At 37.9% G+C, this 57,671-nt stretch carries 54 protein-coding genes and 1 pseudogene (1 of these 55 running past the window's edge); 21 read left to right on the top strand and 34 right to left on the bottom strand.

The window, feature by feature from the left end:
- Nucleotides 1–1,463 precede the first annotated feature (1,463 nt).
- Nucleotides 1,464–1,905: pseudogene (locus AN964_RS25310) on the bottom strand (class I SAM-dependent methyltransferase); the annotation flags it as partial.
- 107 nt (nucleotides 1,906–2,012) lie between these two features.
- On the opposite strand from AN964_RS25310, the gene AN964_RS03275 reads away from it, so the two are divergent.
- Nucleotides 2,013–2,282 carry an excalibur calcium-binding domain-containing protein gene (locus AN964_RS03275; protein WP_055738345.1) on the top strand — a complete coding sequence of 90 codons (270 nt, stop codon included), beginning with the start codon at nucleotides 2,013–2,015 and terminating at the stop codon, nucleotides 2,280–2,282.
- Nucleotides 2,283–2,881: 599 nt separating this feature from the next.
- Here AN964_RS03275 and ltrA read toward each other — a convergent pair.
- The gene (gene ltrA, locus AN964_RS03270; RefSeq protein WP_055737770.1) at nucleotides 2,882–4,141 is read right to left on the bottom strand and encodes a group II intron reverse transcriptase/maturase; all 1,260 of its coding nucleotides are present in this window, start codon (nucleotides 4,139–4,141) and stop codon (nucleotides 2,882–2,884) included.
- A 662-nt stretch (nucleotides 4,142–4,803) separates the two neighbouring features.
- Nucleotides 4,804–5,442 carry an NAD(P)-dependent oxidoreductase gene (locus tag AN964_RS03265; RefSeq protein WP_055738344.1) on the bottom strand — a complete coding sequence of 213 codons (639 nt, stop codon included), beginning with the start codon at nucleotides 5,440–5,442 and terminating at the stop codon, nucleotides 4,804–4,806.
- Nucleotides 5,443–5,598: 156 nt separating this feature from the next.
- Here AN964_RS03265 and AN964_RS03260 point away from each other — a divergent pair, with 156 nt between their 5' ends.
- Nucleotides 5,599–6,036 carry an Rrf2 family transcriptional regulator gene (locus tag AN964_RS03260; protein WP_055738343.1) on the top strand — a complete coding sequence of 146 codons (438 nt, stop codon included), beginning with the start codon at nucleotides 5,599–5,601 and terminating at the stop codon, nucleotides 6,034–6,036.
- Nucleotides 6,037–6,071: 35 nt separating this feature from the next.
- On the opposite strand, the gene AN964_RS03255 is transcribed toward AN964_RS03260, so the two are convergent.
- Nucleotides 6,072–6,563: a GNAT family N-acetyltransferase gene (locus tag AN964_RS03255; protein WP_235950632.1), complete on the bottom strand. Its 492-nt coding sequence runs from the start codon at nucleotides 6,561–6,563 to the stop codon at nucleotides 6,072–6,074.
- A 134-nt stretch (nucleotides 6,564–6,697) separates the two neighbouring features.
- Here AN964_RS03255 and AN964_RS03250 point away from each other — a divergent pair, with 134 nt between their 5' ends.
- Entirely contained in the window at nucleotides 6,698–7,654 is a 957-nt protein-coding gene (locus AN964_RS03250) for a DMT family transporter (RefSeq protein WP_055738341.1), read from the top strand.
- A gap of 78 nt (nucleotides 7,655–7,732) precedes the next feature.
- Here AN964_RS03250 and AN964_RS03245 read toward each other — a convergent pair whose 3' ends face one another.
- The 9 genes from AN964_RS03245 to AN964_RS03205 all read right to left on the bottom strand — a co-directional run bounded on the left by AN964_RS03245 (nucleotide 7,733) and on the right by AN964_RS03205 (nucleotide 16,083).
- Entirely contained in the window at nucleotides 7,733–8,908 is a 1,176-nt protein-coding gene (locus AN964_RS03245; RefSeq protein WP_055738340.1) for an MFS transporter, read from the bottom strand.
- Between the two features lie 258 nt (nucleotides 8,909–9,166).
- Nucleotides 9,167–10,045, bottom strand: coding sequence for a phosphotransferase (locus AN964_RS03240; RefSeq protein WP_055741117.1), 879 nt, complete (start codon nucleotides 10,043–10,045; stop codon nucleotides 9,167–9,169).
- Between the two features lie 35 nt (nucleotides 10,046–10,080).
- Nucleotides 10,081–10,566, bottom strand: a complete 486-nt coding sequence (locus AN964_RS03235; RefSeq protein ID WP_055738339.1) for a hypothetical protein — start codon at nucleotides 10,564–10,566, stop codon at nucleotides 10,081–10,083.
- A gap of 86 nt (nucleotides 10,567–10,652) precedes the next feature.
- Nucleotides 10,653–12,119, bottom strand: a complete 1,467-nt coding sequence (nagE, locus tag AN964_RS03230) for an N-acetylglucosamine-specific PTS transporter subunit IIBC (protein WP_055738338.1) — start codon at nucleotides 12,117–12,119, stop codon at nucleotides 10,653–10,655.
- A 384-nt stretch (nucleotides 12,120–12,503) separates the two neighbouring features.
- On the bottom strand, nucleotides 12,504–13,331 hold the full coding sequence (locus AN964_RS03225; protein WP_055738337.1) for a PRD domain-containing protein: 828 nt from the start codon (nucleotides 13,329–13,331) through the stop codon (nucleotides 12,504–12,506).
- A gap of 39 nt (nucleotides 13,332–13,370) precedes the next feature.
- On the bottom strand, nucleotides 13,371–13,859 hold the full coding sequence (locus tag AN964_RS03220) for a PTS sugar transporter subunit IIA (RefSeq protein WP_055738336.1): 489 nt from the start codon (nucleotides 13,857–13,859) through the stop codon (nucleotides 13,371–13,373).
- Nucleotides 13,860–14,072: 213 nt separating this feature from the next.
- On the bottom strand, nucleotides 14,073–14,594 hold the full coding sequence (locus AN964_RS03215) for a P-loop nucleotide/nucleoside kinase family protein (protein WP_055738335.1): 522 nt from the start codon (nucleotides 14,592–14,594) through the stop codon (nucleotides 14,073–14,075).
- Nucleotides 14,595–14,613: 19 nt separating this feature from the next.
- A complete protein-coding gene (locus AN964_RS03210; protein ID WP_055738334.1) occupies nucleotides 14,614–15,531 on the bottom strand; it encodes an aminoglycoside phosphotransferase family protein in 918 nt (305 codons plus the stop codon).
- 12 nt (nucleotides 15,532–15,543) lie between these two features.
- The gene (locus AN964_RS03205) at nucleotides 15,544–16,083 is read right to left on the bottom strand and encodes a GNAT family N-acetyltransferase (RefSeq protein WP_055738333.1); all 540 of its coding nucleotides are present in this window, start codon (nucleotides 16,081–16,083) and stop codon (nucleotides 15,544–15,546) included.
- Between the two features lie 547 nt (nucleotides 16,084–16,630).
- Here AN964_RS03205 and AN964_RS03200 point away from each other — a divergent pair.
- Nucleotides 16,631–17,071 (top strand): hypothetical protein, encoded by a 441-nt coding sequence (locus AN964_RS03200; RefSeq protein ID WP_055738332.1) that lies wholly within the window; start codon nucleotides 16,631–16,633, stop codon nucleotides 17,069–17,071.
- Between the two features lie 97 nt (nucleotides 17,072–17,168).
- Here the strand turns inward: AN964_RS03200 and AN964_RS03195 are convergent, their stop codons facing one another.
- A complete protein-coding gene (locus tag AN964_RS03195) occupies nucleotides 17,169–17,774 on the bottom strand; it encodes a TetR/AcrR family transcriptional regulator (RefSeq protein WP_055738331.1) in 606 nt (201 codons plus the stop codon).
- Nucleotides 17,775–17,952: 178 nt separating this feature from the next.
- Here AN964_RS03195 and AN964_RS03190 point away from each other — a divergent pair, with 178 nt between their 5' ends.
- Together AN964_RS03190 and AN964_RS03185 are read left to right on the top strand one after the other, a co-directional pair.
- A complete protein-coding gene (locus AN964_RS03190; protein ID WP_055738330.1) occupies nucleotides 17,953–18,714 on the top strand; it encodes an SDR family oxidoreductase in 762 nt (253 codons plus the stop codon).
- Nucleotides 18,715–18,855: 141 nt separating this feature from the next.
- Complete coding sequence (locus tag AN964_RS03185) at nucleotides 18,856–19,092, top strand: hypothetical protein (protein WP_055738329.1); 237 nt, start codon at nucleotides 18,856–18,858, stop codon at nucleotides 19,090–19,092.
- A 63-nt stretch (nucleotides 19,093–19,155) separates the two neighbouring features.
- Here the strand turns inward: AN964_RS03185 and AN964_RS03180 are convergent, their stop codons facing one another.
- Together AN964_RS03180 and AN964_RS03175 are read right to left on the bottom strand one after the other, a co-directional pair.
- Nucleotides 19,156–22,215 (bottom strand): efflux RND transporter permease subunit, encoded by a 3,060-nt coding sequence (locus tag AN964_RS03180; RefSeq protein ID WP_055738328.1) that lies wholly within the window; start codon nucleotides 22,213–22,215, stop codon nucleotides 19,156–19,158.
- A gap of 57 nt (nucleotides 22,216–22,272) precedes the next feature.
- Nucleotides 22,273–24,633 (bottom strand): bifunctional YncE family protein/alkaline phosphatase family protein, encoded by a 2,361-nt coding sequence (locus tag AN964_RS03175; RefSeq protein ID WP_055738327.1) that lies wholly within the window; start codon nucleotides 24,631–24,633, stop codon nucleotides 22,273–22,275.
- A 383-nt stretch (nucleotides 24,634–25,016) separates the two neighbouring features.
- Here AN964_RS03175 and AN964_RS03170 point away from each other — a divergent pair, with 383 nt between their 5' ends.
- Both AN964_RS03170 and AN964_RS03165 read left to right on the top strand, forming a co-directional pair.
- Complete coding sequence (locus tag AN964_RS03170) at nucleotides 25,017–25,214, top strand: DUF3951 domain-containing protein (protein WP_055738326.1); 198 nt, start codon at nucleotides 25,017–25,019, stop codon at nucleotides 25,212–25,214.
- Between the two features lie 47 nt (nucleotides 25,215–25,261).
- Entirely contained in the window at nucleotides 25,262–25,699 is a 438-nt protein-coding gene (locus AN964_RS03165) for an SRPBCC family protein (protein ID WP_055738325.1), read from the top strand.
- A 785-nt stretch (nucleotides 25,700–26,484) separates the two neighbouring features.
- Here the strand turns inward: AN964_RS03165 and AN964_RS03160 are convergent.
- The 8 genes from AN964_RS03160 to AN964_RS03125 form a co-directional block, all read right to left on the bottom strand.
- A complete protein-coding gene (locus tag AN964_RS03160) occupies nucleotides 26,485–26,940 on the bottom strand; it encodes a GNAT family N-acetyltransferase (protein WP_083489203.1) in 456 nt (151 codons plus the stop codon).
- Between the two features lie 18 nt (nucleotides 26,941–26,958).
- Entirely contained in the window at nucleotides 26,959–27,387 is a 429-nt protein-coding gene (locus tag AN964_RS03155; RefSeq protein WP_055738324.1) for a VOC family protein, read from the bottom strand.
- 273 nt (nucleotides 27,388–27,660) lie between these two features.
- Nucleotides 27,661–28,560, bottom strand: a complete 900-nt coding sequence (locus AN964_RS03150) for an alpha/beta fold hydrolase (RefSeq protein WP_055738323.1) — start codon at nucleotides 28,558–28,560, stop codon at nucleotides 27,661–27,663.
- Nucleotides 28,561–28,581: 21 nt separating this feature from the next.
- Nucleotides 28,582–29,025 (bottom strand): NUDIX hydrolase, encoded by a 444-nt coding sequence (locus AN964_RS03145; RefSeq protein WP_055738322.1) that lies wholly within the window; start codon nucleotides 29,023–29,025, stop codon nucleotides 28,582–28,584.
- 33 nt (nucleotides 29,026–29,058) lie between these two features.
- Nucleotides 29,059–29,754, bottom strand: coding sequence for a Type 1 glutamine amidotransferase-like domain-containing protein (locus tag AN964_RS03140; RefSeq protein WP_055738321.1), 696 nt, complete (start codon nucleotides 29,752–29,754; stop codon nucleotides 29,059–29,061).
- Nucleotides 29,751–30,419 (bottom strand): HAD-IA family hydrolase, encoded by a 669-nt coding sequence (locus AN964_RS03135; protein ID WP_055738320.1) that lies wholly within the window; start codon nucleotides 30,417–30,419, stop codon nucleotides 29,751–29,753. Before AN964_RS03135 ends, AN964_RS03140 begins: the two co-directional genes overlap by 4 nt.
- Nucleotides 30,420–30,433: 14 nt before the next feature.
- Nucleotides 30,434–31,006, bottom strand: coding sequence for a nucleotidyltransferase family protein (locus tag AN964_RS03130; protein WP_055738319.1), 573 nt, complete (start codon nucleotides 31,004–31,006; stop codon nucleotides 30,434–30,436).
- A gap of 70 nt (nucleotides 31,007–31,076) precedes the next feature.
- Entirely contained in the window at nucleotides 31,077–31,796 is a 720-nt protein-coding gene (locus AN964_RS03125; protein WP_321198670.1) for a class I SAM-dependent methyltransferase, read from the bottom strand.
- A 299-nt stretch (nucleotides 31,797–32,095) separates the two neighbouring features.
- On the opposite strand from AN964_RS03125, the gene AN964_RS03120 reads away from it, so the two are divergent.
- The 3 genes from AN964_RS03120 to AN964_RS03110 all read left to right on the top strand — a co-directional run bounded on the left by AN964_RS03120 (nucleotide 32,096) and on the right by AN964_RS03110 (nucleotide 34,411).
- Nucleotides 32,096–32,725, top strand: a complete 630-nt coding sequence (locus tag AN964_RS03120) for a class I SAM-dependent methyltransferase (protein WP_055738317.1) — start codon at nucleotides 32,096–32,098, stop codon at nucleotides 32,723–32,725.
- A gap of 131 nt (nucleotides 32,726–32,856) precedes the next feature.
- Nucleotides 32,857–33,690, top strand: a complete 834-nt coding sequence (locus AN964_RS03115; protein ID WP_055738316.1) for a UDP-3-O-acyl-N-acetylglucosamine deacetylase — start codon at nucleotides 32,857–32,859, stop codon at nucleotides 33,688–33,690.
- A 37-nt stretch (nucleotides 33,691–33,727) separates the two neighbouring features.
- On the top strand, nucleotides 33,728–34,411 hold the full coding sequence (locus AN964_RS03110) for a WbqC family protein (RefSeq protein WP_055738315.1): 684 nt from the start codon (nucleotides 33,728–33,730) through the stop codon (nucleotides 34,409–34,411).
- Nucleotides 34,412–34,546: 135 nt separating this feature from the next.
- Here the strand turns inward: AN964_RS03110 and AN964_RS03105 are convergent, their stop codons facing one another.
- Nucleotides 34,547–35,020: a GNAT family N-acetyltransferase gene (locus AN964_RS03105; protein ID WP_055738314.1), complete on the bottom strand. Its 474-nt coding sequence runs from the start codon at nucleotides 35,018–35,020 to the stop codon at nucleotides 34,547–34,549.
- Between the two features lie 209 nt (nucleotides 35,021–35,229).
- Between AN964_RS03105 and AN964_RS03100 the strand changes: the two genes are divergently transcribed.
- The 5 genes from AN964_RS03100 (at nucleotide 35,230) to AN964_RS03080 (ending at nucleotide 40,695) form a co-directional block, all read left to right on the top strand.
- A complete protein-coding gene (locus tag AN964_RS03100; RefSeq protein WP_055738313.1) occupies nucleotides 35,230–35,703 on the top strand; it encodes a MarR family transcriptional regulator in 474 nt (157 codons plus the stop codon).
- A 225-nt stretch (nucleotides 35,704–35,928) separates the two neighbouring features.
- The gene (locus AN964_RS03095) at nucleotides 35,929–37,437 is read left to right on the top strand and encodes an MDR family MFS transporter (protein ID WP_126649305.1); all 1,509 of its coding nucleotides are present in this window, start codon (nucleotides 35,929–35,931) and stop codon (nucleotides 37,435–37,437) included.
- Between the two features lie 193 nt (nucleotides 37,438–37,630).
- Complete coding sequence (locus AN964_RS03090; protein WP_083489199.1) at nucleotides 37,631–38,104, top strand: 8-oxo-dGTP diphosphatase; 474 nt, start codon at nucleotides 37,631–37,633, stop codon at nucleotides 38,102–38,104.
- A 223-nt stretch (nucleotides 38,105–38,327) separates the two neighbouring features.
- Complete coding sequence (gene pdxR / locus AN964_RS03085) at nucleotides 38,328–39,779, top strand: MocR-like pyridoxine biosynthesis transcription factor PdxR (protein ID WP_055738311.1); 1,452 nt, start codon at nucleotides 38,328–38,330, stop codon at nucleotides 39,777–39,779.
- 1 nt (nucleotide 39,780) lies between these two features.
- Nucleotides 39,781–40,695: a D-alanine--D-alanine ligase gene (locus AN964_RS03080; RefSeq protein ID WP_055738310.1), complete on the top strand. Its 915-nt coding sequence runs from the start codon at nucleotides 39,781–39,783 to the stop codon at nucleotides 40,693–40,695.
- An 823-nt stretch (nucleotides 40,696–41,518) separates the two neighbouring features.
- Here AN964_RS03080 and AN964_RS03075 read toward each other — a convergent pair.
- The 3 genes from AN964_RS03075 to AN964_RS03065 form a co-directional block, all read right to left on the bottom strand.
- Entirely contained in the window at nucleotides 41,519–42,274 is a 756-nt protein-coding gene (locus AN964_RS03075) for a DUF2161 domain-containing phosphodiesterase (RefSeq protein WP_055738309.1), read from the bottom strand.
- 654 nt (nucleotides 42,275–42,928) lie between these two features.
- A complete protein-coding gene (gene abc-f / locus AN964_RS03070) occupies nucleotides 42,929–44,737 on the bottom strand; it encodes a ribosomal protection-like ABC-F family protein (RefSeq protein ID WP_055738308.1) in 1,809 nt (602 codons plus the stop codon).
- 297 nt (nucleotides 44,738–45,034) lie between these two features.
- Nucleotides 45,035–45,955 carry a LysR family transcriptional regulator gene (locus tag AN964_RS03065; protein WP_055738307.1) on the bottom strand — a complete coding sequence of 307 codons (921 nt, stop codon included), beginning with the start codon at nucleotides 45,953–45,955 and terminating at the stop codon, nucleotides 45,035–45,037.
- Nucleotides 45,956–46,073: 118 nt separating this feature from the next.
- On the opposite strand from AN964_RS03065, the gene AN964_RS03060 reads away from it, so the two are divergent.
- Nucleotides 46,074–46,391: a thioredoxin family protein gene (locus tag AN964_RS03060; RefSeq protein ID WP_235950634.1), complete on the top strand. Its 318-nt coding sequence runs from the start codon at nucleotides 46,074–46,076 to the stop codon at nucleotides 46,389–46,391.
- A gap of 253 nt (nucleotides 46,392–46,644) precedes the next feature.
- On the opposite strand, the gene AN964_RS03055 is transcribed toward AN964_RS03060, so the two are convergent.
- Nucleotides 46,645–48,021, bottom strand: coding sequence for an FAD-binding oxidoreductase (locus AN964_RS03055; RefSeq protein ID WP_055738306.1), 1,377 nt, complete (start codon nucleotides 48,019–48,021; stop codon nucleotides 46,645–46,647).
- Between the two features lie 186 nt (nucleotides 48,022–48,207).
- Between AN964_RS03055 and AN964_RS03050 the strand changes: the two genes are divergently transcribed.
- The 3 genes from AN964_RS03050 (at nucleotide 48,208) to AN964_RS03040 (ending at nucleotide 50,525) form a co-directional block, all read left to right on the top strand.
- Nucleotides 48,208–48,690, top strand: coding sequence for a DinB family protein (locus AN964_RS03050; protein ID WP_055741113.1), 483 nt, complete (start codon nucleotides 48,208–48,210; stop codon nucleotides 48,688–48,690).
- Nucleotides 48,691–48,720: 30 nt separating this feature from the next.
- Entirely contained in the window at nucleotides 48,721–49,860 is a 1,140-nt protein-coding gene (locus tag AN964_RS03045; RefSeq protein WP_235950636.1) for a winged helix DNA-binding domain-containing protein, read from the top strand.
- Between the two features lie 221 nt (nucleotides 49,861–50,081).
- Nucleotides 50,082–50,525, top strand: coding sequence for a GNAT family N-acetyltransferase (locus AN964_RS03040; protein WP_055738305.1), 444 nt, complete (start codon nucleotides 50,082–50,084; stop codon nucleotides 50,523–50,525).
- Between the two features lie 260 nt (nucleotides 50,526–50,785).
- Here AN964_RS03040 and AN964_RS03035 read toward each other — a convergent pair whose 3' ends face one another.
- Both AN964_RS03035 and AN964_RS03030 read right to left on the bottom strand, forming a co-directional pair.
- The gene (locus AN964_RS03035) at nucleotides 50,786–51,769 is read right to left on the bottom strand and encodes an alpha/beta fold hydrolase (protein WP_055738304.1); all 984 of its coding nucleotides are present in this window, start codon (nucleotides 51,767–51,769) and stop codon (nucleotides 50,786–50,788) included.
- A 638-nt stretch (nucleotides 51,770–52,407) separates the two neighbouring features.
- On the bottom strand, nucleotides 52,408–53,331 hold the full coding sequence (locus AN964_RS03030; protein WP_055738303.1) for a GNAT family N-acetyltransferase: 924 nt from the start codon (nucleotides 53,329–53,331) through the stop codon (nucleotides 52,408–52,410).
- 144 nt (nucleotides 53,332–53,475) lie between these two features.
- Between AN964_RS03030 and AN964_RS03025 the strand changes: the two genes are divergently transcribed.
- Nucleotides 53,476–55,278, top strand: coding sequence for a S9 family peptidase (locus AN964_RS03025; protein ID WP_055738302.1), 1,803 nt, complete (start codon nucleotides 53,476–53,478; stop codon nucleotides 55,276–55,278).
- Nucleotides 55,279–55,313: 35 nt separating this feature from the next.
- Here the strand turns inward: AN964_RS03025 and AN964_RS03020 are convergent, their stop codons facing one another.
- The 3 genes from AN964_RS03020 to AN964_RS03010 all read right to left on the bottom strand — a co-directional run.
- On the bottom strand, nucleotides 55,314–55,703 hold the full coding sequence (locus tag AN964_RS03020) for a glyoxalase superfamily protein (protein WP_055738301.1): 390 nt from the start codon (nucleotides 55,701–55,703) through the stop codon (nucleotides 55,314–55,316).
- A 92-nt stretch (nucleotides 55,704–55,795) separates the two neighbouring features.
- The gene (locus AN964_RS03015; protein WP_055738300.1) at nucleotides 55,796–56,482 is read right to left on the bottom strand and encodes a phosphatase PAP2 family protein; all 687 of its coding nucleotides are present in this window, start codon (nucleotides 56,480–56,482) and stop codon (nucleotides 55,796–55,798) included.
- 745 nt (nucleotides 56,483–57,227) lie between these two features.
- Nucleotides 57,228–57,671: the 3' portion of a lipid II flippase Amj family protein gene (locus AN964_RS03010; RefSeq protein ID WP_055738299.1), read on the bottom strand. The gene runs 372 nt beyond the window's last position; only the last 444 of its 816 coding nucleotides appear in the window; its start codon lies off the right edge, out of view; it ends in the stop codon at nucleotides 57,228–57,230.

Genomic DNA, 57,671 nt, shown 5'->3' with positions numbered 1-57,671 from the left:
TTAGTTTTTTCGGCTTTAGAAGCTGAGGTTTGTGGGATAAGATTATCTTTAAATAGTAGTACACTAACCAGTAATATCGGAATAAATACGAGTATAGTAACTATTAATTTTTTTTTTTCATCTAACCACCTCCGTAATGTATTGTTTTAAATAAAAAACCTTCTACATTTTCTTTCCCCCTATAAAACTGCCGTTATCTTTACACAATACTCCTTTCCCTTATATTTCCTTTCATAGAATTATTATTCTATTAGTGTAAATAAATGTCCTTTTAAGAACATTGTCTATTTTTGTCTATAATTGAAATTATATATATATAAGTTAATAAAACATCGCTGTAATAGTTACGGTCTATTTAACTGTAACAAAAACGACCGTTTATGGTACTAATAAATATTCTAAAAAAAATAACATATTTCTTTTTATTTTAGAACCAAAACTCATTCCCAAAATCAAAGTAAAATTTGATTCGCATCAATTACCTATAAATTCTCTAAGACCATTAAATAAATATTAGACATAACACATAAAGCCAAATGCCTTAACGTACATGTATTTGGCTATTTCTATGTAGATTTTGCTTAGCGTACAAAATTTCCGATTATCTAACGTGCTATTCATAGTATACAAAGTAAAGAAAACGGTCCTAAATGTTACATTGTAGACAATATCTTAACTCTGTAAACAACGTATTCAGCGTAGAAATGTCTTTACAATGAGAAGGCATCAGATAACCTTGTTAGGTAAACCGATCATTTTTCAAGTGTCGGGCAAAAAGGATAGAATCAGATGACTCGAAGCTCATTGTCAAGACGAATACGTTGTTTACATTACAACAATGAATAAACCATTGATAGACAAAGGTTTACTATTTACGAGTTAAGATAACCGTATTTTGTTGGTGGGACCCCTATTATCAAAGGTTGTTCTATAGAGGATATTGCGGAGATATTTAGTTAGTCTGGAGGTAATGTCAAATCGGTGCTTTTCAGAGTAATTCCTTTTGAAGATACAATAGATAATATTAAGTTGTGGATAAGTTTATTGAAAGAGACTGAATTTCCCTAGAGTGGGGAAATTGGACCCTTTTGATATCGCATTTTCCTTAGCGTATGTTTTTTGCTGGTAGGACCCCTACATACTCATTCAGCATTTCAGCTAAACTTCCCGTTAGCGCACATACAATTTTTAACGGCCTATACCTAATTCACCATATATTACCTAAACGTAGTTATTAAACTTCGAGATTTGGTGGCTTTGAACCGGGTGCATGAGTCCACTAACCCTAACCATTTAATATGTTTGAAAAATTAATGTACAAAAATATTCGTTAACATCTGTTATTTATGTACAGTTAAACAATTATGTACAGACAATAAATAAGTTAAAAACGTATGTTATATAAGCATATGGATATTTTTTTTAATAATGTACATGAACATTTGTGGAGATACCTTTAATTCATGGAAAATTCCATTTTCATCGAAGAACTCAAGTAAATTCACTTTAAATCCCGCACTCACAAAAAGTTCCGTTAATGTTTGATAATGATAGACCATTTTATGGCTTGCAGCCGGGTGATTTTTTTGGCCAGGACCGCCAACCTTTACAATAGCTTGGTAGGCCTCATCTGAAAAAAAAACCATCCGGAACCGCACAACGTATATAGCCGTTCGGTTTTAAATACCGATAACAAATTCGGACTGCTTCCTGTCCTTCCTGGTAGGAAAGATGTTCCCAAACATGTTCTGCCAAAATCGCGTGGATAGTTCCCTCTTTAAAACGTTTTTCCCATGTACGTTCGTCCAGGAGGTTAAGTTCATTTTCCTGTGTATGTATCCAGCCTGGGTTATTGTTAAATTCCCCTGCACCTACTACCACTTTTATCTCATCCAACGCCAATATCCCCACCTCACTAAAAATAATTTCTATTTTTCTATAAAATATCCTTTTTTATATTGAAAACTGCTCCAAAATCGAGTTATGATTTGAGTAAAAAAGAGGGATACTTCATGAAAAAACTTCTTGCCATTTTCCTTTCTATTGGGCTCATTCTTTCCTTTTCTGTTATAGAATCAAAGGAAGCATCTGCAAAAACCACCGTCAAAAAATATGCAAATTGTAAGGCATTGAATAAAGATTACAAAGGCGGAGTTGCCCGTTCCGCTTCCGTGAAAAACAAGGGTGGAAAAACGCGCTATAAGCCATTTGTATCAAAGGCACTTTATGATGCTAATGCCAATAAGGATCGAGATCATGATTTTATTGCATGTGAACGATAAAGAACAAATGTGCAAGATCGGCCGATAGTTACTTGCTCTAAAAACTGTAAAAAAAGACCTTTCCAACGAAAGTAAGTAGTTCCGATTACAAAGAACAAATAACATAAGATTTCGTAGCATTGAATAACCATGTAATTAGCACACAAAAGCTTGGGATTTTTCCCAAGCTTTTGTCTTTAATATGTAAGGAAGTTCATTAGACGCTAAAGGGAGTTTGATAAATAAGCGGAGAAATTTCTCTTAATGACGAAATAACACAGAAAATCCCTTAAATAAACGGAAGAATTCCGACTATTATTTCAAAAAACGTAAAAATGAGTAATTTTGCTTTGCTTAATCGGAGAACCTCCGCTTATATCCCCCGAACCGATCTCTATTCCGCTGTATAACCGGAAAATATCCGCTTATTTTGATTATCTTTGGTTGCTCAAAAAGGACAATTAACATGTTGACAACAACAAATGTCAAAATATTTTTTAGACTGCGTTTTTCCTTGCTACATAATCGTTGATATATAGGAGGAAATCGAGTAGGAGGAGGTGACTAACCCCCGACCTCTCACACCACCGTACGTACGGTTCCGTATACGGCGGTTCCATTTATGTCTGACGTAGTTGAGAATATCTCACATAAAGACTCTTCAGCCCTCGCATCTCCCAATAGGAGTTTGTGAGGGTTTTCTGTAGGATTGGGCTTCTGGCTATTCTCCAATATTTCTTTCTAGAGTTTCCCCATTCGTATGCCTTCTCTTTTGGAATCCCTAATCCAATGAGTTTTCTTACTTTGGTTTTTGGTTTCTTCCATTCTTTCCATTGGCACATTCTGAGACGCCTTCTAATCCATTCGTCTAATTCTTTGAAAATAGTGGGTGTATCTGCTAATGCATAATATCCGCACCAGCCAATCAAATATTGATTCAGCTTCTCTATTCTATAATCCATTGGAATTGGTTTTGACCTTGAAGTTAATTCTCGTATCCGTTTCTTGACACGTTGAATACTTTGGTTTGACATCCGCACCTTCGGTTTCTTATGAAATGTGAAGCTAAAACCTAAAAACTTTCTTTTCCAAGGTCTGTCTACAGCTGACTTTTCTCGATTCACCTTTAGTTTTAGAGTAAATTCAATGAAAGTAGTAATCGAGTCCATTACTCGCTCTCCGGCTCTTCTCGATTTTACGTAGATATTACAATCATCTGCGTATCGGACAAACTTGTGCCCTCTCTTTTCTAACTCTTTGTCTAGTTCATCTAGAACGATATTGGAGAGTAAAGGACTTAATGGTCCACCTTGGGGCGTACCCTCCTCGGATTTCGTTATGACTCCATTAATCATAATGCCAGACTGTAGATACTTCCGAATTAGTGATAGGAGCGTTCTGTCTTGAATCCTTTTGGATAGAGTCCGCATTAATCTATCATGATTGACTTTATCAAAGAATTTCTCCAAGTCCATGTCGACTACCCATCGGTATCCCTCTTCGATATATTTCTTCGCTTGTCTAACACCGTCATGACCTCGTTTGTTTGGTCGAAAACCATAGCTCTGTGTTGAAAAAGTCGGGTCGAAGATAGGGGTTAAAATCTGAGTAATCGCCTGTTGGATGAAACGGTCTGTCACGGTTGGGATACCTAATAACCTTACTCCACCGTTCGGTTTTGGGATTTCAACCCGACGGACAGGAGAAGGTTGATAAGTACCCTCCATTAAGGATGTTTTAAGTGTATCCCACGTTTCGAGAATATGTCTTCGTAGGTCTTTTACGGACATATTGTCTACTCCATGACTTCCTTTGTTCTTTTCTACTCGCTTTAATGCCAGTAAAAGATTTTCCCGTGACAGCATTCGTTCCATTAACATTGAGATTTATCCTTTCTACGTGAACAATACATTCTCATTAAGTGGGTTCTTTACTAAGCCCTCCCGAAGTCCCCCATGGAATTCACCATTTCTTCCTTTCAGGTAGGTTCCGTAAGAATTTTCTGCTTTCATACATAAAGAACCGTTTGCCGAGTGTTTGTTCTCCTAAAATGGTTCAGTCCTTCCTTGATTCTCTCGAGCAAACCAAGTACTACGACTTCTTCTGACTTCTGATTGTTCAGCTATCCATTACTAGATAGGTTACCAAGTGTACTTGGCGTATCAACCAGACCTCCCCGGGTAAGAGTGCAATCTTTCCTTCCATCTATCTGCTTCATTTACTTTGTATCACCTTCGGCAGAAAGGACTTTGTTTTGTATTGCAAACTCATCCAATGATACCTAGCCTTGTATGAAGTTCGTGTTCCTCAGACCGGAAGTTTGCCGCTCGCTTCCTTCAGATTCCGCGTCACCACGGACACCCTTGCGTTAAGCTAACTGCTACTTCTGCCTTCACAGTTCGGGACTTTCACCCTAGAGACTACACCCATGCCGGGCGCACAATAAGAGACCAAATCATATGCGATTTGGTCTGCTAATTAGCATACTATTTGGTATGTTTCTCCACCGAAACGAAACCACTCTACAACGAAAGGTCTTTTTTTATTCTGCTTCTCCAACAACCGTAAATCTCTCATTCACATGAGCAGGACTTTCAATCTCATCTACCATTGCGATTGCATAATCTGGATAACTAATATAGCTTTCTCCTTTAGAATTAACTAAGAGCTGATCTTTTCCTTTTTGATATGAACCTGTTCGTTTTCCTTGAGGGTCAAAGAAAGCAGATGGGCTAATATAAGTCCAGTTGATACCACTTGATTGTAGGTCTTCAAGGTTTTTAGCCATGTTAGAGGCAGTTGGGAAATAAGCTGCCGGAAAATCAGGTGTTTCTAATACGCGTACGGTTTTGCTTTCATCCGTAAACAAGCTTCCTGCCCCACCAACTACGAGCAGTCTCGTTTGCGGAAGATTTTTCAATGCATCAATTAACACTTTTCCCGCTTCAATATGTTTTTCTTCTTGTCCAGGTGCTGCATTAAATGCATTTACTACTACGTCGAATTCTTTTAGATCTTCGGATTTTAAATCAAAAATATCCTTTTCTAAAACTTTAATGTCTTGATTTTGAATTTTTGCTGCATTTCGAACAATTGCAGTAACCTCATGTCCTCTTTCCACAGCTTCTTTTAAAATAAGGCTTCCTGCTTTACCAGTTGCACCGATAATTCCAATTTTCATTATGAACACTCCTTTTAAGTTGTAACTAAAATGATTACATGTAATAATATAAGTTACAGGTTAAGCTTTGTCAATCCATTTTTGATTGTTGTAACTAATTTTGTTACATTTGATATGGTATAATAACAAATAATCGATATAAACGAAGGTGAAATCATGTCTATAAGCAGCCGTTTTGCTGTCGGAATTCATATATTATCGCTACTGGAAATAAACAAGAACACGGTAAATTCCTCAGAATTTATCGCTAGTAGTGTAAACACGAATCCAGTTGTTATTCGTAAAATTATGGGAATGTTAAAAAACGCAGGACTCGTCAAGGTTCGACCCGGAGTGGCAGGGGCAGAGCTTGCAAAGAAACTTTCAGAGATCACTTTATTGGATGTCTATAGAGCGGTAGATGTCGTACCTGAGAAGGAATTATTCGGCATGCATGAACATCCGAACCCAGATTGTTTAGTCGGCAGAAACATTCAAAGTGCCATTGTCCCGATTTTTACTACCGCGCAATCCGCTTTGGAAAAAGCACTAGTGAATATTACGATAGAGGATGTAGTGAAGGATATTTTAGAAAAAGAAAATGCAAAGCAATAAAGACATTCCTTCTGCAGAATGTCTTTATTGCTTCACTATAATTCTTTTTTCATCACCCATGACCCGCCATCATCTGCACCAATTTTGATAAATCCATTCATTTCATACATGTTTAACGCTGGTACATTCTGAGGATTAACGCTGAGGGAAAGTGCTTTATATCCACTCGACTTTGCAAGCTGGAACATTTCCCTCATCAATTTTTTACCTATGCCCTTTCCCCGTGCTTCAGGTATCAGAGCAATCCCTAACTCAGGCGTCTCCTCATCAATAAACCCATAACCGCCGTCCTCCTTACTAAAAAGACGAATCCAAATTGCTCCAAGTGGTTGATTGCTTTCGTTCACGGAAATTAGAGCACGGTCGGTATCACGCCCCCAATCTTTAAGATATTTTTCAATTGCAGGTTCCTTTAATATATCTCTACTTAGGGCTGGCTTCCCTTCTTCTACATACATGGATTCATATAACATGTCCCATAGAAAATCCATGTCTTGTTTTTCAAAATTTCTAATATACTTTTCCATTTCACCCATCCTTTCCATAATAATTAGAGCTTCCATATTTCATTGTGAAATTCCTCTTTTTATGGCATGTTTCTATTCTATATGCAATAATTTGATTATTATGAAATTAGTCCAATATGTAGGGGGAATGAAACATGCATCCTAAATTGCCGCTGTTCCTAGTTGGGGCGGGTGCTTTTTTATGGGGAATCATCGGGATCTTTGTTACCAATCTATATGCCATTGGATTTACGCCATTACAGGTTGTTGCCATACGGGCACTGTTCGCATCCATTTCCCTAGTTTTGTACATAGTGGTGAAAGATCGAAACCTTTTAAAAATCAACATTTCGGACAGTAAGTATTTTATAGGTACAGGAATTATCAGCTTTGTTCTGTTTAATTGGTGCTTGTTCCGCGCCATGGAAGTAACCTCCATCTCCATTTCTGTCATTCTGCTATATACTGCACCTGCCTTTGTAGCCATTTTTTCAAGAATTCTTTTTAAGGAATGGTTTACAACACGCAAGGTGATCGCATTAATTGCTACCTTTATCGGCTGCGCCTTTGTCATTGGTGTACTGCCATCTTTTCATGGATCGATTTCTTTTCATGGCCTATTATTCGGTCTTGGCTCTGGTCTTTTCTATGCCCTGTACAGCATATTCGGAAAATACGCTTTGCGAAAATATAACACGATAACCGTCACGGTATATACGTTTATTTTTGCTGCAATTGCCGTCACACCATTTAGTGGATTATGGTCTGCAGCCTCTTTATTTTCAAGCTTAAATGCATGGTTGAATATTATCGGCCTCGGCCTTTTTTCCACATTATTAGCCTTTTTGCTATATACAAAAGGTTTAACCAAAATAGAATCAAGCCGAGCTTCTATTATGGCTACGATCGAACCAGTCGTAGCATCGATTATGAGCTTTCTTGTGTTCAGTGAAACCTTGCATTTGTGGCAGTATATTGGAATTTTAATGGTGATTGCAGCAGTTGTGTTTGTTCAGGAGTCTGGGAGAAAAGAAATCGTACATAAAAAAGAGTCCTCACTAGGCAATAATGAAGCGAGGAATAACAGTATAACTAGATTTAAACAAAATTAAGGTCTGATTCTCCTATTTTGATATTTAGACCGATTTAGGCACTTAGTCCTAAACAAAATCGAACAGACTGGATGTAATTTAAACAGGTACCTGCACCCTTTTCATATTCCCCCATGTTAAAAAGCTCATTAAAATGAGAACAACAAAAGCTAGCAATATATTTTGAATGCCAATATGGCTAATTAGCGTACCTGTTAACAGTGCAGATGATATTTTTACAAAGGAGGCTAGAATCGTTCTTAATCCTATGACTCTGCCAATATATTCTTTTGTTGTGTTTAATTGAATAAGCGTTTGGACAATTGTTAGGTGTGACATCGTGAACAGTCCTAAGATGAAGATGCATATCACCGCTACTATTCTAAAATCATTCAAATATAATAGGAATGCAGATATCATCATGCCCACCATCGTCACCACTATCACTTTTTGTTTCAGTTTTTTGAGAAAAAACGTAACGATAAGCCCGGCGGCAATTCCCCCGATAGAAAACGCCATTTCAAAAGAAGAATACAACCCGCTGCCGCCATGAAACTGATTGGCAAGAGGGAGCATTAATGTCGTGGTCATTTGGATACTTATACTATTTAATATGGATAGGAATAATAAAAACTTCATTCCAGCCTGATAGTTTATAAAATTCCAGCCCGCAATCAGCTCAGGTATGTAGCGAACTTTTGCAGTCTTCCTTTGTTTTGGACGAACCCTCTTAATAAAAAAGTACAAAATTGCTGCCACTAAAAATGTTAACGAATTAATGAAAAAACTAGTAGAAATTGATAACTTCACTAAAAACATACCGGAAACAGCCATTCCAGCAAGGCCAGCCGCTTCACTTAAGGAAGACGACTTTGAAATGACAAATGGAATATCCTTATCGGCAAATGCCTCTTTTATAAAAGATTGGGATGCTGGTTTGTAAATGGTGTAACAAATGGCAAGGATAAATTGCAGAACGTAAAATAACACTGCCGATTCCACGTGAAAAAAAATCAGCCCTGCCATGACAAATACAAACAGGAAACGAAGGCCATCCGTCACAACCACAATATTTTTGGAGTCACGGTGGTCCACATACACAGAAAGAAACGGCGTCAGAATCATACTAGGCAAATAATAGATAGCAATCATCAACCCAATCGAAGCCGCTTCGCCTGTAAGATGAAAAATATACCACATCAATGCGATTTGCTGAATTCCATCCCCAAAGCCTGTTATTGTAATCCCTAATAAGTATGTGATTTTATTTTTCATAAAAAGGACCTCTAATCGCGCTATTTTCCCTCATTATAAAACGATATTTTCATAAGTAAAATTACAAAAATACTATAATTATTCATAAGTAATCCTTATGAATATACAAATCTACATACTAAAAAATTTCCCCATATTTTTGAAACAAACCAATTACAACTGGCCTCTAATAAGTGAAAGGAGGCAAGGGGAATGGATGAAACCATTATAAAATACCAAACTCCATGATAAAAACCATGGAGTCTTTTTGCAGCAATATTAAAACAGAACCTTATACCCCAACCACTCATCCAAATCAACATCGCCCTGCACCGATAACAATCTATAAAAATACCGATAAGGAAGCCGAACCTTTGACAAATCAGGTATGGACAGAACTTTTTCATATCCTATTTTAAAATCCTTGGCAGATTGCTCATCCAATATGTACTCTAATCCGATAAAATCAAGCTCTCTCGGTGCTACCACATAAGCTTCTGTATCCACTAATCCCGTAATCTCCTTTTCATTTGCTAAAAATTGCGAAGGGTCTATGTCTACTAAAACAAACGTGGAGTATTCCGGATGTGGCAATGAGCTTATGATTTCCGTAACCTTTGGCAACATAACTGTTATTTTTTCATTATCTGAGTGAAACCTGGAAACTAGCTCTGCTGCACATCGGCTTAGGTGTTGATGAAAGTCATCCAAAGATATTCTAACACTTCCAGAAGGATTTCCGGCAAAGTCTTCCCTAAGTTGATGAATTCTTGCCAACCCTTCTCCAAGACTCTCCAGCACCGAAGAAGGCTGATCAATAAAAGATGAAACAACCTGGCCATCTAATTTTTCAACGACAACATACTCTCTTGTCGTTTTACCTTTGTTCATTACTTTCGGCACAGGAATTGAACTAATTTTGCTTAATGTATCATTCACATTTTCCAATGCAAAAACATTTCTTGGGTCTATCCCAAATGTATTTTTACAGCCCCACCAGAAATCATTGTTTGGTTCTTCTTTTAATCTGGATGCACGCACCACAAATTCCTGGCTGAGCGTTTTAACCAGCCAAACATCACTTGCATGGCCCGAGTAGCCAGGGCTTAATTCCTGAATTTCTTTGATGGGATCTTCGAATAAAAACTGTAATTCCAACTGCAAAACCTGCTTTCCTCAAAATGAACCTTCATTTAATTTCGAGCAGGCATTTGATTATTCCTTCTCTTCTCCATACTTTCCTTCACAAATTGAAATCCGTATAATAGCAATGCTCTAAATAAAAGGACAAATACAAGCTGAACACGGCTCATTTTATCTAATGAAGTAATTCTTAAACGTTTCAGTACCCACATCCCAATTGTTGCAAACGCTATATGTAAAAGAAGATTGCTCATCAAATAAGACACAAATTTTCCATAAGTGTTTTTTAAACTCCAAAATGCGGATGCCAAAAAAGGACCGAAGACCAGTGGTGCGCTGCCTTTTAATAGCGGATGAATGGTTGTATAATACTTCCACCAATTGCGCTTCCCAGCAATGATATCTATTATTTTGGATACCATACTTATAAAAATAACTGCAGGAAGAAATCTTTTTATCGCTTTTTCACCTACAAATGGTAATGTAAACCAAGGCAGAATCATGATTAAAAATAAAAGGAACTTCGGTCTCTTCATCTGTGCACCTCCATTTTTAGGATGTGCAATATTCACTTTTTCATGAAAAAAACCTACTTTATGAAAAAAGTAGGTTTCATCTATTATTAGCTGCGAATTCTATGGATTTCATCCGCCACAAATTGAACATTTGTGCCGACAATAACTTGAATACTTGTTGATCCGACAACATTAATTCCCGGAACGCCTGTAGATTTGATCTTATTTTTATCCACTTTATTCATGTCTTTCACTTCTACTCTTAGACGTGTAACGCAGTTATCAACAGATACAACATTTTCATCGCCGCCTAAGCCATCGTAAATCTTTTCTGCCATTGCAGTGAATCTATTTGCTTTGTTCGTAGCTGTTGCTGCCACTTCTTGTTCCATTACGCTTACGCCTTCTTCCATTTCTTCTCCTCGACCAGGAGTCATAAGGTTGAATTTTGTAATGATGAAACGGAATACGAAATAGTAAATTACCGCAAATACTAAGCCTTGTACAAGTAACATTAATGGCATATTCGCAATCGGAATTTTTAAACTTAACACAAAGTCAACTAATCCCGCACTGAATCCAAATCCTGCTGTCCAATGGAATAGGGCAGCAATCATTAAAGAAAGACCTGTTAAAACTGCATGCACAACATAAAGTACCGGCGCTACGAACATGAAGGAAAACTCAAGTGGTTCAGTAACCCCTGTAAAGAAGGACGCAAAACCTGCTGCCATCATCAAAGATGCTACTTGTTTTTTGTGTTTTGTTTTTGCAGTATGGTACATTGCAAGTGCTGCTGCTGGTAAACCAAACATCATGACTGGGAAGAAACCAGCTTGGTACATACCTGTGACACCCTTTGTACCTTTGGATGCCCAGAAATTTTTAATATCGTCGATTCCAGCAACGTCAAACCAGAACACGGCATTTAAAGCATGGTGTAAGCCAATAGGAATTAATAGGCGATTGAAGAATCCGTATAAGCCGGCACCTATCGCACCTAATTTACTAATTCCTTCTCCAAATGAAACTAATCCTGTATAAATTACTGGCCATACGAAGAACAAAACAACAGAAATAACAATCATTGCAACCGCTGTCATAATCGGCACTAAACGTTTTCCACTAAAGAACGCTAGGAAATCCGGTAATTTTACCTTACTAAAACGGTTGTACATTACAGAAGCGACAATGCCGGAAAGAATACCGATAAATGCATTATCAATTTTTCCAAAGGCAGGATCTACCTTACCAGCATCAATATGTTTTAACATTGCTACCGCATCTGTTGAAAGCAATGTAGTTGCTACGAGAAAAGCTACTAATCCACTGATTGCTGCAGATCCATCCCTTTCTTTCGCCATTCCTAAGGCAACCCCAACTGCAAACAAAATTGGAATATGATCGATAATGGAACTTCCAGCCTTAATCAAGAAAGCCGCTACAGGGCTTCCAGCACCCCAACCACTCGGGTCAATCCAGTAACCAATACCCATTAGAATCGCTGCAGCTGGTAAAACTGCTACTGGCAGCATTAAGGAGCGGCCAATTCTTTGTAAATATTTCATTACCATGGTTTCATTTCCCCCTAAAAAATATATTCTCTTTTTTAGATAAACTAGTAATCTCCATTTTTTGGGGTTCAGAATAATCCGTATAAGTACAAGGAATTCAGAGTGATTATGGTATGGATAAATAGAAAAATAATATCTAAGACGATTCTAATTCCTCTGATTTCACTAGTTACATTCGGCTCTTATCCGAATCCCGCTGCAACACTCCCTTCAAGCTTTTTATGGCTGTTTTCGCATACATGTGAAAAAGCCTTTATTGAAAAAGCAATTTGCTTATTCAATTACTGTTTTCTTATTTCGTAAACTGTTATAAATCCTAATGGAAACTTATCTTCGGTGCATCTTTTCTTTATCTATAAAAACAATATTGTTTAAGAAAAGAGCTTATTCAATCCACTGTTTTCTCAATCGTTCAATGTGAAGAGTGATATATCCCATTTCATGTTTCGGTAGCATCAAATCGTGATTAGCATCCAATTCCTTCGCTACCTTCCGTGCACATTGATAGGAAAGTGGGAACTTTTTCTTGATCATATCAAGCATTTCCTCGTCCATTGTGTGGGTTTCATCGTGATTCATTCTAGTTAAAGCAAATCTTAAATGAGTAATAAGCCGATGATAGGATATATCGTCTTCCCTCACTTGGATATGAAGAAAACCCATAATGGTTTCGACGATTTCTCGGATGATGGTTGTTTGAATCACCGTTTGACGCATATCTCCGCCTTGAAGTTTCATCGTATGAATATGGAGAGCAATATATCCCGCTTCATCCTCCGGCATTCGAATATGACATGTTTTTTCAATATAGTTTACAGCCCACAGACCGATTTCAAATTCCCTTTTGTACAAGATTCTAATTTCGTGCAATAGCTTGTTCTTTAATTGAATGCCTTGCGATTCCCGCTCAAGTGCATAGGAAAGATGGTCTGTGAGCGCAATATGAATATGTTCGTTCAGCTTGGTTCCCAAGTATTCTTCTGCATAAGAAATAATTTTTTCTGAGATGATGAAATGCTCTTCTGGAATTCGGCTAAGGAGCTGCTGGAGCTTTTCGTTTTCCTTCATGACAAAAAGCTTTTCTACTTTCCCGGCATTGACGATATCATTTCTCTTTTTGCCAAAGGCAATTCCCGCCCCAACAGCAATTTTCTCCTGCATACCGTCATTCACAATGACAGCATTATTATTCAGGATCCTCGTTATTTTCATCCGAATTCATCTCCTTGTATTCACTATTTATACAGTGTATCATTTTCCGGATGCAGTTATCATAACGGTCTGACCTTGAATGCCTTCTTTTTCCTCCGTGAACGTATACTGTTTATTTCCATCATGGCTGTTTGTTATCACCATTGGTGTTACTGTACTGCTTGCATGAGTACCAATGTATTCCCAATCGACCTCGATTAAAAGCTGACCCATGGAGACACGATCCCCTTCATTTACTCGAACGGTAAAGCCTTCTCCCTCCAATGCGACTGTTTCCAATCCAATATGGATGAGAATCTCCGTTCCATCCTTCGCAAGAATGCCTACTGCATGCTTTGTCGGAGCAACTTGGATAATCGTCCCCTCAACTGGGGAATGAATCCCGCCGTTCGAAGGCATAATAGCGATCCCTTCCCCCATCATTTTTTGGCTAAAAACAGGATCCGGAACCTCTTCAATCGGAATAACTCGACCGTTCACAGGTGCATATATCTCTAGTGGTGTTTTTTTGAAAAGATTTTTAAACATGTTAAAGGACTCCTCTTTTACATTTTTGACATCAAAAAAGGCATGGCGGTATTAAAGAAGGGGACACTATTTGGACCTTCCAATTACCACCATGCCTGATCGTATCAGTAACATGTGATGCATTATTAAAGTATTAGGTACATATTATCATGATTTTTTTCGGGATTCAAGTGGAAGCGGTAACATTTTTTATTTGAATTTTTCCGATTATTTTTACTGAAGATAGTTCATGGCATCCTCAAGTAAATCCTGAATGGGTTTGGATGTATCCACCTTTAAAAATTCCGGCCCGTACGGTCGCTTACTATTTTGAATCGATTTTCGAAACATTTCTTCTGATTCAATACCCTGAATCTGGCTGATCAAACGCTCTCGAGTTTTTAACCTTCTATTTATTTCTATGAAATCCTCCAGATAACATTCTATATATTTATAATCAGCTTGATGTTTTTTGGAAATGCCCTGACCCTTTTCCAGCATTTCTTCATAGAAGCAAGGGCTATCAAAAATAACACTATGTCCTTGCGACAAATGGAAATCGATTAGTGCCCATTCAATATCATATGAAATGCTTCCTGTAGTTTTGGCATCTACCTGCTTTTCGTCTAGGGATTCTAGAAAAGCTGATTTTACAATATCATGATCGATCACAACAGCACCTGTTCTTTTACCGATTTGTCTCGCAAGTGTCGACTTCCCTGATCCTGGAAAGCCTGACATTTGGAGAAAAAACATAAGACATTCTCCTCTCTTTTTATTGCTTAAATCCTGTTAAAAACCAACCTGGAGTAAGATTTTCAAAATTCTTATGATCTTCCATCACTCGATACAACCTCTCCATCATTTCATCAATGGTGTCAGGCGCCGCTTTTAACGTCCAGACAATAGAAGAGAAAATGGTCATAACTAAATAGATAGAATACAGCCTCCAAAAATGTTCCGGAATTTCACCATTAAAATATCCGATAATTTGTCCAACCGAAAATGGAATACTTGTTTCACACGAGAACATTCCTACTTTTACAAAATCATGGAATGGGTCTCCCCAATCGAAGCGTTCAAAATCGATAACACCACTGTATTGCTTATTTTTTTCAATGATATTTCCTGGATGAAAGTCATCATGTTGAAAGCGATTTGGACGATTTTTTAGAAGATCAACATTCGTTTCGATAAAATCTATTAGCCTATGGTCTGAATGAATTCTTTTTCCACACGTTTTATATGCATCTATGTATCTTTTATATTTCTTCGTTATCCTTGGAAACCATGATTCAATTGTTGACGGAGCCTGAAGGGAATGCATGCGTTTAAGATCCTGGCTAGCGGCCATACCAATTGAATACTGTTCCCTAAGAGTATACGCAGGAAGCTTTATCTTTGCATCTTCGCCTTCCACATAAGAATACACACTGTAGCACATTCCCTTATCCTCCAATAAACCTAGCTCAATTGGTTGCGGAGATTGTACATGCAGCTTCTTCATTTCTTGTAAAATAGCAAATTCCGTTGTTTTTCTTTCATATTCCTTGGCACCGCTAGTACGTAATAAGTACTTTTCCTGTTCATTCACGGTAACAAGATACTTCTTATCGAAGGAATATCCCTTATGTATTTCTTCGACTTTTTTGGCTGATCGAAGTATGGGAATTTCCGTTATTAACTCTTCCATACTATCCCCGCCTTATTTTTTATATTCCATTAGCCAGCAGTCACGAAGTTCCCCTTCATGCATCTCATGTTTCGGGAGAAATTTCACTTTTTTCATCCCGCATTTTTCATAACAGGCAATAGCACGTTCATTCCAGCTTTGCGGATCCATCACGACTCTGTCTGCGCCTTTTTCCCTTACCAAAAATTCTATCATGGAAGAAACCAGCTGCTTGCCGATTCCTTTATTCCAATACAGAACTTCCCCAATAAATTGATCGGTTCCAAATATCGTTTCAGGTGTATCTGCGTATCCGTATTCTTCTATCTCATCCTCTTCTAATGGGTAAAATTGAATATAGCCAATTTCTGCACCCTCGTATTCTATGATACAACCAGTAACTTCACTATTTTCCCGATTGTAAAAATGCTTTGTCACCATCTCCATATCATGCGGCTGATCTCTGCCTTCATAATATTCAAGGACACAGGGATCAGATAGCCACTTTACTAACTTTTCTTTATCCGTATCAACAAGTTTTCGTACAAGTAATGCTCCTTTTTGATATATCATTGGTTTTCTCCTTCCAAATGTATCATTAATGAATTCCTCAATCTCCGAGGTATTTCCTTCTTTTTGATGAAGGTTGCCTTTTCTGATAGTGTGAGAAAAACTTCTCTTCTCGTAAAGGGCAGCTCGCTTTCGTTTTTGCGTTACTCTTGGTCTTTTGAATTTTTATAAAGGACAACTCTCTTCAGTTTTTCCTTCCACTTGGTCTCTTGAATCAGATGGTAATCAATTTCGGCCATCTAATTGCTATTACTGTTTATTTGCTAATCCGTTTTATAGTCGATCGGTGATCTTCGTTCAAATCAAAAGCTATCCTAAGAAAATTACGTATTTCCAGATACAGTTACATTTGTTTCAGAAGCAATTCTTGCAAGTCCGTTCTCCTAGCATGCCGGTTGACGTAGATAGTGCACGAGCAAAAATCATTAAATCTCTTATTTTTTCATTCCTTGTTTTAAAAGTTATGCATCCTTTGTGATAATTAAATACTAAGGATGCATAATTTTATATTGACTATTATTATGGATAAGCTGTATATAAAGGGGGATTTATGAAAAAGGGAATCTTTTGGTTATGTATTGTAGTGGTTATTTTATTAATTGTTGCTTTATATACAGGAATCTTTAGCTTTTTGATTTATCTTTTAAGCATAATTCCAATACTGAACATAACAATTTACAACTGGCCTTCTGTTTTTACTTTTTCTCTATGTATCATAATATGGATTATTCCATATGAATTGATTGGTTTTCTTCAAGATATTCCTGGCAAAAATAAATATCTTATAAAGCTATTTTCGTTGATTTCAACTTTATTAAATCTTTCACTATTTACACTTTATATACTATTTTTAGATCACCGTTTTATTGGACTTTCGTTTTCCAAGGTAGGAATTATCTGTCTTATCATCATAACTATTGCTTTATCAAAAATAATTAATATAGCTGGAACTAAATTAAAAGATGCAGAAGAAAATAACAATAGCATATAATAAGTTCCAATAAATACAAAGGAGTCTCACCAATACTACTGACTCTTTTTTTGTTTTCGTTTTCTTTCCTATTGCTCAAGACCAAATTTGTTGAAAATTATTCCGTTAAATGTAACTTAAAAACAGTGTTCACCTGACTAAACTGGATGATTTTCAATAATTGTTCTGCCATATAGGTAGAGCTGTATTTAAATCCTTGATTAATCCACTCTACCATCATCCCGAAAATGGCATACGCATGAAAGCTTGCTTGCAGTTCGCGATCTATTTTTGCATCGGGGTGATGATCGTATAAATCGTGCAAAACCAAGTCTTTTAAAACATGACAAATCTTATTTTGGAATCCTGATAGTGCACTTGATTGAACGATTAAAGTATAAAATCCCCTGTATTTATCCACATGGTCAAAAATTTTAATAGCGGAAGAAGTAAGTTTTCTTACCTCAAACGTTTCGCTGTTTATATATGGTTCCCGATAAGAGGCAATTAGATTGGATATGACATCGTCCATCATCTCTTCTAATAGATCCTCTTTATATTGATAATGCTTGTAAAAAGTCCCTCGGTTCAAGTTTGCCAATTGTACAAGGTCTGTAATGGTAATTTCTTTAAAATCCTTCTTTTGCATTAAAGATATTAACGCATCCTTTAATGCCTGTTTGGATTTAGCGATTCTTCTATCAATAGAATTATTTTTAGACATAAGAAACCCTCGCTGTTCAATAATAAAAATTAATAAACAAATATAAGAGATAGTGTTGATTTTCCAACAAATAGACCTTCATTTGCTGATTGTACGTTGGATACTTTGATTATATTATATTTAGTAGATAGATAAGCAACAAATGTTCATTAAAATCCAAATGAATGGAGGACTTTTCATGAAACTAGAAAATAAAGTTGCGGTTGTAACAGGAGCAGCATCCGGAATGGGAAAAGCTATTGCAGAGTTATATGCAAAGGAAGGCGCAAAAGTCATCGTTGCAGACCTTAATGCAGAAGGTGCAAAAGCTGTTGCGGATGGGATTACGAATAATGGTGGAGTTGCATTGGCCATTCAAGCAAATGTTGCAAAATTAGAAGATATCGAAAATATGATTGATACAGCTGTCAAAGAATATGGAACTTTAGACATTCTCGTGAATAATGCCGGAATTATGGATGGATTTGAGCCTGTTGGTGACATAAATGATGAACGATGGGATTTAATTTTTGATATAAATACAAAAGGTGTTATGCGGGCAATGCGAAAAGCAATCCCAATTTTCTTAGAAAAAGGCAATGGGGTGATCGTCAATATAGCTTCTACCGGTGGATTAAACGGCGCTCATGCGGGTGCTGCTTATGGGGCATCAAAACATGCTGTTGTAGGACTTACTAAGAATACAGGATACATGTATGCTAATAAAGGGATTCGCTGTAACGCAATTGCACCAGGCGGTGTAGAAACAAACATCGCTGCATCAATGAAAAATATTAATGAATTTGGTTTCGATCGTACAAAAGCAGTACAAGGTGTTATGCCGCGAACAGGAAAACCAGAAGAAATCGCTAAAGTTGCTTTATTCTTAGCTTCTGATGAATCCAGCTTTGTTAATGGAACGGTGGTATTAGCGGATGCGGGCTGGACCGCTGCATTTTAAAAGGCTAAATTAGTTATGGACTTCCTTGAAGGAGGTCCTATTTTTATTCCACGAGAACCTTCCAGATATTTCTCTGTTTTCCTAATAATAACTTTATGATACCATTAATGTAAAAATAAGTTATCCACAAGAGGAGAATTTATGTATCTAATTTTATCCATCGTTTTGGCTACCATATTAGGTTATCTTTTATTTATGCTAGGACCAATTTTTGCCGGTTTTATTGCTTTTGGAATTGTAGCAGGCTGTTTATTTAGAGGATTATACTTACTAAATAACATAAGTAAGAAACTTTCAAATGTAGCACCAGAATCGGACAAAGTAAAGGAAGTGTATGAGGCTTATCTTAAAGAAAAAGAGAATACCACCCAAGGATAGTACTCTACAAATTTATTAAAATTTTTAGCATAAAAATTGACTGCCAAAAAGGCAGCCAATTCTTTAATCTCCATATGATAAAACATTCCGACTGTGTAAATGTGTTCGCCGAACCGATTTCCACATCCAATAATAAACAGTTGGAATAACTAAAAGACTTGCAAGGGTGGAAGTAATCATTCCGCCAACCACTACCAGTCCAAGAGATTGGGATATGAGCGTATCCGACTGTCCTGAGAATGCTAACGGTAAAAGAGTCAGGATAGTCGTTGCAGCTGTCATAAGTACTGGTCTCACACGGCTTGCAGTACCTTCAATGATGAATCTTTTTAATGGTTCTCCCTCCTCTCGCAGCCTCTCCAATCGATCGACAAGTACGATTCCATTTGTTGTGACAATACCGATCAGCATTACCATTCCTACTAATGCACCTAGATTCCATGATTGCCTAAAAATAAACAGGAATAAAACCGATCCGATTAAGGCAAAAGGCAAAGAGGATAATACCGCAACTGGACCTCTAATCCCCTTAAAAATACATGAGATAATAAACAGAACCAGAATAATAGACACAACTCCAGCTAAACCAATACTCCAAATCATTTGCTGAACCTGCTGAGGGATACCTCCAAATTCAATCTGTATTCCTTTTGGCAGCTCAACTTTGTTTATAGTATCTTTAATCTGTTTTGTTACCTCTCCGATATCAGTGGTCAAAATATTCCCAGTTACAACTGCAATCGGCTGGCCATCTTTTTCACTCGTTAATAGTGGTGAATCCACATTCAGCTTTGCAAATTCCTGTAGTTTGACTGTTTCCCCATTCTTATTTTGGAAGGACAAGTGGCCCAATTGTGTAAGCCATTCCTGCTCAGAATCGGATCCTTGTGAATAGGAAAGTGAAACAGCAGAAGGCTTGCGAAGTTCCACTTGATAGGAAGACGCAGAATTCGCAACTTGGATATCAGTGCGCTTATTCAAAAAAGATTCCAACTTCACTAGTATCGCTTGCTTATCTAACCCTGAATCATTTATTTTGTCTTCGTTAAGTTCAATCGTAAACCTTTCCTGATCAGATTGTTCCGCGTCCCCATATATCTGTAAACCTTTAATTGTCTGCAATTTCCCTCTTAAGAGACCTGCAGTTTTTGCTAGTTTGCTGGGATTATCCCCCGTTAACATCAAGTTCACTCTGGAATCATCCCCGGCAATTTTCTGATTTGTAATGGTATACTTGGAGCTTGTGGAAAGATTTTTGATATCCTGTCTTAATATACTGGTTAATTGAGCGATATCAACTCCTTTTTGGGGTGTCACATATACATTTGCAATGTTTGGCTGCTGGATCCATCCTCCCCCTTGATCGAACACGTCATCGAATGCTGGTGCAAATATGGATCCAACGGACGACGAATAAGCAGCTATCTCCTTATGTTTTTGCAATAAAGCTTCCAATGCCCTAACATCGGCATCAACCTGTTCAAGTGTGGCTCCTTCTTTCGCTTCGACTTGAATGTTAAGATCTTGTGCATGTGTCCGTGGAAGAACATTTACAGGTATAAAGAAAGCGCTGATGATAGCTAAGATAAGAACAACCGTCAACCCGCTAATCCATTTGCTTCGATGTACCCAAACCTTTTCCAGCAGGACTATAGCCGACTTTTCTGTTTTTGGTGCTTTTGCATAAAAACGCCCCCTCCAAGTATTTGCGACATAAGGCGGCAAAATAAGGATAGAGACTACTAATGAACAAAGTAGCGAAATGGTCACCGCCCAACCCAGTCCGTAAAATGCTTGACCGATCATGTTTTTTGTCATGGTTAATGGTAAATACACAGCAATGGTGGTCAAGGTCGAAGAAACAACAGCTGGAACCATTTCCTTTACAGCAGAAGCTAATAAATCTAATGAATAACTGCCATTCTTTTCAAGTCTGCGATAGATATTGTCTAGCACCACAATGGAGTCATCTACCACCCTACCCATAGAAACAATCAACCCGGATACGGTTAATAGATTCAAAGTGATTCCCATTGCTTGTAAAATGGATACCGCAACAAGAAAACATATTGGCAATGTCAGGGCAATTACAGCAGTAGACCTCCATTCACGAAAAAAGAAGAAAACACATAGCATCGAAAATAAACAGCCAAGTGCGCCCTCCTTCCACAATCCATTAATCGCATGGGATACTGTTTGTCCCTGATTAGATAGAATCGTAAATGTATCATCAGGATTAGACTGCTTAATCTTAGCCAGCTTTGTCATTACATCCTTGCTTACTTTTGTGACATCCGCTGAGTTCTTTTTATACAAATCTAGTATGACACTCGGTTTCCCATTTGTTCTTACCTTCGTTTGGACATTTATTGTTCCCTTCTCAATCTTGGCAATATCCTTTAATAAAACCTGTTTATTATTTGCTGTTTTAATAATCCTATTTTCAAGGTCCGCCTTTTGGTCTGCCGTCCCTTCTACCTTCAGCATCATCTGGAGATTTTTCGTCGCAACCGTTCCTTCAGGCCAAATATTCTTGTCATTCTGAAGCACATTTTGGACATCCTCAAAACGAAGGCCATTTTCAAGCAGCTTTTTATTGTCCAAATTAACGATTAACCCTTTTTGACCATTCCCGGTTACATTTATTTTTTTTACGCCTTTTATTTCGTTTAATTGTTTTGCAAAACTTGCGGACGATGCGCTGATTTCCATAAAAGGAAAGGCATCCGAGCTAATCTTTTGGATCTCGGGCTTGTTAACATTTGCCGGAAAATTCACTTGCTGAATGGCGGCTTGGATATTTCTTTCTGCTTGTTCCACATCGAAGTTTTGTGAAAAGGTTAAACTTGCAAACAATCCCTGCGAGTAAATCGTTGATTGAATAGATTGCAGTCCGTCCACTTCCTTTAAAGAACGAACAAGATTATTATTCATTTGGTCAGTAGTGACACCATCAGTTTCGGCGGGTGATTTCCAAGTAACCATTAAAATCGGGTTATTAATTTGCGGAAGATACTCCGTTTTCATTTGTGCAGCAGAATAAATGCCCCATATAAATAACAACATCACCATAACGGAAAGAAGTACTAATCGCCTCGAAAAGAAACGAATGAACTTTTTCATAAATTTCTCCTCTCTATGTATGGATAGAGCCCCCGAGATAGGAGGCTCTCAACTAGATTATTTATGTTTGTTTTTCGGATACGGTTTGCCTTTCATGGTCTTTTCCCACAATACTTGGTTTAACTGATCCTCGTTGGCGTGGTCTGCTCCGGAGAAGTCCAGTTTGGCGGAAATTTGTGCTCCCGGTGTGTTGTTTCCGTTCTTTTCCTCCAATGAAGTACGCGGTTCTTCATATTGATACGCAGTAAAATCAGGCTTATGTGTAAAGGCATTGTACATTGGAATACTTGATGCATCGTATTGGGACATCGGCTTCATTCCAAGGATTAATTCCATCGTGCGAATCATCGAAGTAGTATCATAGAAAGTACTATCTAATTTACCTGTTTGTGTATAAGGGCTGATGACCAGCGCTTCCGTACGGTGTGCGTCGACATGATCCCAGCCGTTTTGCGCATCGTCCTGGGTAATGAAAATAGCCGTGTCTTTCCAATATTTCGAGTGACTGACCGCATCCACAAGCTTTCCGACAGCAGCATCATTTTGGGCAACCATCGCTTCCGGTGTTAATTTCCCGACTTTCGTTCCCTGTGTGTGATCATTCCCAAGACGAACAATCTGCAGCTGCGGCAGGTTATCATTTTTCACAAATTCGTTGAATTCCCTTTCCCATTCAGCTTGTCGATCCAAATCTGAAATATCAAGATTCCATCCCGGGAAAGCTGGATCGAAGTTGTCACCAATACTAGGATCCGTTGCTACCCATTGATTTTTGGCCTTGTCGAAGTTAATGAATTCACCATAATCGCGGAACGATACACCTGAACGATGTGCATTATTCCAAAGGAACCCGGCTTTTGGATAAGCAGCTTCATTGTCCCCTTCAAAATCATATGCCCGTTTGCGGCTGGAGTAGTTCGCCATCCAGTTCTTTTCTGTATAATCATTCGCTTTGGCTGCTGTAGACCAGTTATGACCTTGCGCACTGATCTCGGCATCTGCATAAAAATTGTCGAATGTCACAAATTGATTTGCGAGCTTATGAAGATTTGGGGTAATCTTTTCACCGAAACTTGTTAAGCTAGGATCCCCATTTCCCTTTCCTAAATCACCAAACACCTGGTCATATGTACGATTCTCTTTGATGATATATATCACGTGTTTAATTGGTGATTTTCCTTCTGGGTTCATCGGAATAGGATTATTACCTGTTCTTTTCCCTTCTCCTTTATCCGTTAAGTTACTAAATACCTGTTTTGTATATTGATTTAACTCATGCTCATTTGGTGTGTCGAAAATAGAAAGTGTCCCTTCGATCATACTGCCGATATACTGACCTTGATCATTTGGACCTGCCCCTAATCCTTTTGCATTCGTAACCATTACTTTATCCTTGTTCAGGTAAACGCCTGTCGGATACCATGCGGTTGGAATAAGTCCTTTTATTTTTGCCTTTTTCGAAGACAGATCAATCATAACTACATCATTGTTGCCTGCATTGGCGACATATAAGGTTTTTCCGTCTTTTGAAACCGTTAAGGCATCTGGCTGACTTCCAGTAGGAGATTGATTAAATGGCTTAACGGAAAGGGTCTGTACAACTTGTTGCGATTTTGCATCAATGATAGAGACGGAATCATCGTCTGAATTAGAAATGTATATATCCCCTGTTACCGGATTTTCCGCAATGGCATTCGGATGCAACTCAGTCGGAATGGTTTTCTTCACTTCCATTGTTTCGGGATTCAGGAGTGTTACACTGCTTTCCCCCCAATTGCTGACGTACAATGACTTTCCATCCTTTGATAAAAAAGCTGTATATGGGTTCTTTCCAACGGAAACCGTTTGAACAATTTTTTGGGTTCCAAGATCAACTTTAGAAACGGAATGGTCTAAATTATTCGCGACATACAGATATGCACCATCCGGTGATACCGAAAGTCCAGCAGGATAGAAATTGCTATTTTTACTGTCTTTTAACAGGATGGCTGGTTTTTCGGATAATTGCCCATCCGTAAAAGTAAATTGACGAATCTTATTATTTCCACCGGCTGACGCATACAATGTTTTCCCATCAGGACTAAATGCAACACCCAAATATAAAGCCTCCGGAGATTTATATTCGATTGTCTGAACCACTTTATTCGTATTGGTATCGATTACCTGAAGAGATTGTGTTCCTTGACCATCATTTGAAATAACTAAATACCTTCCATCTGGGCTTAAAGCTCCACCCATTGGAAAATTTCCTAATGTAATTTGCTGGCCGGCAGGTGTCAAGGCGGTATTATAAGGAGTAAAACCAGTATTCTCACCCACGGGTCCGGCTGTTCTGTTCAAGTTCATTGCAGCATAAGTAGAACCAGTTGTAATCATAAGAGCAGCAACAGCAGCAGTAATTGCAGTTTTTCTTTTCATTCCAACTCTCCCCTTCATTTATTTTTGTCTTACAAATAAAATGTTAGGAGAAATATATGAATATAATGTTTTGTTAAGGTTAAGAAACTAATAAGAATTTTGCGAAAATAGTCCTGTTCCTTTTGGCTTTTATTTTGTCTGTGTTTTAACAAAAATAAGAGAAAAGGAGGATTTACTTCACTAGATTTTAAGCGTTTTTTTATTATTCTATGATTATGTTCTTAGAAGGAGTTGAAATGGATGATTGTGGTCAAAATATGTAGAGAGTAATTAGTCCTAAAGCACAATAAATAATGTTTAAAAAATATTCCATACCAAGAGAGCAGGAATATAGTGAGTTTTACAGAATAAAATAATAAAATCCTATAAGGGGAGGTTCGGATTTGGGATATTTTTTTATACTAATCATTATTGTGGTAATTGGGGTTGTTTGCTTTCGATTTTTCAAAAGAAAATCAGCACCTTCCAACCAGTATACCCCCTACGATGATATAACTGTCGGGAAAAAGATAGAGATTAAAAGAGATAGCCCGCTTCATGACACCAAACACCAAATCGAATATGAAGAGAAAGATGTTTGAATTGTATTAACAAAGGGATTACAAAAAGATAAGAAGGATGATGAAAAATGAACAATCTTACCAAAATGAAAATTTTAAAACCTGCACATGATGTATTCGAGGCTTTCGCAGATCCTTCGAAAATCAAAAATTTCTGGTGGTCATCCAGCTCCGAAAGATGGGAACAGGGAAAAGCCATCACGCTTACATACGATGAGTACGATGCACAATTGGAAATAAAAATTGCAGAGGTAGATCCAGATAAAAAAATTGTTTTCTTATGGGGTGCACCAGGAGCCGAAAATGTGGTTACGATTTCGCTCAAAGAGCTAGATAGCTCTACTACTATTATTGAAGTGAACGAGGATGGTTTTAAGAGCGATGATCCTGAGCTACTTTATAAAATGATCGACAATAAAGAAGGCTGGGTTTACATGCTTACCTGTTTAAAAGGGTATTTAGAACATGGTATAAATACATTGCGTGGCGGTTTAGTGAAGGATTAATCATTAAAAGAGCAGGGGATTTTGCTAAGTAGTTCGGTTCAGAGGTAGAAAAATAAAAAGAACAAGAGTTTTAGCAAGCAAATTAGCATATAAATCTGCTTGCTTTTTTTACTAAGTTTTAATATTGAAAATAGAATCAGATTTAGCACTGGATTTAACAAGTGGGCAATAGCCATTGGTCACACTATAAAATATGTCTTAAAAGCATTGCAAACTGTGTAATCAATTTATTAGATGTATCTAGTGAAATGAGGGTTTCTGTTAGGGGCAGGTCAAGTACATGATCTAATAAATAGACGGAAAAATTCCGCTTAATTCGTAATTATTATTAAAAAAGGCATAAATAGACGGAGAGATTCCGCTTATTGTCTCGAAAAATGTATAATTAGGAGATTTTGCTTTGCATAATCGGAAAATCTCCCCTTATTTACCCCAAAAAGAGCTCCATTCTTCATTTAACGGAAGTATCTCCGCTTATTTTACTTTTGCTTGTTGCTCGTTTAAGAAAAAGACATCTTATTTAAAAATAAGTGAGGTTTTTAACAGTGACGTTCTTTAGCAAAAATTGATTTATCTTTGTGTTAGTTGAAAAACTAGTCATTTGATTAAAAAAACATTGAATATTAAACCATATATTTCGGAGTTACAGGAACGGAAAAAACATTTTTTTGCACTTTTGACGATAGATGAATTATTAGAAATTCAGGAAAACTATTAAGAATAATGGCCCTTACGTTTTCTATTAATCATGTAATTTTTGCAGCGGAAGGGCCATATATGGATCCTTAACTTATTTCATAAAACAACCACGGAGAGATTTCCCCGCCCATCTTATTATATAGCGACTGCGCTGCCACATTATCCTTTGCCGTCTCCCAAGTCATAGAGCAAAAGCCATTTTCACGTATGTAATCCAGGCAATGTTGAAATAACTTTTCCCCCACCTTTTTCCCTCTGATATCCGCGTTTACAAACAAATCGTTTAATACTGCTTGCCTCTTTACCCTTAATGTACTAAATGTAAAATACAAAGTGGCAAATCCGACTAACCCGCCATCCAGCTCTGCAACAAATTGCTGCCCGCTGGAAGGATTTTTTAACAAATGCTCTATTAAACCTTTAAGTTCGCCTTCATCTGGTCTCGGCTGTTTATAGAAATCTACAATATATTCGATCATTAATTGGTAGAGTTCAGGAATGTCTTGATGGGTGGCTTTTCTGATTAATACTTCTTGGCTCAATGTTTTTTCCCCCTTAAATTAAAAATCAATCATTGCTCCTCTTTCGTCAAAAACAGCGGTTGGATTCCAAGCAACCTCCCAAAGATTATTTTCGGGATCGGCAAAATAAGCAGTCCTGCCTCCCCAGAAGGCATCACTTGGTTCTCTTAGAATTTCCCCATTGGATTGTCTAATATTACTTATTACCTCATCAACTTGATCGGGCTTATCTACATTAATAGCAAGAGCAACCCGAGAGTATGCCTGTGATGCTGAAATATTGACACCTGCATCTTTCGCCAGCTCCTCGATTGGGAATAACGAAAGTAAAACCCCTGCTGTTTTAAATACAGCATAATCATCCGAACTTACATTGGTTTCTTCCCAGCCCAAGCTCTTATAAAATGCGCGCAAATTCGGCAAATCAATAGCACCAATTGTAATTAAGCTAACACGTTGTGGAATCACCTAATTCCTCCTTAAATGAGTTACTTAAAAATTTCATATGTGCATCTTTTAGATTATTGTTTGATAATTGGCATTTTGGATCATTTTGGTTAAGTACTTTCCGTTCAATATAAATACTGGGCATTTTCAGGACCAAATATCCATATATTCCCTAAGATTCGGTATCCTCTTTGGTGACCGATTTTCCCAACTCACCCTGGTTCCGGACACCCCTCTCACTATTCAATTACCATGGATCCCTTGAAATTGGGCACCACCCTAGTCAACTTCCATTTATCTATTTAAAAATTGACTAACCGCTTCTGCAAACTCGTCCTTTTCTTCTATATGTGGAAAATGACCGCTATTTTCAAATTGCTTAAAAGAAGCATATGGAACAGCTTTCAAGAAGGACTCCACTTGATCGTCCGATGCTACCCAATCATACTTTCCTTTTATAAGCAGAGCAGGATGCACTATTTTTTCTAATAAAGGAAGAAAGGATTCAAATAATCTTTCGTCCTGGTAAAGTTTCCGTTGAAACAATCCTTGCTTTTCCCACATTTCATTTGGTGAATCATATGCTTCCCTATATATCTTATTGAAAACATCAGGTGAAGTATTTTTATAATATAGATTTTCTCTGTCTTCTCCTAACTCATTCATAAGATCCATAAGCATCGACCACGTTTCTTTTGATGATTGATTACCGTGAATATATTCTAAACATCTTTCCATCATCACCCGATTTTGTTTCTTTTCATATTCATGGAATGCCCCTTTTAAAAGAGATTTCGCTGAAAGCTCTAAATCAAAGGTTGGGCACTCAAAAATTAGCTTATCAAGAGAATCAGAGTATTTGGTTGCATATAAAACTACTAACATCGCACCAAAGGAATGGCCTAAAACCGACCAACTATTAATGCCCAGCTGTTTTCGGATTTCTTCACAATCATCCACAAGATCATCCAATGCTAAATCATCAGTCTCTGCCAACTCTTCTGAACGTCCAATCCCCCTTTGGTCCAGTGTTATAAGCTGAATACTTTTTGAAAGAATACTAGATTGAAAATAGGTAAAATCACAGCACCCGGAGCCAGGGCCGCCATGCAAATAAAGAAGTTTGGGCAAATGATCGGCTCCATGTGTTTCAACATATATTTGCTTCCCTCGGACATTTATATACTTTTTCAAAGAATCCACCCCCTTACCCTTTCAGTTCAGCCCTAATGCATGCTGAATCGCCCAGCTTTGATGTTCATGAATAAGCCTTTCTATTGCCACTTCTATTTCTACCATTTCATAAACATGATCTTCTTCAATTGGTTCCATTATTTTTTCACCTAATTGGCATGTATAGAAATGTCCGATGCTTAAGTAATAGTCATTGTAGTGTTGTGAATAAAAATATCTCTGTGCTTTTCCGATGAATTCATTAACTTGAACATCACATCCCATTTCTTCTAAAACCTCTCTTTTAAGGCAATCCACATCACTTTCATTGCCTTCCTTTCCTCCTCCAGGAAGAAAATAGCGGTCATGAATATTCACAACACCTACCTTTGTTCTATCCTCGTTAAAAATAATTCCGTAGCACCCTACTCTTGGTTGATACTCAATCGATTCTTCTTTTTCGCCAAACGTTAACATTGCAGGCATCTCATCACCTCGCTTTTAAAATATTGTTTCCGCTTAAGACCCTAAAAATTCTGTTTGTAATTCTCTTTCCACCACTGTGTTTTCAAGCAATACTTGATATGCTTTTGCGTTCGGTCTTGAACTGACAATTTTAGCAATATCCTGTTCGACAAAATGGATCGCTACTCCATCGTCCGCCGCTATCCCTGGTTTAATTTGGGTTGTTTCTATAAGTCTATGATAAGCCGGTCTTCTTTCCAGTTCTGCATCGTAATGAGGGCAATGACTTCCTTTCAGGAATCCAAGCGCTTCAATAGGTTCAAGCTCATCGCCATAGGAATCCGTTACTCCTTCTTCAAACCAGCAGATAGACCCTGCACTAATTCCTGCAAGTACAACCCCTTGATCCCACGCCTTTTTTAACATTTGATTTAAGCCCCATTCTTGCCAAAGAATCAACAAGTTCTTTGTATTCCCGCCGCCTACATAAATAATATCCTTAGACAATATAAAATCCTCCAAATCTCTTGTTGGCGGCTTGAATAGCGATAGATGGGAAGGCTTGCAATTATGTTGATTAAAAGCATTATAAAACCTATTAATATAGTTTTCTGCATCTCCGCTCGCTGTCGGCAAAAAGCAGATAGAAGGAGTGGCTTTTCTGGATTGTTGTAAAACATATAAGTCTAATAACGGATTTTCCGGTTCCATTGAAAACCCGCCACCGCCAAGTCCGATGATTTGTCTCATGGTTTTACCCCCTCTTCCTCTTCGATAATTTCTTTTATTTCCATTAAATCATCAATGATGAAATCAGCATGGGCAAACTCATCCTCCTGGGCAAAATCAAACCGGCAGCCAATAGCATATAGACCATTGGATTTTGCTGCTTTTATATCCGATAACCGATCCCCTACGACGGCTCCCCTTTGAATCTTGTATTTTTCTAAAATCATTTGTACAAGATCTGATTTATCCTTCGATTTAATTTGCTGAATACTGAAAACCTCTTTAACCCAGTAATCCAGGTGATAGTATTTAACAATGGATTCCAAATAATTTGGCAACCCATTGCTGGCGATAAAAATAGGGATATTTCTATTTTTTAAATAGGTAAATAACTCCTCCACACGGGGATACAAATCGCCGTTGCCGTTTTGTATGTTATAGATTAATTGATCGTGAAAAAACTCATTTGCCATTGTGCGAATTTCAGATGGATGGGTTGGTAAAAGGGTTTCCCAGACTACGGACAATGGGACACCCATAATCTGACGGTATTTTTCAATTGGAGTTTCCTTTTCCCATAGACCCTTTTGCCGCAGCTCTTGGAATGTTTCTTCCAGACTTATTTCTAAAATCTTATCCGTTTGAAAGAGAGTTCCATCCATATCAAATATCATAGAAAAATTCATCGTTCTGACCTCATTTATTTTGTAATATACGTTATGTTTATTTTATTCCAAATGGACTTCCAGTTCTTTTTGATTATTCGCTCCTCGTATATCGATTCCCGTTCTCTTTCTTCCATAAAATATGGTGAAGGTTTCACTTTTAAATGAAGCACATCCTCCAGTCCACAAGGAGCAGTTAAAATAAGCTGATCCTCTTCATCTAATTTTAGCCCCAATGCCGTTGCCGTTTCGGGAAATTTCGATATTGCGTCAACGGAGGAGGAATACGGCGGGATATTATTCTTCACATGCATTCTCGCTTCATTTTTTACGGACCATGGAACATTAGGATGTAAATGTCTCAAACTTTCTTCTAATCTCTTTTCCTCGGATTCATCCGTGTTTTTTTCATCGAAATAGATGACATCAACATCCGGAATTGGTGTTCTCTCCTCGAATCCATGGAGGGTATCCCAAATTTTCGAACGAACAAAGCCTGCACACACCCACCAATCTGGCAGATTCAGTGTTTTAGCAGTCCGCAGAATATCCATCATCCATTTATCTTCTCTTACAAGCTGCAGAATATCATTTTCAGTCTGAATCATTTTTTACTCCCTCTGCATGATAAATTTAGTCCTTCTGTGTCCACGAGTGGTGTTAAACACCAGATTATCATTACTCTAATCCGGTACCTAACACACGTGCTTTTATGATCATGAAGTGTGGATTTTTCATGAGCTTTTCATACGTTTCGGGATTCTTCTTTTCGAACTCCTTTGTTGGTTGGGGCTCTATCAATTTCTCCAGTGAAAAATGGGCAAGTGTTTCATTTAATATAAGGTGCAGGGGACGGCGATAGAAAGTCACCTCAATGAACTTCCCTTGTCTTTTCCACTGATCGACAATGAATTCGGTAGAAAAATAGTCTTGGTTTTGCGACATATTGATATCCATAAATGGGTGGTGGACTGAAAATAGCAGGATTCCATCCGGTTTTAATATCCTTTTAAATTCTTGAAATGTCGGTCCCCAATCCTTCACATAATGAAGAACAAGCGAGCTGACGATAAAATCAAATGTATTGTCTTTAAAAGGAAGCTTATCTGCAAGATCCAGACAGAGAACTTCCGCTTGATCTCCAACTCTCCTTTTGGTGGCTGCGACCATTTCCGAGCTGAGATCGATTGCGGTAACGCCTGCACCTAGTTTAATAAATTGCTCCGTATACCACCCGGCTGCACAACCGGCATCGAGTATCATTTTCCCCTTAAGGTCTTGTGGCAGAAGGTTCATCATCGCTGGCCGCTCATAGTCAATATTGTACAATGCATGCTTATCCACACGATGCTCATAGTCGTAGGAAAGCTCATCATATGCTTTTTGTACTCGATTCATCATCATCCACCTTTCATAAAAACATAATCTTCACAATCTATAAAAACATTCTTTAGAAAAGGGCAATAATCCTTTTTTATTTAGATTATTATCTGATATGATCGGTAACCAGACAAATACAAGAAAGATCAAGAAGATAAGCCTTGTTTTTATACACACGCTCTATTCCGCCATTTTATCCAATATTTTTTGCTTGTTTGTCTATGTCGAAAAATCAGATATCAACATTTACTAATAGATGTAATCGTTATTCTATATAGCTTCATCCACATAATTAGAATTTTAAAGGAGGACATATCATGGATAAAGGTACTCATGATAAATTCAAAGCTTTCACTGTGAAATTTTTTGAAACAAATAAGATTACGGACTCTTATAAGGACGTTCAATGGGGAAGTACAGAAAGCCAAAACATTAGATTTCAATATTTATGTAAATTGTTTGAGGAGGACCAAACGAAGGAAATTACTTTACTCGATGTTGGCTGTGGATTAGGGCACTTATATGATTTTATTTTAGAAAAAAATTACGATAATATTCGATACTCAGGATTAGACATTCAAAGGGATTTTATCGAATTTGCTAAGAAAAAGCACCCTGATGGTAATTTCATGAACAAATCTCTTTTTGAGCTCGAAACGGACCAACAATACGATTATCTAGTCGCTTCCGGAACTTTTAGTGTTACCGTTCCGAATGAGGACATGAAAAAGTTTCTAGAAGAAAGCGTAGAAAAAATGTTTACATTATGCAATAAAGGGATTGCCTTTAATTTACTAACCACTAAAATGCCCAGCGAATATATAGGAACAACGGAAACACATTTTGATCCAGTAGAAATTCTCGATATGTGTTTTAAACTCACTAACCGAATTAATGTATATCATTCCTACAAACCTAACGATTTCACCATATTGATGTATAAATAAAGCAGAACTTATGAAGGAAGTATACCAAAATATATCATCAAAAAGTGCCTAATTTTAAAAGAATGATAGAAGTTTCCCCCTTGCTCTTTAAAAACCTATAAAAAGACTTTACTTTATTGAAGGTGATATAAGTGCAAAAAACGATTACATTTAATTCGGAAGTTTCGGGTATGGCAGTTAACGGAAAGTTTCCAGCAAAAGTGGTGTTCGAAGCAGCCGAACCCGACACAGGAATCGTTTTTATTCGCGATGATTTACCAGATAAACCTGAAATAGAATGTCGCTTTGAATATGCGGTAATGAATAAACGATGGTCGTCTTTAGAAAAGAATGGAATACGTATCGAACATACAGAGCATATTTTAGCAGCAATTTCTGGATTAGGAATTACGAATATACGTATTCACTTAAATAGCCCATATATACCAGTAGTATCAACATTTAGCAGCTGGGAATTTATAGTTGCCCTTCTAAAAGCTGCTCCCATTGCTCAATCTGTTCCTTTACAATATAAAGTGGTGAAAGAACCACTTTGGGTGCTGGACGATTTCGAAACAATGAACGGCAAACGATATGACTCCTTCCTTCTTGGACTTCCATCAGACCATTTTTCCATCACCTATTTTCTCCAATATCCGGAGGAACAAATCCCAACTCAAGTTGCTCATTTTTCCACCATCAATGATGAAAACTTTATTTCAGAGTTGGCAATAGCACGGTCTTTTATTTTGGATGAGGATTATGACCTTATGCTTCAATATTTCGGCAAAAATATCGACAATTGTTTATCCGTCCCCAGCGGTAATGCAACTTTGCGGTGGAGCAATGAAATTGCAAGACATAAAGTGTTGGATCTAGTAGGAGATTTGATGTTGATCGGGCAGCAAATAAAAGGGCATTTTATCGGTTTTCGAAGCGGACACAACATGAATATTAAGATGGTACGCTTATTAAGCAAAGCTTGATCTCCGTTGTTTTTAGTAAAGGAAGTGTTATTCATCCATGATTGTAGGAATTCATCAGCCAAATTATATCCCCTGGTTTGGCTTTTTTCATAAAATGCTCTCCAGTGATATCTTTGTCATTTTAGATGATGTATTGTGTTCCAATAAAGAAGAAAGAAGAAATGTAATAAAGGGCTCGAATGGAATGATTTCGTTAGCTATTCCTATATTAAATAAAAAAGCGCAAATAAAAGATATTGAGATGAATAATCAATTAGATTGGAAACATAGACATATTTACACTCTGCAAGGTTGCTATCAAAAAGCAGATTATTGGGAAAGTCTTTCTCCTTCTTTCATTGATATATACCAACACTCCGGCAATAAATTAATAGATTTCAACTTAGCGCTAATCGAATTAATCCGGGAGCACTTAGATATAAAGACACCAATGATACGCTCATCCGAAATGAGTGGAGTATACGGGGAGAAGAATACAAAAATTATTAGTATCTGTAAATCTCTAGGTGCTGAAATTTATTTATCAGGTTCAGGTGCAAAATCATACATGAACGAGGAGGCTTTTGAAGACAATCATATAAAAGTGGTTTATCAGCATTTTAACCATCCTGTCTATCCCCAACGGTGGGGAACGTTCATCCATAATTTATCTATAGTAGATTTATTATTTAATTGTGGTCCTAATGCAAAACAATATCTAGAAAAACAAATTATTGTGTGAAATGGTGGTAATTTGGCTTAGACGGCAACTTTTCATAAATAATGTCTATCCTACACCACTGCCATGAAAAATTACTCCATTTCCGTAAAAAAGACTAATCAAAAAATTAGTCTTTTACATAGCTTTCATTTTCCTTTAAGTTAATCGCTTAATAAATAAAACCCTGCTTCCTCCACGTCCATCATAGTCAGAATGAATGGAAACCCCCTCTATTATTGAATCACCCTCCTCTACTTCAAAACCCAAGCGCGTATGAAAATCGATAGAGGTTTTATTGATAGGAGAAGTTACACAGCGCACTGTATCACACCCCTTTTGTTTTACCGTTTCAAAAAATACCTCGTACAATTTCCTCGCAACCCCTGCTTTTCTGTAGTTCGGATGAACTCCTATGAAATGAATATAAGCTTCATTTCCATGTGTTTGGGAAAGGAAACCTACTAGAAATCCAATGATATTTCCATCTTCCTCCGCTATAAAACTAGTAGACTGAAAATGCACAAAAAATAATTTAGGAAGCATATCAGACATTTGTCTGCCGCCCCACCATTCATCAATAACGGAAATAACATTTTTATAATCTGAAGCTTGGAGCTTCCTTATTAGCATAATAAGTAACCTGCCTTTTTTATTTTTATTATATAAGGATTCTTTAAAATAAAGGAATTTCCTTCTATTTCATCCATTTATAAAGTATTTGGGATAAAAAATGTTTGACAATAAATCGACTCCTCCCCATAATTGTCTTAGTAACTAAGATAATTAGTAACTAAATCTTTTCAAAGTTGTTTTATCTTAAATCGAAAGATGGGATTTATGTGACAGAGGAATCATTACTTAAGGAGGAATTTATCCCTTCCCTGATTCAGGAATTGAGAAAATTTAGTACGGTAAATCTGTTCTTTATTGAAGGGATTGCTGCTAAGCTTCATCTAAATGCCACAGATTTGAAATGCAGAGACCTTCTTAATTATACAGGGCCTATTTCCGCTGGAAAGCTTGCTAAATTAACAAATTTGACTACAGGAGCGATTACAGGAGTGATAGATCGTTTGGAGAAAGTAGATCTTGTGGAGCGCAGGGAAGATCCCAATGATCGAAGACGTGTGATTATTCACCCACTAACACACCGTGCTTCCGAAATTCGCGAATTATTCAAACCGTTATCCAATTCTCTTTCCGAATTATTTAAGAAATACAATGAAGAAGAATTAAAACTAATACTAGATATTTTAGTTCAGTTCAATGAGATATATCCGCAAGAGACAAGAAAATTAACAAACGATGAATAAGAAAAGTGAAAGCGCCTTGCCCATCTGCGTACGGATTGCGTAGTCTTCGACTGAGATAAAGGAAACACGGTGAGGTAGTTCACGAGCCGATGTTGACTTATCGTAGGGAGAAGACGTAGAAATCCGCTAGCCGATAGGCGCTGTAGCTAGACCAAGACCAAACTGGTGAAATAATTTAAGTGCTAAAAACTTATAAAAGTTTATAGCATAAAAAGGGGGATTTCTATGGTTTCAAATGAAAGCAAAATAGGCTTTGTTGTAGCAGGCCTGCTTTTAGGAATATTAATGGGAGCAATGGACAATACGATTGTGGCAGCTTCCATGCCAACCATTGTTGGAGAGCTTGGCGGACTCGATAAGTTTATCTGGGTTACTTCCGCTTATTTAGTGGCAACCATGGCGAGTATGCCGATTTTCGGTAAATTATCCGATATGTATGGCAGAAAGCGATTTTTCATTTTCGGACTTATTATTTTTCTAGTAGGTTCTGCACTTTGCGGAACAGCGCAAAGCATTACTCAGCTAAGTATTTACCGTGCCATTCAAGGGATTGGCGGAGGTTCTTTAATGCCAATCGCATTTACCATTATTTTTGATATCTTTCCACCTGAAAAGCGCGGAAAAATGACTGGTTTATTCGGAGCTGTGTTTGGTCTGTCCAGTGTTGTAGGTCCATTACTAGGCGCGTATATTACAGATCAAATTGATTGGCGCTGGATCTTTTATATTAACTTGCCTTTAGGTGTCATTTCGTTATTTTTTATTATTCAATTTTACAAAGAAAATCTCAATCTTAAGAAGCTTAAAATCGATTGGATCGGAGCGATTACACTTATTGGTGCCGTTGTCAGCTTAATGTTTGCACTTGAGCTTGGCGGAAATCAATATGCTTGGGGCTCTACTATGATAATTTCTCTATTTGCTATTTTTGCTGTCCTATTTGTCATTTTTCTTATTGTGGAGAGAAAAGTGGCGGAGCCAATCATTTCTTTTAGCCTCTTTAAAAGCCAATTATTTGCTGCAACACAAGGGGCCGCGTTTTTCTATGGTGCCGCTTTTATCATTACAACGGTAATGATTCCGATATTTGTTCAGTCGGTTTATGGCGGTTCCGCTACGAACTCAGGAGTTATTTTGATTCCAATGATGATTGGATCTGTTATAGGAAGCCAAGCGGGAGGACAATCCGTAAGGCGCTTTAGTTATCGTGGCATTATGCTTGTTTCGGTTGTTTTATTTTTTGCAGGGATGTTCCTCTTGAGTACAATCGATGTGAATACACCACGATATCTTCTGACCATTTTCATGGTTCTTACTGGTCTTGGAATGGGATTTAATTTCTCTTTATTGAGCATGGCTACACAGCATAATATTGAACCGCAAAGACGCGGCATTGCAACATCAACGAATAACTTTTTTAGAACGCTTGGCATGACTCTTGGTGTTACAATATTTGGGACGATTCAAAATCATCTTTTAAACAGCAAATTACAGGATGCATTTGGTCAAATGAAAGGATTTGCTGGACATATGGATTCACGTGCTTTGCTATCTACGGATGCAAGAGCAAAAATTCCACCGGAAATCCTTCATAAAATCACCGGTGCAATGGCCCACTCCGTCTCTACCACTTTCGGTTGGGCACTAATTCCGATTGGCCTGGGGTTTGTCGCTATTCTATTAATGGGGAAAGAACGGCTGATGGCTCCCGGTAAAGGAAAAGGCGCAGCATAGGGTGTCAGGCACCACTCGTGGACATTTGGACGTTTTGTCCTTGAGTGGTGTACACAACTTAATTGAAAAGCTCTAGTATATACAAAAGTAGTCGAGTGCTTAAACTCGACTACTTTTTTTGACTTTTAGTACAATTTGTAAATTTTTACGTTAAAATGTAATTATTCTTGCAAAAATTAGAGAGGTAAAGTAAATGAAGGAAGGAATAAATTACAAGTTTTGGACGGTTTGCATGGTACAAGATGGAGATTCCGTACTGCTATTGAATAGACAACATGATAATTTTAAAGGATACATTCCCCCTGGCGGAAAAGTAAAGTTTCCTGAAAGCTTTACAGAAGCCGCAATTAGAGAAGTGAAGGAAGAAACTGGGCTAGAGGTAAGTAACCTAATTTATAAAGGACTTTATGAATACGTTAATCCTGAAAAAAATGATCGATATATGATTTTTAACTATATTACGAATTGCTTTACCGGAACGTTGTTAGAAGATGCACCCGAAGGAAAACCTGTTTGGGTCCAATTAAAAGAAGTCCCAAATCTTCCTATGCAGACTTCTATAAGAAGAAGATTCCCATTGTTTTTTGAAGAAGGAACTTTTGAAATTCAGGTTGAATGGAACAATGAGAAAAACCAGGAAGGAAAAGTTACTATAAGGAAAACGTAAGAGTATAAATTAATATCAAAGAATGATTATAGAAAGCCCGCATCCACGCTGTCAGGCTTTCTTTTCTTTTATGTTATCCCCAAAGTTAGTACAATGAAAGTATCCCAAAATCAAAAGTGTCCATGAAGAAAAGACAAAACCACTGGTTCGGGAAAATACATAGGTGGTGGACCTTTTGAAACGATAAAGGTTATGTAAAAATGATAGCAAGGGGTTGAAGGCGTTGTTTAACGATTTTAAGCCTGTGGACGGTCGTCCTGTTTATATTCAGCTAAAAGAATATTTGAAGAAAATGATTACAAATGGGCATCTGCTTGAGCATCAGAAGCTGCCTTCCACCCGTGAACTTAGTACTTTATTATCCGTCAGCCGGAATACAGTTCTCACGGCTTATGCAGATTTGGAACAGGAAGGGCTCATTTACGCGATAAAAGGAAAAGGAAATTTTGTTGGGCGTGTTGAGACTTCAAAAGCTCCTTCCATTCAACTTAATTGGGAAGAAAAAGTTAGCGAGGTCACCTTGCTTGCCGAGGAAATGGACCTGATGAAGCACGGTGTTCGCTGGAACAAAGGAATGATTGCATTCAATAGCATTGCACCCGATGAAAAGCTTTTTGATGTCGAAAACTTTAAAAGAGCTTTTCTGACGAGAATGTCGATTGAAGGAGACATCGTCCTTAACTATGGTTATGCAAAAGGCTTCAAGCCCCTAATCGATTACCTTTTACACTATATGGAAATCAAAGGCGTGGATATTTCAAACAAGGATATTCTGATTACCAATGGTTTTACAGAGGGGCTGGATATTTTATTATCCTCACTTGCCAAAAAATCAGGTCGAATCCTTTGCGAGAATCCTACTCATCATTCTGCCCTTAAGCTTTTCCGTTTGCATGGGTTTGAAATCCATGGAATTGAAATGGAGGATGATGGAATAAACATTCCGCAACTAGAAAAATCCTTGTCTGAATCCAATTTTGATTTTTCCTATTTAATTCCGTCCTATCATAATCCAACCGGGATTGTCACCTCCTCTGAAAAAAGAATGGAAATGATGAGACTGATGTCGAAATATCAAATTCCAATTTTGGAGGATGGGTTTAACGAGGAATTGCGCTATTCAGGTTCCCACTTAGCCCCTTTTGCAGCCTTTGCCGGGAATGGCAATAATGTCATCTATTTAAGCAGCTTCTCCAAAATTCTTTTTCCAGGTTTGCGTGTTGGCTGGATTTTGGCAGACAAAGAACTGATCTATTATCTAGAGAGCATGAAGCGGGCACGAACTATTCACACTTCTACGCTAGATCAGGCTGTTTTGTATCAATATCTGCATGACGGACATTTTGAAAAATATTTAAAAAGGGCCAGAGCCGTTTATAAGAAGAAATATGAATTAGCGGTTCATGCTTGCGAACAATACCTGCCTTTTAAAAGAATAACTGGTGATGGCGGCCTTCATCTTTTTATAGAATTAGAAAAACATATAAATGTGCGAGAGTTATTAAAAAAATGCTATCAAATGGGAGTCGTCTTTTCACCCGGAGATATTTTTTATACAAATGGAGAAGGAAGTAATACCTTCCGTTTGGGATTTTCAAGATTAAAAGAAGAAGAAATTGTGCGCGGCATAAAAATAATTGGTGATATATTAAAACGAGAATTTGGAGGTTCATAAAATGAAAGTTGGCGTTATCATGGGAGGTGTATCCTCCGAAAAGCAAGTATCCCTTATGACCGGGGGAGAAATGATTGCACATTTGGATAAAAGTAAATATGAGGTTATACCTGTTGAACTTAATAATAAGGAAGATTTGGTCGAAAAAGCGAAAAATCTTGATATCGCACTTCTAGCCCTTCACGGAAAATACGGAGAAGACGGAACCATCCAAGGTACGCTTGAAACCCTTGGCATCCCATATACCGGAAGCGGCATGTTATCCAGCAGTATTTGTATGGATAAAAATATCTCGAAAAAAATTATCCGTTATGAGGGTATTCCAACAGCAGATTGGATTTGCCTTTCAAATATGGAAGAGCTTCATATGGATGAAATAGACAAAATGGGTTACCCTGTTGTGGTAAAACCTAATTCCGGCGGTTCAAGTGTGGGAGTAAAACTCGTGTATGATCAGGATTCCTTACTTTCCGCTGTTGCTGAAGTGTTCGAATGGGATACAGAAGTCCTAATTGAAAAGTATATAAAAGGTGAGGAGATTACCTGCGCGATTTTTGACGGTAAGCTTTTACCTATTATTTCGATTCGACATGCTGCTGAGTTTTTTGACTATAATGCAAAATACGACGATGTTGCTACCATCGAAGAGGTGGTGGAACTGCCTGCAGAATTAAATGAACGCGTTGCCGCTGCTGCATTGGCCTGCTTCAAAGCACTTAAATGCAGTGTTTACGCAAGAATTGACATGATGGTCAAGGATGGAATCCCATATGTTATGGAGGTTAATTCATTGCCAGGCATGACAAAAAATAGCCTACTCCCAAAGAGCGCCCAAGCGGTTGGCATCTCCTACAGCGAACTCTTGGATATGATTATTGAAACCTCGTTAAAGGTTAGGAAAATGGAAGGATTTTAATTGAAGCCTTTATAGAAAAAGAAGTATTCTAGTTCCTTAAGGTGGATTAGAATACTTCTTTATTTGGTTAAGCAAATGTTGTAGGGGTTCTATTTCAACAATAGTGGTCCTTTATTGTTTTGATGAAGGACACTTTTGGTTTCTGGCACACCCGGTTTGGACTTCATTGCCTTCATGAAGGACGCTTTTCGATTCTGGTACACCTAGTTTGGTCTTCATTGCTGCGATGAAGGACACTTTCCGATTTTGGTACACCTAGTTTGGACTTCATTATTGCGATGAAGGACACTTTCCGATTTTGGTACACCTAGTTTGGACTTCATTACCTTCATGAAGGACGCTTTCCGATTCTGGTACACCTAGTTTGGACTTCATTACCTTCATGAAGGACACTTTTGGTTTCTGGCACACCCGGTTTGAACTTCATTACCTTCATGAAGGACACTTTTCGATTTTGGTCCATCTAGTTTGAACTTCATTACCTTCATGAAGGACACTTCTCGATTTTGGTCCATCTAGTTTGGACTTCATTACCTTCATGAAGGACACTTTTGGTTTCTGGCACACCCGGTTTGGACTTCATTGCCTTCATGAAGGACACTTTCCGATTTTGGTACACCTAGTTTGGCCTTCATTACCTTCATGAAGGACACTTTTGGTTTCTGGCACACCCGGTTTGAACTTCATTACCTTCATGAAGGACACTTTTCGATTTTGGTCCATCTAGTTTGGTCTTCATTACCTTCATGAAGGACACTTTCCAATTCTGGTTCAACCATTTTGTCCTTCATTACCTTCATGAAGGACATTTTATGATTCTAGTTCATCCATTTTGTCCTTCATCGTTTTGATTATGAGTGGTGCCTGACAATAGGTCTAAATAATATTTGACCAGCTCCGGGTATTCTTTTATTTCTGTATTTCCTTTTTCCGTGAGCGTGTAAATTCCTCTGCTAACTTTTTCGAACCACCCGTAATAATTTTGGGTCAGGATGGATAAGGTTTTGTCGCCTGTGCCCATTTTACGGAGATTTTTTGGAGATAGCGGTCCTTCTCGCTCCATATAACAGGCAATCTGTATGCAATTTTCCTTATATGCGGTCATGATTTTTGTTTTGTTGCTGCCCCCGATATTATAATCCGCACTCCGTCCTTCTATTTCCTTCAGCAGATTCAGCCTTTTTTTCTTATTCATCTGCATGCTTCTCTTCCGATCAAAAGGAGCAGGTGAAAGAATGATTTCTGCCTTTGCCCCACTTTTCAAAAAAGATACTATGATTAATCCTAGCTCCAGTCTTTTAATCAAATGACACATATCATGCCATTTTTTGGAGTACATTTTATACTTCGGCTTCGGGATGGCAATATAGACAAGATCTGTTAAACGCTGTCTTTTCGCAGCTTGTATCAAAAGCTCCACCGTCAAATTCTTTTTCATTTCAACGATGATAAGCTCTTCTCCTTTAACAGCTGTTAAATCACAGTCCTTTACCTCGCCGTTCACCTCATATCCTTCCCGAACAAAAAGCTTCCTGATCGGCTCATATAAATCCGACTCATATAGTTTATCTTTTCCCATGAAAATCCTCTTCTCATTCGGCTTGCTCTTGTTTAATCAAACAAATGCTTAAACACACTTCTTCTTTTTTCCCGATTTATTCATAGTTGCTTAACCTGCTGGATTCCTCTAGTTAGTTAGAAACTAGAACTAATTTTTCTTTCCTATTGGTCTTTTGAAACCCCATAAAGACCTTTTCGATCTACTTTTTCCTTCCCCTTGGTCTTTTGAATCCCTATAAAGACCATCTCGACCTGATTTTACCTTCCTCTTGGTCTTTTGAAACCCCATAAAGACCTTCTCGACCTACTTTTTCCTTCCCCTTGGTCTTTTGAATCCCAATAAAGACCATCTCGACCTGATTTTTCCTTCCTCTTGGTCTTTTGAACACCCATAAAGGACAACTAGATCACAATTTTCCCTTCCCCTCGGTCTTTTGAATCCCAATAAAGACCATCTCGACCTGATTTTTTCTTCCTCTTGGTCTTTTGAACACCCATAAAGGACAACTAGATCACAATTTTCCCTTCCCCTCGGTCTTTTGAACACCCATAAAGGACAACTAGATCACAATTTTTCTTCCCGTTGACCTTGAACCCCTATAAGGACCATCTCGACCTGCTGTTTCCTTTATCCATTTGAATTCCCTAAAGGACAACTGACTCGGGCTTTCCATCATTTTTTATTTGTTTTACCCACCATTATATTTTTCCGTTCCTCTAGTTTCCTCTTTATCTCTTTTATTTTATCTAAGTTCACCTCTTCTTGACCATATAATTCAACAAGCTCCATTTCTAGCAGGGATATTTCATTCTCTATTCCTTGGTTTTCAGGAGTCAGTTGATGGCTTTCCTCCCAATCCACATAGCTGCCTTTGTAATGAGAGATGTTGCCCGCCTCTATTTCCATAACCCGATTCGCAACCTTTCTGAGCAAATAAGGATCATGCGATACAATTACGACGGAACCGGGATACACCGCTAAAGCTTCTTCTATTTGTTCGCGTGTACTGATGTCCAAATAGTTCGTCGGCTCATCCAACACAAGCAGATTCGCATCGGAAAAGTAGAGCTTTACAAACGCAACGCGGCATTTTTCTCCCATACTCAAGTCCTTAATTTTTTTAAAAACATCCTCACGGCGGAATAAGAAACACGCCAAAATCGTCCTTGCCTCTTCCTGAGTTAAATGGTCTAGCTCAAGCAGCTCATCAAGAATCGTATTTTCCATATTTAATTGATCCAGTTCCTGCATAAAATATCCGATTTTCAGCTGTGGATTCCGTCGAACCTCGCCTTCCACTGGTAAAATAGTGCCCGTTAAAAGCTTTAATAAAGTTGTTTTACCGGAGCCATTTTTCCCTATAACCGCCAGACGATCTCCACGAGAAATCTCCATCTCCAGATTTTGAATAAAAGGAAAGTCCGGATTGTACGAAAAAGATACATTTTTCATTCCTATCATCCGTTTTCCTTCAAAAGCCTCCGCATCGAAAATGGCTTCAATCCCCTTATTCTCTTTGGGCCTTTCGATTTTCTTGTTTTCCAATCGTTCTAATGCCTTCTCCTTCACCTTCACTTGTTTCGCATGCCTGCCCGCTTGCTTTTTAGCAAACGTATTTCGTTCGCTCGCTGAATTCGACGCCTTCTGATACCACTGTTTATACGTTTGAATAACTTCTAGTAGCTTTTTTCGTTCCTGATTGTATTTTTTATATAATTCCTCTGCTGCATGCTGTTCCTGGTCATGCAACTCTTTATAAAAAGAATATCCTCCAGTGTACCGCTTAGTGCCTTTATCCGTTAATGCATAGGTAATAGAAGCAACTTTATCGATAAAATCACGTTCATGCGAAGTGAAAAGCACGGTCCCTTTATATTGCCGCAGCCAGCTAACCAACCACTCTACCGATTCGATATCCATATGATTCGTTGGTTCATCCAAAACGAGCATCTGCGGATCTTTAATGAGCAGCCTTGCCAGCTTCACACGAGTTTTTTGCCCTCCGCTTAACTCGGAAAAAGAAATATTCCACCATTCCTGGTTAATCCCGAGCTCTTTGGCAACACGCTCAATCTTCGCTTCCCATTCGTAGCCTTGGAGATCCATATATTGCTGTAAGGTATCGTTGTAATCCTCAACAAAATCAGTATCCTCGTTCCAAAGCTCCTGCATTTGCTCCAATCTATTTTTTAATTCATAACACTGTTCATTTCCCATGTAGATGTATTTAATCGTTGTGAGATCAGCGTTCACCTGTTCATCCATCATCCAGCCAATTTCATCGTGACCTAGACCAAACTCTAACTTTCCGCCTGTCTGCGAAATCTGCCCGCATAATACTTTTAACAATGTTGTTTTTCCAACCCCATTGTTTCCTATTAAAGCAACATGATCTCCCCGTTGAATGTCGAGGTTCACACCTTGAATAATGGTAATTCCGTTCAATTCCACACTTAGATTATCTGTTTTTAATACATGCATATTGATCCCTCCACCTAAAAAAATAAAACAAAAAAGCACAGACGACTGCCTGTGCTAAAATAGATGGATCAATATACAAACACAAATAAAATACCATTAGAAATTTTACTTCTTATAATCCGAATTGACATATAAAAATAGACATACTAATCCCATCACTCTGACCACGCACAGGCAGAGTCCTTTTTTGCTATAAAATTGCTTAGCGTAAAAGGTTATAGAATCATATCGTCTATTTTTGATGCCTCCTTCAAGAAATTACCTTTATTATAACATGTTTTTTAGTAATGGCAATATTCATTTTTTTCCTTTCTTTACCACCATCGATTGATAGCTATTAAACAATTTTAACGATAAATTCTTTGTATATTCTTGTGTCTCATGAATAAAAGCGGTTACGGCAGGACTCATATAGTCTGATGATTTTACTTCAAGTCCTAAATTCTGATACACTTGCGGATTTAAGTAAGAGATATTGACATTAGTCAAACTGGGGGGAACAGCCATCTCCGGTAGTATCGTATTGCCGACCCCTTCTTGAACCATAGCGATGATAGTCGATATATCGCGGACTTCAAATGGAATCGTTGGAGACACTTCCTGTTCCTTAAAAATTTTATGAAGTATACTCTGACATTCCTTTGGCATGATAAATGGCTCGTTAGCGATATCTTTTACATGTATAGATGGTTGATTACTTAAGCGATGATTTTCTGGTACAAAGACGACCATTTTATCCTGAAGTAAGGGAATAAATTCAAATTCATGCTTTTCTTCTGTTACGACCCCAATATCAATAATCGATAATTTGATCCAATTACTAACTTCTTCATAACTCCCTTCATATAGAATAACCTCCACACCAGGGAATCTTCTCTTAAAGGAGCTGATCATTCCCGGCAATAATTTGGCAGACATGTTTGAAATGCTGCCGATTTTTATCGTTCCTGTTTCTATTTCCGTGATTCCCGCCGCTTCATTCACTATTTTTGTTTTAATCATCAACAATTCTCGAATAAGACCGGTAATTCGTTCCCCTATTTTGGTTAAGCTTACACCATTTCTGTTTCGGATCAGCAATTTAACATTGAGTTCCGACTCTAAAGCAGCAACCGCTTGGCTGACGGCAGATTGGGAAAGACCGATTCGCTCCCCGGCTTTGGTAAAACTCCCTGTTTCCACCACTTTTATAAAAACCTCTAATTGAAATAAAGTCATAAAGCACCTCGTGATTACATTAGTAAAAACTTATTCAACTAATTAGAAACATTAATTTTACTTATATTACATTTCATCATATACTACAATCAAAATCAAATAGAAAAAGGTGAGTAGCTTGATAATAAATGCAAATGGACAAGAAATTATGAAAGAAATCGAAACGAATACCCCTGTGCTTGTAGATTGTTGGGCTCCCTGGTGTCCAGCATGCAAAATGTTAGCTCCCATATTAGATGAAATTCATGAGGAGTTTGGATTAAAAATGATAAAGGTAAATGCTGATAAGAATGAGGATTTTATCAGTAAGTTTCAAGTACTGGGCTTGCCGACATTATTGCTTTTTCAAGAAAACCAGCTTGTAGAAAGGATAATTGGCTATCAATCTAAAGAAACACTTATCGATATTTTAAAAAGCCAAGGGATGATAGTATAAGTAAGGGCGGGATTAAACTGCTCCCGCCTTATATCGCGTTATAATCTAGGTCCGACGCACAGCATAAAAAGGATAAATCGAGTATGCGTTTCATCCCCAAAATTTATCCACTTTCACAAAGCTGGTTTGATAAAAATTTGAATCTGTTTTTCATTACCAAATACATGAATAAAATGTATGGTGAAATAGACTAGCAAACCAGTAGTAATATGTGCAGCGCATGAGAACCAATATAATAATATCCCATTTTTCATTAATCCATAAAAATCTTTCCAGGATTCAAAATCCCTTTTGGATCCAATACGTTTTTTATCAATTTCATCACATTTAATGCCTCACCGTGTTCTTTTTGTTGATAAATAGCTTTTCCTACTCCTACCCCGTGTTCCCCGGTACAGGAACCGCCGCGACTGTGAGCATAATCTACAAGATGAGCATTTAACTTTTTGGCTTTTTCCAATTCTTCTTTATTATTGGGATCTATCATCACAATCGTATGATAGTTTCCATCGCCGACATGACCCAAAACGGCGCCATCCAAACCAATTTCGTCAATTGCCTTTCTCGCATCATGGACAGCCCCGCCCAATTCAGACATGGGAACTACAACATCCGTGACCATCATTTTTTTACCAGGAGATTTATGGACAAATGCGTAGGCTAAATTATGGCGAACCTCCCATAGCCGATTTCGCGCCTTTGAATCAGTCTCAAATAAAAACTCTTCACATTGATTATCGAAGGCCAATTTTTCCGCAAACTCTACATCATACCGCATTCCAGCTTCACTTCCATGGAATTCCATAAATAAGGTTGGCTTCACGGGGAAGTCTGTGTTGTTGTATAGATTCACTTGTTGAACCGACCTTGCATCTACTAGTTCAATCCTAGCCATCTGAATTCCTGCAGACATAATGTCAGCTACAGCACTAACGGCAGTTTCAATACTAGGAAATACAGCCCTAGCTGCGGTTATTGCTTCAGGTATTCCATATACTCTTAGTGTTAACTCTACAAAAGCACCAAGGGTTCCTTCTGACCCGACAAACAAGCCTGAAAGCGAATAACCTGAAGAAGATTTAACCGTCATACTGCCGGTATGAATGATACTCCCATCTGCAAGCACCACTTTCAAATCCCGAACCTGATCACGCATTACCCCATAACGCACAGAAGTCGTTCCACTTGCATTCGTTGCCGCCATTCCGCCAATTGTGGCATCCGCTCCCGGGTCAACTGGAAAAAACAAGCCATACTTTTTCAGTTCCTTGTTCAATTGAGTTCTTGTCACTCCAGGCTGGATTCGAACAAGAAAATCCTCGGGACGGACCTCAAGAATTTGATTCATAAGTTGGAAATCGAGCGAAATACCGCCGTGATATGGAATAACATGACCCTCGAGACTAGATCCAACCCCAAATGGTGTCACAGGAATCTCCCGTTCTGAAGCAAACTTCATGATGCGACTTACATCTTCTTCATTTTTCGGAAACACTACTACATCCGGAAAATGCGGCGTATGATAGGATTCATCCTTGCTGTGCTGATCCAAAACCGTTGGATTTATGCTTACCTGATCTCCAGGGAGAATTTTTTTTAACTCTTCAAGCAATGCTGCCGACATCCCCATATGCTATCACTCTTCTTTCCTCTAAAAATCAGTATTTTAAAAATTCAATTACTATCATTATGATAAAATATTTGAAATCATCAAACAAATAATAAGATTACAATATAATTTAACTTCCATAAATGATACAATACACATATTAAGAACAAGGAGGACAATTATTTGAAAAAGAATCCCACGCAAGATATGTATGATTACAATGTTTGGGCAAATAAGGAAATAATCAATCATCTAAAAGAACTTCCTGAGGACATTTATCATCATGACATACAAAGTGGCTTTTCTTCTATTTCACAAGTGTTAACCCACATTTATCTCGTTGAGCAATCATGGTTCGAAATTCTCGCAGGCAAAACAATGAAGGAAGCCTTTGCACTCGCAAATCAGTTACAAAAAGAGCTAGAATCAATAGATATTGAAGAAATGTTAAACCTCTATGACGATTTATCCCTCAAAAACAAATCATTTCTAGACCAACAAGAAAATATGGATCAAGTTATTATCGTTGATAATCCTTATGCTGGAGAATTGGAAACGTCTATTTATGAATCCGTTTTCCACGTTGTTACTCATGGAAATTACCATCGCGGTAATATCACTACAATGCTAAGACAATTAGGACACCCATCGGTTATGCAAGATTATGGACTTTATCTATATAAAAGATAAGCTCTAATAAATGATTAGGAGGCTTACCATTTGAAGATAAATAATGCAACTCAAAGCAATGAAAAATTCAAAGGAAAGCCTTCAGTCCTTAGTACCAGGGCCTTGAACCGTGCTTTACTCGCAAGACAAATGTTACTGAATCGTGTAGATATCCCTGTAATAGATGCAATTGAGCGCCTTGTTGGGATACAAGCTCAAGACCCGATGGCCCCATATTTTGGTCTTTGGAATCGACTTAAAGAATTCTGCCAAGAAGATCTTTCCAATCTCATTCTAGATAAAAAGGTCGTACGCCTCGCCTTGATGCGCTCTACCATCCACTTAGTGTCATCACAGGATGGCATGAGTTTGCGACCCTTAGTTCAGTCTGTCCAAGAAAGTGTTTTAAAAAATTCTTTTGGCAAGTACCTTAATGGTGTGGATACTTGTGCGATTGCAGAAGCCGGTCGTGCTTTAGTTGAGACAAAGCCACTTACATTCAGCGAACTTGGTAAACTATTAGGTAATCAGTGGCCGAATGTTGATTCAGCAGCCCTCGCAGCTGTCGTTCGGACAATGATTCCGCTTGTACAATTGCCGCCACGTGGAATATGGGGTAAGAGCGGGAAGGCGGTCCATACTTCCGCTGAAGTTTGGCTAGGCGCGCTCCCCTTCTCAAAATTAACTACTGAAGATATGATACTGCGTTATTTAGCTGCATTTGGTCCCGCTACTATTAAGGATATACAGGTTTGGTCCGGCCGCACTCGGCTTATTGAAAATGTAGAACATCTTCTACCGCAGCTCATCATTTTCCATGACGAAGAAGGAAATGAACTTTTCGATATTCCTAATGCTCCAAGACCTGAAGAGAACATTCCGTCTCCACCAAGATTCCTGGGAGGCTTTGACAACATGTTACTGTCCTATGCCAATCGGAAACGAATTATGGATGAGTCCTATCGTAATAAAGTTTTTACGAAAAATGGAATCATCCGGCCAACCATACTCATTGATGGCTTCGTCTCCGGAATATGGAAATACGAGAAAGAAAAAGGTATTGTTAGACTCATTATCGAGCTTTTTAAAGAGGTTTCTGAGCAGGACCAAAACGAATTAACGGAAGAGGGAAACAGATTGTTAGACTTTATTGAAGGTATGGAAGGTCCCCGGGAAATAGCTTTTGTTTGAAATGATTCTCTATTTAGCTTTGAAAATGCAATAGAAACTTTTACGCTTATACGAATTAATAACGGAACAATGAACCTAACTAAAAGTCCATTATTATATTTAAAAACTAAAAAGGACATCTGCCTTTTTTGTGAAAATCCCCAAAAAAGTAGATGTCTATTTTTATTGGAAACCTTTAATTATTGAATATTGTGTATAATCTAAGAAAGGAGAGATGGGGTATGTTGCATTTAAAAACGATTACGAAAGACAATTGGGTAAAGGCCATTTCGTTACGTGTCAGAGAAGATCAAGTGAAGTTCGTGGCTTCAAATGCGGTATCGCTGGCTCAATTAAATTTTCTAGACAATTTCCATGCAAAAGGAATCTATCAAGAAGAGGAAATGATCGGATTTGCACTTTATGGAATTGACGAAGACGACCATGAGTATTGGATTTATCGCATGATGATCGATCAAAAACATCAAGGAAAAGGGTATGGAAAGGAGGCAATTCAACTCGTCATAGATGATATCAGAAATATGAAAGAGGATTGCCATCAAACCATTACACTGTCGTATGAACCAACTAATGAACACGCAAAACGAGTTTACGAAAAAATAGGTTTTCAAGAAATAGACGGATTAATAATTGAAGGCGAACAAGTATCCCGGTTTACGTTTTAACAGTAGCTTCTATTAATTAAGTGGACATAGAATCCGTTATTTTTAATAAATCCCCCTAATTTAAAGGCGAAGCGGACTCTAAGTACGTTATTTACGAAAAAACAGAAGGAATTTACTGCTTTTTTGCAAAATAGCAGAACCTCAGACCACAAAGATAAGAACCCAATTTGTAACCAATACGGTTCAGTTTTTCGCCAAAAGTGAAATTGATATAGTTTAAGACAAAACCAAATCAGTATAGCGATTTGGTTTAGTTAATATTAATTATTTGGATTTTTTTGTGATTCTCTATAGATAATCTCAGAAAACTTTTCCTTCTCCTCAAATAACGGGGAATGTGCTGAATTCTCAAACCATATCCACTGTTTTTCATCTGCTTTAATGGATTGAAATAGTTCCCTTGTAGGTTCCGGCACGACTGTTAGATCATATTTTCCCATCAGAAAATAAATGGGGATCTTCACGGTTTTAATCATACTTTTTAAATCAACGGTCTTTAGTTCATTACGAAGAGCCTTTTTGCTGAAAACCTGACCTGCTAAAAAGCGATGATAATCATGAAATTTATATTCCGTACCTTGAATGACATGTTTTATCATCGATTTTAATAGCTTCCCATCACGCGACATACCTCCGCCTAATATATCCAAATATTTGTTTAGTACCCGTTGCTTTTTCAGTTGAGTCCACGGCGGTTGCCCTATTTTTATTAAATCCTTAATAGCTTTTTTATGGTTTTCCTTTTTAGCCTTTTCCAGCAAAACTTGGTATGAAGCTTTTTCGTTCTCCAGATAGTTGGCTATTTGGGCAATTCCAAAATATTGATAAAAGAGATCCGGTCGTTTATGAACCGCTAGTAACCCAATGATGGAACCCCATGAATGAGCCGCAATATAGATTTTATTTTTCTTAAATCGTTGACGTACATATTCTGTCAGCTCAATAATATCATCTACAAATTTCTGTACAGTCATTTCCCCTTTAGGAATGATTTGCGAATAGGACATTCCAGATCCCCTTTGATCCCAATTGACCACCACAAAATGCCGTTCTAATTCCTTTTGGAAATGTCGGATATAACCAATTTGACTGGCGCCCGGCCCTCCATGAACCATTAAAAGGACAGGTTTTGTCGAATCCTCTCCTCTGATATAGACCCATTGGTTCACTCCATTTAACGGAAGACCAAATAGCTCTGAGATGGAATTTTCTTTATTTATAGGAAACGCTTTTCCTCTATACATAGGTCCGCGACCTTTCTTTTTTAGTCATCCTCTCTATTTTAAAACGAATTTTTTTATTTTACCAAGGGAATGAAAACCATACTATCCAAACAGTCCCTTACCCTTTTATAAAGTTTGGGCTCGGAGAAAACCTTTTGAATTCATTTTTCAGGCATAATCACCAGTTTATGTTCGATTCCTCTTTTATTTAACTTCTATTTTCCTCCATTTCAGGGGAATTATGACTCTTATTGTTAAAGTTGTTCTGTGGTTTCCTCTGTTAATGGCACGTTCCGACTCTGATTGTTACCGTTGTCCCGAGATTTCCTCTGTTGCGGGCACTATCAGGCTCTGATTGTTACCGTTGTCCCGAGATTTCCTCTGTTACGGCACATTCCACCTCTGATCGTTACCGTTGTTCCGGCATTTTCTCCGCTACGGGCACATTCCACCTCTGATCGTTACCGTTGTCCCAAGATTTCCTCCGCTACGGGCACATTCCACCTCTGATCGTTACCGTTGTCCCAAGATTTCCTCCGTTACAGGAACAATTCTTCCACTATCGTTACCGTTTCCTTGGATCCTCCTCTTTATTGGGCACCAATCCACAAACAACAATTTTCAATCACATTAAAAAGCCAGCCCCAGGCTGACTTTCCTCACTTCAACTCAATATAAAATCGCTTTTCTTCCGATATTTCCTTAAACCCAGCAGAGCGATAGAGGTTTAATGCCTTATCGTTATCTGTAACAACCTCCAGCTGGGCTTCTTTTAATTCAACTGATTGTAAATGCGTAAGACCAGCAACAAGAAGATATCTTCCCAGACCTGATTTTCGATAAGCTTCTTTTACAAAGAGATCTTCAATCACCCCTGCTTGCTCACCTAAATCCTCCCACGCCATTACGCTTCCGACTATGTCCTCACCGTCGAAAGCCGTAATGGCAGTCCAATTTGGGTTCCTCTTAAACTCCAACAATCTTTCTAAGCCAAGCGGATTATCTGGCCAAATTTCTTTTTCTGCTCGCAGATACTTCAATTGTTCCTCTTCCTGATTCATCTGCCAATGTCGGACTTCAATACCTAACGGATACTCGCTTGCAACCATTTCCTCTGATAAATCTCTTGCCATTCCATATAAACTGTTCAGAGGTTTAAATCCATTCGCAAGATAGAATGCATTATTTTCCTCTTCTTCGCGAAAATTTCCGACACATAGTAAACAACCAAATCCAGTCGGCAACGAATCTTTAATTTTCAGCGCCTTTTTATACAATGATTCATACAATATTTGATAGATCTCTGTTTCCTTTTCATAATCAGGGTGGATTTTTATATTGATAAAAATTTTATGCTTTAAGTCGTGACTATCCCCTTCCTCCATGACAGCGATTGGTTGTACTTGTCCTTTTCCAATAAACTTGTCGCCTATAAAAGCACAGTCACAAAAATTCCATGTAAAAGATTCTTTTCCCGGCCACCAATAAATGAAATCCACGTATTTTTCCTTCAATGACTGATAGAGCTCAACCACTTTAGAATGATATGCCGGTTCATATTTTTTCAGAAAAAAATGATTCAATATTGTCCTCCATGTATATATAAAATTTAAAATTCTGAATACACTTACATTCTAACATTCAACTCAGACTTAAAACTAGACATTCGACCACATTTGGTTTAAATTTTCAGTATAGAAAGAAATTTCTAAAAGGGGTGGGTCAGTTTGGTAACGTTTAAAAAACCGGATATCGAAAATTTTTATCGTACTTTTAATGTGCAAGCCTTCACGGTGAGTCCAGATGAAAAGCAATTAGTTTTCAGCACCAATTTAACAGGTAAATACAATCTTTGGGCGATGGATTTACCGAATCAATATCCTTATCCACTCACATTTGTGGATCAAAATTGCCATGCGTTACGGTATTCGCATGATGGGCGTTTTTTGGTAGTTGGTTTTGATCAAGATGGAGATGAAAATGCACAGCTTTATGCGCTTCCTCCAGCTGGCGGTGAACTTGTTCCGCTTCGAACAGCAGAAGGTCATCGTCATATGTACCCGTTTTTATCAAAAGATGACAAGAGGCTTTATTACACTTCGACGAAAAACAATGAAACATTCCTGAATATATATCAATACGATATCGAAAATGATGAAGAAAAAGTGGTGCTGGAAGGTGCGGATGCTGCATGCTTCTTGTTGGCCGTCAATGGGGAGGAAACAAGCTTTGTCTATATGAAGCAATTCGCCAATACATATGCACCTGGATATGTTTATCAGAACGGGAAGTCCTATTCTCTTACACCTGAAACTGAGGAGCAATTTACGGTTGGAGATGGTGTATTTGTAGACAAGGAATATTATTTTGTCACGACATTTGGAGAAGACTTTTCCTACTTAGCCAAGTTTCATCTTGAAACACATGAATTCTCCAAGGTCCTTTCTCTTGAAAAAGAAGAGTTTGACGTTGTACGCTTTGACAAGCAAACAAATTCCCTATACTTGCTTACTTCAAAAGGTGTAAATGATTATTTATACCAGTATGATTTAGCAAGCGGTACTTTGCAAAAAGTAGAATTGCCTGCAACTGTGGTAACAGGAATAAAGGTGATGGAAAGCGGAAACGTTTATCTTTTGGCTGGAACGGCAACGAAGCCATATAATATTTTCTTAAAAGAAGCAGGAAGCACAGAATGGAAGCAGCTCACGAACCTATCTGTACCAGGGGTCAAAGAGGATGAGCTTGTTGTACCGGAAGTGTTCACATACCCTTCTTATGACGGATTAGCTATTGAAGCACTATTTTTCAAAGCTAAAGACGATGTGAATAACGGGCATGTGATTCTTTGGCCGCATGGCGGTCCGCAAGCCGCGGAACGAAATAATTTCCGTGCGATGTTCCAATTCCTTGTTAACAGAGGATACAGCATTTTCGCGCCAAACTTCCGCGGTTCCACTGGATATGGTTTGGCCTATACAAAAATGGTAGAAGGCAACTGGGGAGAAGGTCCTCGTCTAGATAATATTGCCGGCCTAGAATACCTTTACGAAAATGGTTTGGCTGACAGAGAAAAAACATTGTTGATGGGTGGAAGCTTTGGAGGTTATATGGCGCTGTTGTTGCACGGGCGTCATCCAGAGTATTTCAAAGCGGTCGTGGATATTTTTGGGCCGTCGAACCTATTTTCGTTTATCGAGTCCGTTCCAAATCATTGGAAGCCGATTATGAACCAGTGGGTAGGAGATCCTGAGAAAGATTTTGATAAGCTAACGGAATACTCCCCTATCACTTATTTAGATAACATGACCAAACCAATGCTTGTTATCCAAGGCGCCAACGATCCAAGGGTTGTGAAGAAAGAATCCGATCAAATCGTCAAAGCGCTTCAGGATAATGGTGTTAATGTAAAATACCTTGTCCTCGAAGATGAAGGCCATGGATTCTCGAAGAAAGCGAATGAAATCCTTGTGAATCGTACAATCCTTGAGTTTTTTGATCAATTTGTTGTTGAAAAAGTGACAAACTGATAATAATAGAAAAAAAGGCTGAACGATAATTTCGCTCAGCCTTTTTCTTTCTTTAATATTTGATATAATTCAATCACGTTTCCTTCTGGGTCGCGGAGATGTACAACTCGTGATCCCCAACCAGCCTGATCATGCGGCAGATTAATAAATCTTACGCCCTTGTTTACTAACCCACGATACGTTTCGTCAACATTATCCACTTCAAATTGAAGCAGGAATTTTGAATAGAAAGCCTCATTCGTAGGTTGTTCTTCACCGATAACATCCCTTATTTTTAAGTGAGAAAAAAGTGCCAGCTGTTGTTTTTCGAAATAAGCATACTCTTGTTCATCGTTATGCCATTCAGAAAATCCCAGAACATCTCTGTAAAAGCTTAAACTCTTCTGAAAATCATTTACCAACAACCTAACTGCATGAAATTCCATACATATCCCTCCTCACATACCGAACAATTTTATATATTCTTCGTAAGAAGGAAATATCCTTTTTCTTAAAAAACCTGGGAGTGCGTGCACTTCTAAACCAGTTTAGAGCTTTTAACCGACTCTTTATTTGTTCCGTTGCGATGTTGCCAAGCTAATTGGATACTTTTCACTCTTGCTGCACTCCATCGATGAAGAAAATAAATGACCTCCACAACAGCGACACCGCCAATCAGGTCAAACAATACATGCTGCTTCACAAAAAGAATCGAAACCATGATAAGAAGCGCCATGAGGGAAACTCCGATTCGAATTGGACGAGGGATATTCTTTGCCGATTGGAATCCTTTTAAAATTAAATAAGAGGTTAGAACATGAGTGCTTGGAAAGCAATTGTACGGTTCATCCAAATGATAAACAGAGCGAACCATATTGGTTAGCAAGTCATGTCCTGTTAATGTTGGTCGCGGAACATGAGTTTGAAAGACTGAATAAATTCCGTAACAAATTAAAAGCCCTATATTGAAATATACTAAAGTCCGATAATAAACTTGGCGATTTTTTACACAAAGATAAATTAACGCGGCCAATATAAACACAAACCATGATACATAAGGTATGATAAAAATTTTTATAAAAGGAATATGGCGGTCAAGATCTGTTACTAGGCTATATGCCTTGACGTTTTGGCGATTTAATATTACATACAAGGTTCCTAACAACGGAATCGATATTAACCAGCATAATGCCATCAAATGAGATGGAATGGATTTACGTTTCATCAGGGGTCACCCTCTCATTATTTTGTATATTAAGCATATCGAAAAGAAAAAAGTTCCCCAATTGAACCTTTTACATATTTTTCACTAAGGCTTGAGGTGTACTTTACCCCTTTTTTGCATTCTATTAATAATGGCCCGGTTTGTAGATAGGATACAGCCCGGTTTATCAAATAAAATTCAATACCATTACATTTTATAGGGCTAAAATTAAAATAACATTAAAGGAAAAAGAATAATTTATCATGGAGGGTAAGAACTATTTAAGGCATAGATACAAGCAGAATTTTCGTAAGCAAGCATTTTAATCGTTATTTGCTGCGAGGTTGAATTTTCATTTCGACTGGCAAAACAGGCATGATTGATTGCTTATTTCGTACTTTGATTCCAAATCAAACTCTAATCATCCATACCACCTCATATCGAACTCTAAACCAAGTGCCTTTCCAAACCGATTGCCAAACTCGACAAAGGCGCGGCCCGTTGCCGTAATAAGATTTGCATCCTGTATGATTTCCTTTCTGAATAATTATCCAGTTCTAATACGCCAAGCTCTCTCATGTCAGATTCGTTACCTCTAACTACCAGAATACTAAAATTATAACCAGCTCCATAAATGGACCGACTTAGAAGTTAAACAGCCCGAAAACTATTGCGTTAAATGGACCGATTTCGTCAAACAACGGACCAAATCGGGACTTTTCACCCATCTTCTATAACATAAAAAACCTTCCCCATCAGGAAGGCTTTAAATCCAGTGTGCAAACCAAGCAATATACAATGCTGCCGGTATAAAAATAACTTGTGCCAGTAAGGTACCAACTAATTTGGAGCTTACCATGGCAAAAGAATAGCTTTTTAAATAGACGTATTTATTTTGTTTTTTCACTACTTGATCCGCTAATACGGATGCTTTTGGGTCTACAAAGAGTGTTAATAAAATAGTAGCCACTCCGTTAATGATTCCGGAAGACATAATAGCAGCCGGTGCATACTCAGGAGGCACAATAACAGATGCATATAATGCAGCCAACACTCCTACTGTATAAATAGCGGTAATGACGGCATTGATAACAAAAATCCGTTTCGGAAAAGTTCGCTTATTAATTCCTTTTAAATAGGATAAGCGCGGCAGACGAATGCAAGCAATAGCCTTCTGCAAGCCTTGTTTATTACTCCACTTTTTTATAAC

Source organism: Heyndrickxia shackletonii (genome assembly GCF_001420715.1).
GTDB lineage: Bacteria > Bacillota > Bacilli > Bacillales > Bacillaceae_C > Margalitia > Margalitia shackletonii.
This window is presented reverse-complemented; position numbering and strand designations above follow the sequence as displayed.

Bases quoted from the DNA above. Each gene is read 5' to 3' on its own strand.
- AN964_RS03275 (WP_055738345.1), top strand. From the start codon at position 2,013: ATGAAAAAACTTCTTGCCATTTTCCTTTCTATTGGGCTCATTCTTTCC.
- ltrA (WP_055737770.1), bottom strand. From the start codon at position 4,141: ATGTTAATGGAACGAATGCTGTCACGGGAAAATCTTTTACTGGCATTA.
- AN964_RS03265 (WP_055738344.1), bottom strand. From the start codon at position 5,442: ATGAAAATTGGAATTATCGGTGCAACTGGTAAAGCAGGAAGCCTTATT.
- AN964_RS03260 (WP_055738343.1), top strand. From the start codon at position 5,599: ATGTCTATAAGCAGCCGTTTTGCTGTCGGAATTCATATATTATCGCTA.
- AN964_RS03255 (WP_235950632.1), bottom strand. From the start codon at position 6,563: ATGGAAAAGTATATTAGAAATTTTGAAAAACAAGACATGGATTTTCTA.
- AN964_RS03250 (WP_055738341.1), top strand. From the start codon at position 6,698: ATGCATCCTAAATTGCCGCTGTTCCTAGTTGGGGCGGGTGCTTTTTTA.
- AN964_RS03245 (WP_055738340.1), bottom strand. From the start codon at position 8,908: ATGAAAAATAAAATCACATACTTATTAGGGATTACAATAACAGGCTTT.
- AN964_RS03235 (WP_055738339.1), bottom strand. From the start codon at position 10,566: ATGAAGAGACCGAAGTTCCTTTTATTTTTAATCATGATTCTGCCTTGG.
- nagE (WP_055738338.1), bottom strand. From the start codon at position 12,119: ATGGTAATGAAATATTTACAAAGAATTGGCCGCTCCTTAATGCTGCCA.
- AN964_RS03225 (WP_055738337.1), bottom strand. From the start codon at position 13,331: ATGAAAATAACGAGGATCCTGAATAATAATGCTGTCATTGTGAATGAC.
- AN964_RS03220 (WP_055738336.1), bottom strand. From the start codon at position 13,859: ATGTTTAAAAATCTTTTCAAAAAAACACCACTAGAGATATATGCACCT.
- AN964_RS03215 (WP_055738335.1), bottom strand. From the start codon at position 14,594: ATGTTTTTTCTCCAAATGTCAGGCTTTCCAGGATCAGGGAAGTCGACA.
- AN964_RS03210 (WP_055738334.1), bottom strand. From the start codon at position 15,531: ATGGAAGAGTTAATAACGGAAATTCCCATACTTCGATCAGCCAAAAAA.
- AN964_RS03205 (WP_055738333.1), bottom strand. From the start codon at position 16,083: ATGATATATCAAAAAGGAGCATTACTTGTACGAAAACTTGTTGATACG.
- AN964_RS03200 (WP_055738332.1), top strand. From the start codon at position 16,631: ATGAAAAAGGGAATCTTTTGGTTATGTATTGTAGTGGTTATTTTATTA.
- AN964_RS03195 (WP_055738331.1), bottom strand. From the start codon at position 17,774: ATGTCTAAAAATAATTCTATTGATAGAAGAATCGCTAAATCCAAACAG.
- AN964_RS03190 (WP_055738330.1), top strand. From the start codon at position 17,953: ATGAAACTAGAAAATAAAGTTGCGGTTGTAACAGGAGCAGCATCCGGA.
- AN964_RS03185 (WP_055738329.1), top strand. From the start codon at position 18,856: ATGTATCTAATTTTATCCATCGTTTTGGCTACCATATTAGGTTATCTT.
- AN964_RS03180 (WP_055738328.1), bottom strand. From the start codon at position 22,215: ATGAAAAAGTTCATTCGTTTCTTTTCGAGGCGATTAGTACTTCTTTCC.
- AN964_RS03175 (WP_055738327.1), bottom strand. From the start codon at position 24,633: ATGAAAAGAAAAACTGCAATTACTGCTGCTGTTGCTGCTCTTATGATT.
- AN964_RS03165 (WP_055738325.1), top strand. From the start codon at position 25,262: ATGAACAATCTTACCAAAATGAAAATTTTAAAACCTGCACATGATGTA.
- AN964_RS03145 (WP_055738322.1), bottom strand. From the start codon at position 29,025: ATGCCTGCAATGTTAACGTTTGGCGAAAAAGAAGAATCGATTGAGTAT.
- AN964_RS03140 (WP_055738321.1), bottom strand. From the start codon at position 29,754: ATGAGACAAATCATCGGACTTGGCGGTGGCGGGTTTTCAATGGAACCG.
- AN964_RS03135 (WP_055738320.1), bottom strand. From the start codon at position 30,419: ATGAATTTTTCTATGATATTTGATATGGATGGAACTCTCTTTCAAACG.
- AN964_RS03130 (WP_055738319.1), bottom strand. From the start codon at position 31,006: ATGATTCAGACTGAAAATGATATTCTGCAGCTTGTAAGAGAAGATAAA.
- AN964_RS03125 (WP_321198670.1), bottom strand. From the start codon at position 31,796: ATGAATCGAGTACAAAAAGCATATGATGAGCTTTCCTACGACTATGAG.
- AN964_RS03120 (WP_055738317.1), top strand. From the start codon at position 32,096: ATGGATAAAGGTACTCATGATAAATTCAAAGCTTTCACTGTGAAATTT.
- AN964_RS03110 (WP_055738315.1), top strand. From the start codon at position 33,728: ATGATTGTAGGAATTCATCAGCCAAATTATATCCCCTGGTTTGGCTTT.
- AN964_RS03105 (WP_055738314.1), bottom strand. From the start codon at position 35,020: ATGCTAATAAGGAAGCTCCAAGCTTCAGATTATAAAAATGTTATTTCC.
- AN964_RS03095 (WP_126649305.1), top strand. From the start codon at position 35,929: ATGGTTTCAAATGAAAGCAAAATAGGCTTTGTTGTAGCAGGCCTGCTT.
- AN964_RS03090 (WP_083489199.1), top strand. From the start codon at position 37,631: ATGAAGGAAGGAATAAATTACAAGTTTTGGACGGTTTGCATGGTACAA.
- AN964_RS03080 (WP_055738310.1), top strand. From the start codon at position 39,781: ATGAAAGTTGGCGTTATCATGGGAGGTGTATCCTCCGAAAAGCAAGTA.
- AN964_RS03075 (WP_055738309.1), bottom strand. From the start codon at position 42,274: ATGGGAAAAGATAAACTATATGAGTCGGATTTATATGAGCCGATCAGG.
- abc-f (WP_055738308.1), bottom strand. From the start codon at position 44,737: ATGCATGTATTAAAAACAGATAATCTAAGTGTGGAATTGAACGGAATT.
- AN964_RS03065 (WP_055738307.1), bottom strand. From the start codon at position 45,955: ATGACTTTATTTCAATTAGAGGTTTTTATAAAAGTGGTGGAAACAGGG.
- AN964_RS03055 (WP_055738306.1), bottom strand. From the start codon at position 48,021: ATGGGGATGTCGGCAGCATTGCTTGAAGAGTTAAAAAAAATTCTCCCT.
- AN964_RS03050 (WP_055741113.1), top strand. From the start codon at position 48,208: ATGTATGATTACAATGTTTGGGCAAATAAGGAAATAATCAATCATCTA.
- AN964_RS03040 (WP_055738305.1), top strand. From the start codon at position 50,082: ATGTTGCATTTAAAAACGATTACGAAAGACAATTGGGTAAAGGCCATT.
- AN964_RS03035 (WP_055738304.1), bottom strand. From the start codon at position 51,769: ATGTATAGAGGAAAAGCGTTTCCTATAAATAAAGAAAATTCCATCTCA.
- AN964_RS03020 (WP_055738301.1), bottom strand. From the start codon at position 55,703: ATGGAATTTCATGCAGTTAGGTTGTTGGTAAATGATTTTCAGAAGAGT.
- AN964_RS03015 (WP_055738300.1), bottom strand. From the start codon at position 56,482: ATGAAACGTAAATCCATTCCATCTCATTTGATGGCATTATGCTGGTTA.